General features: G+C 61.3%; 50 protein-coding genes, 1 tRNA gene and 1 pseudogene. 31 read left to right on the forward strand and 21 right to left on the reverse strand.

Translation table 11 applies throughout. The annotated features are described in order from the left end of the window. Positions 1-148 precede the first annotated feature (148 nt). The gene (locus tag PMA3_RS11780; protein ID WP_064677318.1) at positions 149-982 is read right to left on the reverse strand and encodes an alpha/beta fold hydrolase; all 834 of its coding nucleotides are present in this window, start codon (positions 980-982) and stop codon (positions 149-151) included. A gap of 274 nt (positions 983-1,256) precedes the next feature. Between PMA3_RS11780 and PMA3_RS11785 the strand changes: the two genes are divergently transcribed. From PMA3_RS11785 to PMA3_RS11795, 3 genes are read left to right on the forward strand one after another with little or no spacing between them, the layout of a single operon-like run. Further along, a complete protein-coding gene (locus PMA3_RS11785; RefSeq protein ID WP_064677319.1) occupies positions 1,257-1,991 on the forward strand; it encodes an SDR family NAD(P)-dependent oxidoreductase in 735 nt (244 codons plus the stop codon). Between the two features lie 14 nt (positions 1,992-2,005). Next, positions 2,006-2,779, forward strand: a complete 774-nt coding sequence (locus PMA3_RS11790) for an SDR family NAD(P)-dependent oxidoreductase (RefSeq protein ID WP_064677320.1) — start codon at positions 2,006-2,008, stop codon at positions 2,777-2,779. Beyond that, positions 2,779-3,414, forward strand: coding sequence for a nuclear transport factor 2 family protein (locus PMA3_RS11795; RefSeq protein WP_064677321.1), 636 nt, complete (start codon positions 2,779-2,781; stop codon positions 3,412-3,414). The genes PMA3_RS11790 and PMA3_RS11795 overlap by 1 nt, the downstream gene beginning before the upstream one ends. A 426-nt stretch (positions 3,415-3,840) precedes the next feature. On the opposite strand, the gene PMA3_RS11800 is transcribed toward PMA3_RS11795, so the two are convergent. Then, positions 3,841-5,034 carry an acyl-CoA dehydrogenase family protein gene (locus PMA3_RS11800; RefSeq protein WP_064677322.1) on the reverse strand — a complete coding sequence of 398 codons (1,194 nt, stop codon included), beginning with the start codon at positions 5,032-5,034 and terminating at the stop codon, positions 3,841-3,843. Beyond that, positions 5,031-6,203, reverse strand: a complete 1,173-nt coding sequence (locus PMA3_RS11805) for an acyl-CoA dehydrogenase family protein (protein WP_064677323.1) — start codon at positions 6,201-6,203, stop codon at positions 5,031-5,033. The genes PMA3_RS11800 and PMA3_RS11805 overlap by 4 nt, the downstream gene beginning before the upstream one ends. A 447-nt stretch (positions 6,204-6,650) precedes the next feature. Here PMA3_RS11805 and PMA3_RS11810 point away from each other — a divergent pair, with 447 nt between their 5' ends. The 16 genes from PMA3_RS11810 to PMA3_RS11885 all read left to right on the forward strand — a co-directional run bounded on the left by PMA3_RS11810 (position 6,651) and on the right by PMA3_RS11885 (position 23,552). Further along, a complete protein-coding gene (locus PMA3_RS11810; protein ID WP_064677324.1) occupies positions 6,651-7,541 on the forward strand; it encodes a VOC family protein in 891 nt (296 codons plus the stop codon). 13 nt (positions 7,542-7,554) lie between these two features. Continuing rightward, positions 7,555-8,430 (forward strand): CoA transferase subunit A, encoded by an 876-nt coding sequence (locus PMA3_RS11815; RefSeq protein WP_064680675.1) that lies wholly within the window; start codon positions 7,555-7,557, stop codon positions 8,428-8,430. A 12-nt stretch (positions 8,431-8,442) separates the two neighbouring features. Further along, complete coding sequence (locus tag PMA3_RS11820; protein ID WP_064677325.1) at positions 8,443-9,240, forward strand: CoA-transferase subunit beta; 798 nt, start codon at positions 8,443-8,445, stop codon at positions 9,238-9,240. A gap of 16 nt (positions 9,241-9,256) precedes the next feature. Continuing rightward, positions 9,257-10,165 carry an enoyl-CoA hydratase gene (locus PMA3_RS11825; RefSeq protein WP_064677326.1) on the forward strand — a complete coding sequence of 303 codons (909 nt, stop codon included), beginning with the start codon at positions 9,257-9,259 and terminating at the stop codon, positions 10,163-10,165. Further along, complete coding sequence (locus PMA3_RS11830; protein WP_064677327.1) at positions 10,162-11,274, forward strand: NAD(P)H-dependent flavin oxidoreductase; 1,113 nt, start codon at positions 10,162-10,164, stop codon at positions 11,272-11,274. The genes PMA3_RS11825 and PMA3_RS11830 overlap by 4 nt, the downstream gene beginning before the upstream one ends. Then, the gene (locus PMA3_RS11835; RefSeq protein WP_064677328.1) at positions 11,271-12,023 is read left to right on the forward strand and encodes an enoyl-CoA hydratase family protein; all 753 of its coding nucleotides are present in this window, start codon (positions 11,271-11,273) and stop codon (positions 12,021-12,023) included. The genes PMA3_RS11830 and PMA3_RS11835 overlap by 4 nt, the downstream gene beginning before the upstream one ends. 9 nt (positions 12,024-12,032) lie before the next feature. After that, positions 12,033-13,190, forward strand: a complete 1,158-nt coding sequence (locus PMA3_RS11840) for an acyl-CoA dehydrogenase family protein (protein WP_064677329.1) — start codon at positions 12,033-12,035, stop codon at positions 13,188-13,190. 10 nt (positions 13,191-13,200) lie between these two features. After that, positions 13,201-14,259, forward strand: a complete 1,059-nt coding sequence (locus PMA3_RS11845) for an acyl-CoA dehydrogenase family protein (RefSeq protein WP_064677330.1) — start codon at positions 13,201-13,203, stop codon at positions 14,257-14,259. 3 nt (positions 14,260-14,262) lie between these two features. After that, on the forward strand, positions 14,263-15,414 hold the full coding sequence (locus tag PMA3_RS11850; RefSeq protein ID WP_064677331.1) for an acetyl-CoA C-acetyltransferase: 1,152 nt from the start codon (positions 14,263-14,265) through the stop codon (positions 15,412-15,414). Between the two features lie 62 nt (positions 15,415-15,476). After that, positions 15,477-16,355, forward strand: a complete 879-nt coding sequence (locus PMA3_RS11855; RefSeq protein ID WP_064677332.1) for an SDR family oxidoreductase — start codon at positions 15,477-15,479, stop codon at positions 16,353-16,355. A 669-nt stretch (positions 16,356-17,024) separates the two neighbouring features. Continuing rightward, positions 17,025-17,810, forward strand: coding sequence for an SDR family oxidoreductase (locus PMA3_RS11860; protein WP_064677333.1), 786 nt, complete (start codon positions 17,025-17,027; stop codon positions 17,808-17,810). Positions 17,811-17,820: 10 nt separating this feature from the next. After that, positions 17,821-18,291: a MaoC family dehydratase gene (locus PMA3_RS11865; protein WP_064677334.1), complete on the forward strand. Its 471-nt coding sequence runs from the start codon at positions 17,821-17,823 to the stop codon at positions 18,289-18,291. A gap of 7 nt (positions 18,292-18,298) precedes the next feature. Beyond that, on the forward strand, positions 18,299-19,507 hold the full coding sequence (locus PMA3_RS11870; RefSeq protein ID WP_082930304.1) for an acetyl-CoA C-acyltransferase: 1,209 nt from the start codon (positions 18,299-18,301) through the stop codon (positions 19,505-19,507). Positions 19,508-19,596: 89 nt separating this feature from the next. Then, positions 19,597-20,805 carry a LuxR C-terminal-related transcriptional regulator gene (locus PMA3_RS11875; RefSeq protein ID WP_064677335.1) on the forward strand — a complete coding sequence of 403 codons (1,209 nt, stop codon included), beginning with the start codon at positions 19,597-19,599 and terminating at the stop codon, positions 20,803-20,805. 112 nt (positions 20,806-20,917) lie between these two features. Next, complete coding sequence (locus PMA3_RS11880) at positions 20,918-22,330, forward strand: DUF1329 domain-containing protein (RefSeq protein WP_102136411.1); 1,413 nt, start codon at positions 20,918-20,920, stop codon at positions 22,328-22,330. Between the two features lie 181 nt (positions 22,331-22,511). Then, positions 22,512-23,552 (forward strand): 3-ketosteroid-9-alpha-monooxygenase, oxygenase component, encoded by a 1,041-nt coding sequence (locus PMA3_RS11885; RefSeq protein WP_064677336.1) that lies wholly within the window; start codon positions 22,512-22,514, stop codon positions 23,550-23,552. 1,358 nt (positions 23,553-24,910) lie between these two features. Here the strand turns inward: PMA3_RS11885 and PMA3_RS11890 are convergent. From PMA3_RS11890 to cysD, 8 genes are all read right to left on the reverse strand, one after another. After that, positions 24,911-25,702, reverse strand: a complete 792-nt coding sequence (locus tag PMA3_RS11890; RefSeq protein WP_064677337.1) for an SDR family oxidoreductase — start codon at positions 25,700-25,702, stop codon at positions 24,911-24,913. Positions 25,703-25,742: 40 nt separating this feature from the next. Next, positions 25,743-26,210 carry an SRPBCC domain-containing protein gene (locus tag PMA3_RS11895; RefSeq protein ID WP_064677338.1) on the reverse strand — a complete coding sequence of 156 codons (468 nt, stop codon included), beginning with the start codon at positions 26,208-26,210 and terminating at the stop codon, positions 25,743-25,745. A gap of 20 nt (positions 26,211-26,230) precedes the next feature. Beyond that, positions 26,231-26,686 carry a nuclear transport factor 2 family protein gene (locus PMA3_RS11900; protein WP_064677339.1) on the reverse strand — a complete coding sequence of 152 codons (456 nt, stop codon included), beginning with the start codon at positions 26,684-26,686 and terminating at the stop codon, positions 26,231-26,233. A gap of 22 nt (positions 26,687-26,708) precedes the next feature. Then, positions 26,709-27,425, reverse strand: coding sequence for an EthD domain-containing protein (locus tag PMA3_RS11905; RefSeq protein WP_064677340.1), 717 nt, complete (start codon positions 27,423-27,425; stop codon positions 26,709-26,711). Positions 27,426-27,443: 18 nt separating this feature from the next. Then, positions 27,444-28,631: a sulfotransferase family protein gene (locus PMA3_RS11910; RefSeq protein WP_064677341.1), complete on the reverse strand. Its 1,188-nt coding sequence runs from the start codon at positions 28,629-28,631 to the stop codon at positions 27,444-27,446. Beyond that, positions 28,628-29,740 (reverse strand): DUF1214 domain-containing protein, encoded by a 1,113-nt coding sequence (locus PMA3_RS11915; protein ID WP_064677342.1) that lies wholly within the window; start codon positions 29,738-29,740, stop codon positions 28,628-28,630. Before PMA3_RS11915 ends, PMA3_RS11910 begins: the two co-directional genes overlap by 4 nt. Positions 29,741-29,905: 165 nt before the next feature. Then, positions 29,906-31,750 carry a sulfate adenylyltransferase subunit CysN gene (gene cysN, locus PMA3_RS11920; protein ID WP_202970133.1) on the reverse strand — a complete coding sequence of 615 codons (1,845 nt, stop codon included), beginning with the start codon at positions 31,748-31,750 and terminating at the stop codon, positions 29,906-29,908. A 67-nt stretch (positions 31,751-31,817) separates the two neighbouring features. Continuing rightward, positions 31,818-32,717 carry a sulfate adenylyltransferase subunit CysD gene (gene cysD / locus PMA3_RS33065; RefSeq protein ID WP_064680678.1) on the reverse strand — a complete coding sequence of 300 codons (900 nt, stop codon included), beginning with the start codon at positions 32,715-32,717 and terminating at the stop codon, positions 31,818-31,820. Between the two features lie 1,136 nt (positions 32,718-33,853). Between cysD and cysQ the strand changes: the two genes are divergently transcribed. Beyond that, the gene (gene cysQ / locus PMA3_RS11930) at positions 33,854-34,621 is read left to right on the forward strand and encodes a 3'(2'),5'-bisphosphate nucleotidase CysQ (protein ID WP_064677343.1); all 768 of its coding nucleotides are present in this window, start codon (positions 33,854-33,856) and stop codon (positions 34,619-34,621) included. 69 nt (positions 34,622-34,690) lie between these two features. Here the strand turns inward: cysQ and PMA3_RS11935 are convergent, their stop codons facing one another. Further along, positions 34,691-35,134 (reverse strand): hypothetical protein, encoded by a 444-nt coding sequence (locus PMA3_RS11935; RefSeq protein ID WP_064677344.1) that lies wholly within the window; start codon positions 35,132-35,134, stop codon positions 34,691-34,693. Between the two features lie 202 nt (positions 35,135-35,336). Next, positions 35,337-35,690 (reverse strand): TetR/AcrR family transcriptional regulator, encoded by a 354-nt coding sequence (locus PMA3_RS33585; protein ID WP_082930306.1) that lies wholly within the window; start codon positions 35,688-35,690, stop codon positions 35,337-35,339. Positions 35,691-35,895: 205 nt separating this feature from the next. Here PMA3_RS33585 and PMA3_RS33075 point away from each other — a divergent pair. From PMA3_RS33075 to PMA3_RS11950, 3 genes and pseudogenes are all read left to right on the forward strand, one after another. After that, positions 35,896-36,297: pseudogene (locus tag PMA3_RS33075) on the forward strand (MFS transporter); the annotation flags it as partial. 311 nt (positions 36,298-36,608) lie between these two features. Beyond that, positions 36,609-37,712: a choline metabolism transcriptional regulator GbdR gene (gbdR, locus tag PMA3_RS11945; protein ID WP_064677345.1), complete on the forward strand. Its 1,104-nt coding sequence runs from the start codon at positions 36,609-36,611 to the stop codon at positions 37,710-37,712. Between the two features lie 431 nt (positions 37,713-38,143). Continuing rightward, positions 38,144-39,892: a BCCT family transporter gene (locus tag PMA3_RS11950; RefSeq protein WP_064680679.1), complete on the forward strand. Its 1,749-nt coding sequence runs from the start codon at positions 38,144-38,146 to the stop codon at positions 39,890-39,892. Between the two features lie 69 nt (positions 39,893-39,961). Here PMA3_RS11950 and PMA3_RS11955 read toward each other — a convergent pair whose 3' ends face one another. From PMA3_RS11955 to PMA3_RS11970, 4 genes are read right to left on the reverse strand one after another with little or no spacing between them, the layout of a single operon-like run. Beyond that, on the reverse strand, positions 39,962-40,426 hold the full coding sequence (locus PMA3_RS11955; RefSeq protein WP_064677346.1) for a response regulator: 465 nt from the start codon (positions 40,424-40,426) through the stop codon (positions 39,962-39,964). Next, entirely contained in the window at positions 40,423-42,750 is a 2,328-nt protein-coding gene (locus PMA3_RS11960) for an ATP-binding protein (RefSeq protein WP_064677347.1), read from the reverse strand. The genes PMA3_RS11955 and PMA3_RS11960 overlap by 4 nt, the downstream gene beginning before the upstream one ends. Then, positions 42,747-43,400 carry a response regulator gene (locus PMA3_RS11965; RefSeq protein WP_064677348.1) on the reverse strand — a complete coding sequence of 218 codons (654 nt, stop codon included), beginning with the start codon at positions 43,398-43,400 and terminating at the stop codon, positions 42,747-42,749. Before PMA3_RS11965 ends, PMA3_RS11960 begins: the two co-directional genes overlap by 4 nt. Continuing rightward, positions 43,397-44,584, reverse strand: coding sequence for a sensor histidine kinase (locus PMA3_RS11970; protein ID WP_064677349.1), 1,188 nt, complete (start codon positions 44,582-44,584; stop codon positions 43,397-43,399). Before PMA3_RS11970 ends, PMA3_RS11965 begins: the two co-directional genes overlap by 4 nt. A 174-nt stretch (positions 44,585-44,758) precedes the next feature. On the opposite strand from PMA3_RS11970, the gene PMA3_RS11975 reads away from it, so the two are divergent. After that, on the forward strand, positions 44,759-45,277 hold the full coding sequence (locus PMA3_RS11975; protein WP_064677350.1) for an SgcJ/EcaC family oxidoreductase: 519 nt from the start codon (positions 44,759-44,761) through the stop codon (positions 45,275-45,277). Positions 45,278-45,515: 238 nt separating this feature from the next. On the opposite strand, the gene PMA3_RS11980 is transcribed toward PMA3_RS11975, so the two are convergent. Then, positions 45,516-45,603: transfer RNA gene (locus PMA3_RS11980), tRNA-Ser, on the reverse strand. Between the two features lie 123 nt (positions 45,604-45,726). On the opposite strand from PMA3_RS11980, the gene PMA3_RS11985 reads away from it, so the two are divergent. Next, the gene (locus PMA3_RS11985) at positions 45,727-46,398 is read left to right on the forward strand and encodes a Bax inhibitor-1/YccA family protein (RefSeq protein WP_064677351.1); all 672 of its coding nucleotides are present in this window, start codon (positions 45,727-45,729) and stop codon (positions 46,396-46,398) included. Between the two features lie 569 nt (positions 46,399-46,967). Here PMA3_RS11985 and PMA3_RS11990 read toward each other — a convergent pair. Next, entirely contained in the window at positions 46,968-47,408 is a 441-nt protein-coding gene (locus tag PMA3_RS11990; RefSeq protein ID WP_064677352.1) for an Lrp/AsnC family transcriptional regulator, read from the reverse strand. Between the two features lie 136 nt (positions 47,409-47,544). On the opposite strand from PMA3_RS11990, the gene PMA3_RS11995 reads away from it, so the two are divergent. Further along, entirely contained in the window at positions 47,545-48,438 is an 894-nt protein-coding gene (locus PMA3_RS11995) for a DMT family transporter (RefSeq protein WP_064677353.1), read from the forward strand. A 7-nt stretch (positions 48,439-48,445) separates the two neighbouring features. Here the strand turns inward: PMA3_RS11995 and PMA3_RS12000 are convergent, their stop codons facing one another. Both PMA3_RS12000 and PMA3_RS12005 read right to left on the reverse strand, forming a co-directional pair. Beyond that, positions 48,446-49,489: an FUSC family protein gene (locus PMA3_RS12000; RefSeq protein WP_064677354.1), complete on the reverse strand. Its 1,044-nt coding sequence runs from the start codon at positions 49,487-49,489 to the stop codon at positions 48,446-48,448. A gap of 44 nt (positions 49,490-49,533) precedes the next feature. Further along, a complete protein-coding gene (locus PMA3_RS12005; RefSeq protein WP_064677355.1) occupies positions 49,534-51,159 on the reverse strand; it encodes an NADP-dependent glyceraldehyde-3-phosphate dehydrogenase in 1,626 nt (541 codons plus the stop codon). A 316-nt stretch (positions 51,160-51,475) separates the two neighbouring features. Here PMA3_RS12005 and PMA3_RS12010 point away from each other — a divergent pair, with 316 nt between their 5' ends. The 5 genes from PMA3_RS12010 (at position 51,476) to PMA3_RS12030 (ending at position 57,053) form a co-directional block, all read left to right on the forward strand. Next, entirely contained in the window at positions 51,476-52,363 is an 888-nt protein-coding gene (locus PMA3_RS12010) for a Dyp-type peroxidase (protein ID WP_064677356.1), read from the forward strand. A 260-nt stretch (positions 52,364-52,623) separates the two neighbouring features. Further along, the gene (locus PMA3_RS12015) at positions 52,624-53,376 is read left to right on the forward strand and encodes a GntR family transcriptional regulator (RefSeq protein WP_064677357.1); all 753 of its coding nucleotides are present in this window, start codon (positions 52,624-52,626) and stop codon (positions 53,374-53,376) included. An 11-nt stretch (positions 53,377-53,387) separates the two neighbouring features. Then, positions 53,388-55,118: a fumarate reductase/succinate dehydrogenase flavoprotein subunit gene (locus tag PMA3_RS12020; protein WP_064680680.1), complete on the forward strand. Its 1,731-nt coding sequence runs from the start codon at positions 53,388-53,390 to the stop codon at positions 55,116-55,118. 25 nt (positions 55,119-55,143) lie between these two features. Further along, positions 55,144-55,389, forward strand: coding sequence for a 4Fe-4S dicluster domain-containing protein (locus PMA3_RS12025; RefSeq protein WP_007946457.1), 246 nt, complete (start codon positions 55,144-55,146; stop codon positions 55,387-55,389). Between the two features lie 257 nt (positions 55,390-55,646). Next, entirely contained in the window at positions 55,647-57,053 is a 1,407-nt protein-coding gene (locus PMA3_RS12030; RefSeq protein ID WP_162493652.1) for an ABC transporter substrate-binding protein, read from the forward strand. Positions 57,054-57,127: the final 74 nt, after the last annotated feature.

Raw genomic sequence — 57,127 nt, forward strand, 5'->3', positions numbered from 1 at the left:
GGCCGGTTCGCCGGCAAGCCTGGCTCCTACAGGCGAAGAACGATGACGCGGTGCAACAGATACACCGCGGTGGCCGGTTCGCCGGCAAGCCTGGCTCCTACAGCGAAGAACGATGACGCGGTGCAGCAGGTACACCGCGTCGCCCGTTTCAGCCGTTCTGCAGGAAGTCGATGCAGCTGCGGTTGAACAGCTCGCGATGTTCCACCTGGACCCAATGCCCGCAACGGTTGAGCACGATGAACCGGGCGTTGGGCGCGCCGTCGATGATGCGTTGGGCGCCGCTGATCGGGTTGAACAGATCGTTGGTGCCCCAGAAGCCGAGGATCGGGCACTGGATCTCGCCCAGGCGTGTTTCCATGTTCGGCACCATCATCGTGCTGAACAGGTTCTTCGGCTGGGTCACCGCCACCGCCACGCGTTCTTGCAACAGGCTTTCGGGCAGGATCGAATCATCGAACAACTGCAGGCGCATCATGCTGCGCATCTCGTCCATGCCGATGGGGCCGGCGTTGAACAGGCTGACCATGCGCACGATGCCGTCCATCTTGAAGTAGGTTTCCCGCTCCTCGACACCGCCCGGTGCGAGCAGGATCAGGCTTTGGGGCAGTTGCGGCAGACGCAGGGCCAGACCCAGGGCGATCGCGCCGCCCAGCGAGTTACCCAGTAGCGTGCAACGCCGTACACCGACGGTCTCCAGGAACGCCGCCACGCAGTCGACGAAGAATTCCAGGTTGTACTGCACGTCTTCGGGTTTGTCTGAACGGCCGAAACCCGGGAGGTCGAGCACGAGGTTGCGATAGCCCGCAGCGGCGATTTGCGGGTAGTTGCCCTTGAAGTTGCTGAAGCCACTGGCGCCCGGCCCGCTGCCGTGCAGCCACAGCACTACGGGGCCTGTGCCCTCATCCAGATAGTGCAGGCGCAGGCCGTTGGGCAGGGTCGCGTAATGGCCGACGGGCAGAGGCAGGTCTACGGGTTGGTTCATGGGGTTCTCCATTTTCAGCGGATTCATAAAGCACTGCCGCGTCAGGCGCGACAGCGGATTGAATGCAACGAGTTGAAGGGAAACGCTGCACCTGACGTGGCGTGCACCCATGAATGCTGGGGCCGTAGAGGATTGCCGGCATCGTCCGTTCAGACCACCCGGCGATAGTCCCATCGGACGATGTGGGCCAAGGCACTTGCCGCTAATCATGCAGGTGACGGCTCCACTGCAAGGGCAGCGGGCTGCAGCGTATTTGCACATTCGGAGATTGCTGATGAAGTTACTCAATAAAGTTGCCTTTGTGACCGGCGCCGGGCAGGGCATGGGCCAGGCCATCGTGCGTGGTTTTGTCGCCGAGGGCGCCAAGGTGGTGGCTGTCGACCTGAATCAAGCCGCCCTGGCCGAGAGCCTTGCAGACCTGGGCGACCAGGTATTGGCCCTGGCCTGCAACGTCGCTGACGGCGCCTCCGTCGCCGATGCGATGGGCCAGGCGGAGCAGCACTTTGGCGGCCTCGACATCCTGGTCAACAACGCTGGCGTGGGCGGGCTGGACAGCTTCCTCGACACTCCGGACGAGAGCTGGGCGCGAGTGATCGGTGTGAACCTGGGCGGCACGTTCCTGTGCTGCCGTGAAGGCGCCAGGCTGATGATCAAAGGTGGCCGCAAGGGCGCGATCATCAACCTCTCCAGCACCGCCGCGCTGACCGGCGACGGCCCAAGCCACTACTGCGCCTCGAAAGCCGGAGTGATGGGCCTGACCCGTTCGATCGCCCGTGAACTGGCGGCCAGCGGCATACGCGTCAACACCCTGGTACCGGGGCCGACCAACACGCCGATGATGGCCGGCATCCCTGACGAATACATGCAAGCGCTGCTGAAAAACGTACCACTGGGCCGCATGTGCGAGACCGACGAGATCGCCAAAGTCGCCGTGTTCCTGGCCAGCGAAGACGCCAGTTTCATGACCGGGCAGAACATCGCCGTCAACGGCGGCATGGCCTTTATCTGATCAGGGAGTTACCCATGAGCAAGCGTTTACAAGGAAAAATTGCCTTCATCACCGGTGCCGGCTCCGGCATCGGCGAAGCCACCGCGCTGCGATTCGCCGAAGAGGGCGCCACGGTGGTGCTGTGCGGGCGACGCATCGAGCCACTGCAAGGCGTGCAGGAAAAAATCCAGGCCCTGGGCGGCCAGGCCGAGATCGCCGTGGCCGATGTCAGCGACGAACAGGCCTATGTGGGCGCGCTGCAAGCCACCGCGCAACGTCACGGGCGCCTGGACATCCTGGTCAACAACGCGATGGCTTACACCTGGGGCGGCATCGACACGATGACCACCGCCGACTGGCATGCCAACTTCTCCACCACCGTGGACGGCACCTTCTGGGGCACCCGCACCGCGATGCAGTTGATGAAAGAGCAGGGCGGCGGTTCGATCGTCAACATCGCTTCGATCTGCGGCCTGTTCGGCACGGCGTGGATGGCTGGTTACTCGGCGGCCAAGGCGGCGGTGATCAACTTCAGCCGGGCGGCGGCCAGCGAAGGCGCACCGCACAATGTCCGCTGCAACGTGATCATTCCCGGCGTGGTCGACACCCCGGCCACCGCCGGCATGCTGGGCGACGCCAAGGCCCGCACCAACACTGAAAAAGTCATCCCGATGAAACGGGTCGGCCTGCCGGTGGAGCTGGCCAACGCCATTCTGTTCCTGGCCAGCGACGAGGCTTCCTATGTCACCGGCGCGAGCCTGGCGGTGGACGGCGGGCGCGGCTCGGACCTGTACGTGGTGCTCGACTGATGAACCAGGACACGAACGTATTGCTCGAGCGCATCGACCGCCTTGAATCGCTGGACGCGATCCGTCAACTGGCCGGCAAGTACGCCCTGGCCCTGGACATGCGCGACATGGATGCCATGGCTAACAGCTTCGCCCCGGATGTGCGCGTGGGCCGCGACAAGAGCGGTCGCGCGCACCTCAAGGCATGGCTGGACGAAACCATGCGCAAGCAGTTCCATGGCACCTCCCATCACCTGGGGCAACACATCATCGAGTTCAGCGATGCCGATCACGCCACCGGCGTGGTCTATTCGAAGAACGAGCATGAGACCGGACCAGAGTGGGTGATCATGCAGATGTTGTACTGGGACGACTACGAGCGGATCGACGGGCGCTGGTGCTTCCGTCGCCGCTTGCCGTGCTATTGGTACGCGACCGACTTGAACAAACCACCGATCGGCGGCCTGAAAATGCGCTGGCCAGGGCGCGAGCCATACGCCGGTACCTTCCACGAGCTGTTTCCGTCCTGGGATGCGTTCTGGGCGCAACGCCCGGATAAAGACGCCTTGCCGCAGATCGCCGAACCCGCGCCGCTGGAAGGCTTCCTCAAGACCCTGCGCCGTGGGGCGGATGATCCGAAGATTCGGGTGCGCTGATGAGTTGATCGTTCCCACGCGGTGGGAACGATTTTTCTCTCTGTAGGAGCGAGGCTTGCCCGCGAACCGGACACCGCGGTGTATCTGTTGCACAGCGTTATCGTTCTTCGCCTGTAGGAGCGAGGCTTGCCCGCGAACCGGACACCGCGGTTTATCTGTTGCACCGCGTTATCATTCTTCGCCTGTAGGAGCGAGGCTTGCCCGCGAACCGGACACCGCGGTGTATCTGTTGCACAGCGTTATCGTTCTTCGCCGGCAAGCCTGGCTCCTACAGCGAACCGGACACCGCGGTGTATCTGTTGCACAGCGTTATCGTTCTTCGCCGGCAAGCCTGGCTCCTACAGCGAACCGGACACTGCGGTTTATCTGTTGCACCGCGCTATCGTTCTTCGCCGGCAAGCCTGGCTCCTACAACGGGTGCATCGTTCAATTCGTGACCCGTGGTTCCCGAGGCATGCCCAGCGCCCGCTCGGCAATGACGTTGCGTTGGATTTCGTTGCTGCCGCCGTAGATGGTGTCGGAGCGGGTGAACAGAAACAGCGACTGCAGACGGCTGAGCTGGTAAGGCGCGGCGTCGAGGATTTCCCCGGCGTCGCCCAGCACGTCCATGGCCAGTTTGCCCAGGTCGCTGTGCCAGGTGGACCAGGCCAGTTTGTAGATCATCGCTTCGCGCCCCAGATTGCCGTCTTGCGGGCCCGAAAGCATGCGCAGGGAGTTGTAGCGCAACACCTTGAGTCCGGCCCAGGCCTGGGCGATGCGCTGGCGCAGCAATGGGTCGCGGGCGGCGCCGTTGGCGCGGGCGATGCGGATGATTTCGTCGAGTTCGTTGTGGAACTGCATCTGCTGACCGAGCGTGGACACGCCGCGCTCGAAACCCAGCAGCGCCATGGCGATCTTCCAGCCATCGCCCGGTTGGCCGATCAGGTTGTCGGCATGGGTTATGGTCTGGTCGAAGAACACCTCGTTGAACTCACTGGTGCCGGTCAGTTGCTGGATCGGTTGCACGCGGATGGTGTCCTGGGCCATCGGCACCAGCAGGAACGATAAGCCGTGATGCCCTTGGCTGCCGGGCTCGGTGCGCGCCAGCACGAAACACCAGTCGGCCTCGTGGGCCAGGGAGGTCCAGACCTTCTGCCCGCTGATCAGCCAATGCTCACCCGTGGCATCCAGTTTCGCCCGGGTCTGGACGTTGGCCAGGTCAGAACCTGCGCCCGGTTCCGAATAGCCCTGGCACCAGAACTGGCTGCCATCGAGGATGCCGGGCAACAGGCGTTGCTGCTGGGCCGGGGTACCAAAGGCGGCAAGTGTCGGGCCGACCAGGCCTTCGCCGATATGGCCCATGCGCCCGGGGCCACCGGCGCGGGCATATTCCTCATGGAAGATCACCTGCTGGCTGATGGACAGTCCCCGTCCGCCGTGTTCTTTGGCCCAGCCGACGCCTATCCAGGCACCTGCGGCCAGCGTGCGCTCCCAGGCTTTGCGCTCTTCAGGAAAGCTGTGCTCATCGCCCGGTCCACCGCGAAAGCGCAAGGGCGCAAATTCGCCGCTCAGGTGCTCGGCCATCCATTGGGCGATGTCTTCGCGGAACACTTCGTCTGCACGACTGAAACCGATTTTCATGATTGCTCTCCCAGCAGATGTGCGGCCAGGCGCTCGCGGTGCAATGCCGGGCTGCCCAATAGGTGCTCGCCGGCGCGGGCACGTTTGAAGTACAGGTGTGGATCGTATTCCCAGGTGAAACCGACGCCGCCATGCAGCTGGATCGACTCGGCGGCGCAGTGGAAAAATGCCTCGCTGGCATGGATCTTCGCGGTGGCGGCGGCCAGCTCGAGCTCCTGGGCCACCGCTGCATCGCCGTTGGGGTCCAGGCGTTCCTGGACGACGCAGGCGGCGTAGTAGGCCGCCGACCGGGCGCATTCGACTTGCAGCATCATGTCGGCGCAGCGGTGCTTGATCGCCTGGAAGCTGGCAATGGTGCGTTTGAACTGGCGGCGTTCGGCAATGTACGCCAGGGTCAGGTCCAGGGCCTGTTGGGCGCCGCCAGTCTGCTCGGCGGCAAGGCCGATGGCAGCGATCAACAGGGTGTCACGCAACACCGCCCAGCCGTGCTCGGGGCCACACAGTCGTTGCGCATCGCTGAGCTGCACCTGACGCAGTTCAATGCGTGCCAGGCGACGGGTCTGGTCCAGGGTTGCCAGGGGATTGCGCATCACGCCCGGCGTATCGCCCGGCAAGACGAACAGGCTGATGCCTTGTTCGCCCTGAGAACCGGGGGCTCGGGCGGCGACGATCAGCAGGTCGGCCGAGGCACCGTCGATGACCTGGGCGTACTCGCCGTCAAGCGTCCAGCCTCCCGGACGCGGTTCGGCCACGGTTTGCACACTGCACGCCTCCAGTCCGGTAACACTGGCGAAGGCAAGTGTGGCGCGGGTTCCGCCGGCGGCAATCGCCCCCAACCAGTGTTCCTGCACGGCCTCGTTGTGCCCCAGCAACAGGGCCGGAGTGGCCAGGCATGCCGTGGCGAACAGCGGTGAACCCAGCAAGTAGCGACCGCTTTGCTCCAGCAGGACCGCCAGCTCGACAAACCCCAGGCCCATGCCGCCAAAGCGCTCGGGCACCATCAGCGCCGGCCAGTACAGTTCCTGGCCGATCCGCTGCCAGACCTCGGGGTCATGAGCGTCCGGGCGGTTCATGGCGGCGCGTACGGCATGCGAGTCGCTGGCCTGGGCGAGAAAACGCTCGGCGCTGTCGCGAATCATCAGGTGTTCTTCGGTAAAAGCGAACTCCATGGGGGCGGTCTCTGCAAAGCGGATGGATGCGCAAAGTCTGGGGTTCGAAGACGGTGTTCGAATCACTAAAACGGACTAGGGAGATCGCCTCATCGTTCTTCGCCTGTAGGAGCCAGACTTGCCGGCGAACCGGCCGCCGCAGTTTATCTGTTGCACCGCGTCATCGTTCTTCGCGGGCAAGCCTCGCTCCTACAGCGAACCAGGCGCCGCGGTGTATTCGCTATGCCGCGCCATCGTTCTTCGCCTGTAGGAGCCAGGCTTGCCGGCGAACCGGTCACCGCGGTTTATCTGCTGCACCGCGTCATCGTTCTTCGCGGGCAAGCCTCGCTCCTACGGGACGTCATGCTCCTGCGCCTCAGTTGCTTAGTCTCAACGGACGATGAAGGGGCGGGCGGCGCTTTGCACAATGCTCGCCACGAAGCCCATCCAGCCAACGAGGACCCAGGCATGATCGACATTCGCGGTTTGAGCTATTTCGTCTCGCAGATCGAAAACCTCAGCCATTGGCAGCGTTACGCCGAAGACGTGCTGGGCATGCAAGTGCACCCGGCGCCGGGCGGTGGCTTGTACGTGAAAATGGACGAACGCCCGTTTCGCATGCTGATCGTCGAAGGCAGCGAGGCGCGCTACCTGGCCTCCGGCTGGGAGCTGGCCAACGAGACGGCGTTCAAGGCAGCCCTTGAGCACCTGAGCGCTGCCGGTATCGAATGGCAGCCGGGCACTGCCGCCGAGATCGATCAGCGCGGTGTGCAAGCGCTGGTCAAGGTCACCGACCCATCGGGCAACTGCCATGAACTGAGCTGGGGTCATCGCTCCGATTGCCTGCCGTTTGTTTCGCCTCAGGGTGTGCCGCGTTTCCTCACCGGCGACATGGGCCTGGGCCACACCGTGCTGCCGGCGCCGAACTTCGATGCCACCCTGGCCTTCGCCAAGGACGTGCTGGGCTTCGAGCTGTCGGACATTTTCAACTTCCGTCCCGACCCGTCGGTGCCGCCGGTCCGCATTCACTTCCTGCATTGCCAGAACGCTCGTCATCACAGCCTGGCATTGGCCGAGTACCCGGTGCCGTCAGGTTGCGTGCACGTGATGGTCGAGGTGGATTCGATGACCGAGGTGGGGCGTGCCCATGACCGTTTGCTCGCCCATGACGTGAGCCTCTCGGCGACCCTCGGCCAGCACCTCAACGACCGCATGACCAGCTTCTACATGAAGACGCCATCCGGTTTCGATCTGGAATACGGCTTTGGCGGATTGCAAGTCGACTGGGCCGAACATTCGGCATTCGAGTTCACCCGCGTGAGCATTTGGGGGCACGACTTTTCGGTCGGCCAACGCTAAGGAAATTGTCATGATGAACAAACAACTGACAGCGGCCGATGCGGTCGCTCAATTGCGCGATGGCATGACCATCGGTTTCGGCGGCTGGGGACCACGGCGCAAGCCGATGGCGATTGTGCGCGAGATCCTGCGCTCGCCAGTCAAGGACCTGACCGTAGTCGCCTACGGCGGCCCGGAAGTGGGCATGCTGTGCGCCGCCGGCAAGGTCAAGAAGCTGGTGTTCGGTTTCGCCACCCTCGATGCCATTCCGCTGGAACCCTACTACCGCAAGGCTCGCGAAGCGGGCGAACTGGAGTTGATGGAACTGGACGAAGGCATGTTCCAGTGGGGCCTGCGCGCCGCTGGCATGCGCTTGCCGTTCCTGCCGACCCGTTGCGGCCTGGCCACCGATGTGACGCGCCTGAACCCGCAACTCAAGACTGTCCAGTCGCCCTATGCCGATGGCGAGGTACTGGTGGCGATGCCGGCACTCAATCTCGATGTTGCGTTTCTTCATGTCAACGTCGCCGACCGCCTGGGCAACTGCCTGGTGACCGGGCCCGACCCGTATTTCGATCACCTGTTCGCCCGTGCCGCCGAGCAGTGCTTCGTCTCGTGCGAACGCCTGGAAGAACGTCTGGAGCTGAGCGCCGAGATGGCCCGTTTCAACACCTTCGAGCGTTACCTGGTGAAAGGCGTGGTGCATGCGCCCCTCGGTGCGCACCCGACGCTCTGCGCCCCCGACTATGGCTGGGACATGAAGCACCTCAAGGGTTATGTCGCCAGCAGCCAGGCGGAAAACGGCTGGCAGGACTATGTGCAGACCTACATCGCCGGTGGCGAGCAGGACTATCAGGCACAGAACGGCGGTGCCGACTCCATGGGCGCCTTGCCCCTTCCCGTGTTCTGAGGATTAGCCACTATGTCTGCAACCTGTGATTTTACCCTCGCGGAACTGATGATCGTCGCCGCATCCGAAGCCTGGCGCGGCAATGGTGAAGTGATTGCCTCGGGCCTTGGCGTGATTCCGCGCCTAGGTGCCAGCCTGGCCAAACTGACCCACAGCCCTGAACTGTTGATGACCGACAGCGAAGCGTTCCTGGTCGAAGAGCCTATCCCGTTGGGTCCGCGTGGCGACTACGTGCCGCGCTACTCCGGCTACATGTCATTCGAGCGGGTGTTCGAATGCGTGTGGGGCGGACGCCGCCACGCGATGATCGGGCCGACCCAGATCGACCGCTGGGGCCAGACCAACCTGTCTTGCGTCGGCGACTATCAAAAGCCCAAGACCGCGATTCTTGGCGTGCGCGGCTTGCCGGGCAACAGCATCAACCACCTCAACTCGTTCTTCGTTCCCAGCCATAACAACCGAGTGTTCGTCAGCGGTGAAGTGGACATGGTCTCCGGTGTCGGCTTCAAGGCCGAGCGCTGGCCCGAATGTACACGCCGCGATTTGATGGACATCCATTGCGTGGTCAGCGACCTGTGCGTCCTCGATTTCAATGGCCCGGAGCGTGCGGTGCAGGTGCGCTCCTTGCACCCCGGCGTGAGTTTCGAACAGGTCCAGAACAACACCGGCTTCCCGTTGCTCAAGTCGGCGCAGTTGCACGAGACCGTGCACCCAACCCAAGAGCAGTTGGCCCTGATCCGCCGACTCGACCCCCACGATTACCGCGCCACGGCGATCAAGGGCAACCCGCCCGGCATCCGTACGGCCTGAGGCGAGGACAGTGAACATGCACAGCAGCGAGAGTGAATTCGTCGTCCGCGAGGACAAAGCCGTCTACGAAACAGACACACCGGTGCTGTACAGCGTGGCCGAGGGGATCGCCACGTTGACGCTGAACCGGCCGACCTTCAATAACGCGCAAAACTCGCAAATGACCTACGCGCTGGACGCCGCCTTTCGCGAGGCGGTGAACGACGACAACGTCAAGGTCATCGTCCTGCGTGGGAACGGCAAACATTTCTCGGCAGGCCACGATATCGGCACGCCTGGACGCGATATCGACAAGCCGTTCGAGCGTGCACACCTGTGGTGGGACCACACCAACAAGCCCGGTGGCGAGCAGCTGTATGCCCGCGAGCAGGAGGTGTACCTGGGCATGTGCCGGCGCTGGCGTGAACTGCCCAAGCCGACCATCGCCATGGTCCAGGGCGCGTGCGTGGCGGGCGGGCTGATGCTGGCCTGGGTCTGCGATTTGATCGTCGCCAGTGATGACGCGTTCTTTCAGGATCCGGTGGTGCGCATGGGCATTCCGGGGGTGGAGTATTTTGCCCATCCCTATGAAATGAACCCGCGTATCGCCAAGGAATTCCTCTTCACCGGTGACCGCATGAGCGCCACCCGAGCCTGGCAAGTGGGCATGGTCAACCGCATGGTGCCCCGCGATGAGCTGGAGCAGGCCACCTATGCCCTGGCCGCCGGCATCGCCCGTCAGCCGCGCATGGGCCTGGCCCTGACCAAACAGGCGATCAATCACGTCGAGGACCTGCAAGGCAAGCGCACGGCGATGGATGCGGTGTTCGCCTGGCACCAGTTTGCGCATGCCCATAACGAGCTGTTGTCTGGCGACAAACTGGGCGGCTTCGATGCCAAGGGCATGGCCCGGGCCAACAAGCAGGCAGAGGACAAGAGCCAATGAACCACTGGCTGGATACGCCACTGACCGAGGCCCTCGGTTGCCGCTACCCGATTGTGCAAACCGCCATGGGTTGGGTTGCCGATGCCAACCTGGTGATCGCCACCACCCAGGCCGGAGGCTTCGGATTCCTGGCCGGGGCGACCATCGCGGCCGATGAGCTGGAAGGCGAAATCCGCAAGGTGATCGACGCCACCGGTGGCAGCAACTTCGGGCTCAATTTTCATATGTTCCAGGACAACGCGGCGCAGTGTGTCGACCTGGCGATCCAGTACCGCTTGCGCGCCGTGAGCTACGGACGCGGCCCGGACAAAAAGACCATCGCGCGTTTCAAGGCGGCCAAGGTGTTGTGCATTCCCACCGTGGGCGCACTCAAACATGCATTGAAAGCTGTGGAACTGGGCGCCGACCTGATCACCATTCAGGGCGGCGAGGGCGGCGGTCATACCGGCGGTGTACCCAGTTCCATTCTGTTGCCTCAGGTCCTGGCCGCGGTCAAGGTGCCGGTGATCGCCGCCGGCGGTTATGCCACCGGTCGTGGCCTGGCCTCGGTGCTGGCTGCCGGGGGCGCCGGCATCGCCATGGGTACGCGGTTCCTCATGACCCGCGAATCGCCGACACCGGCCGCGACCCTGGAGCGCTACCTGAAGGTCAACGACCCGCAACAGGTGCGCGTGACCACGGCGGTGGATGGCATGCGCCACCGCATGATCGAAAACCGTTTTATCAATCATCTGGAGAAGGCCGGTCCGTTCGGTCGCCTGCGCATTGCCCTGGGAAGTGCCTGGCAGTGGAAGCAGCAGACCGGCATGAGCCTGGGGCACATGGCCTCGGTCTTTATCCGTGCATTGCGTGAAGACCCCTCGCAGCTGTCGCAAGTGGTGATGGCCGCCAACCAGCCGGTGTTGTTGCAGCGCTCGATGGTCGATGGTGCCCCGGACGAGGGCATCTTGCCCAGCGGCCAGGTGGCGGCGGCCATCGGCGAATTGCTCAGTTGTCGTGAAGTCATTGAAGGCATCGCCAGCGAGGCCCAGCAATGTCTGGACGCACTCCTGACCCGCAGCCAGCCCCATCCTTCGAACCACCCCGCCAGTATTGGAGAACCCCTGTGAACCAGGCATTTACGACACAACTCAATCAGGGGATCGCTGAACTGGTGATCGCCAAACCTCCGGTCAACGCCCTCGACAGCCAGGAATGGCACGCTCTGGCGCGACAGATCGAAGTCCTAGGGGCCAATCCCGACGTGCGGGTGATCGTGATCCGCGCCGAAGGCCGCGGCTTTTGTGCCGGTGTCGACATCAAGGAGCTGGACAAGTATCCAGAGCGGATCGTCGAGGTCAACGCCGGTAACTACGCCACGTTCAAGGCCGTGCACCGCAACCCGGTGCCGGTGATCGTCGCGGTCCATGGTTTTGTCCTGGGCGGCGGCATCGGCATCACCGGGGCGGCAGACATTGTCGTGGCTTCTGACTGCGCGACCTTCGCCTTGCCGGAAGTCGACCGTGGCGCCATGGGCGGCGGTGCGCATTTGCAACGGCTGTTCCCGGTGCAGAAAGTCCGTTACCTGTTCTTTACCGGCGACAGCATCGGCGCCCCCGAAGCCCTGCAATACGGCTTTATCGAGCGCATCGTCAGCAAGGACCAACTGCGCGAAACCGCTTTGGGCATCGCGGCGAAAATCGCCGAGAAGAGCCCGGGCATGATCCGCATCGCCAAGGAAGCCTTGAACGGCATCGAAGACGGCAACCTGGAAGACAAATACCGCTGGGAGCAGGGCTTCACCATGCAGGCCTACAGCAGCCCGGACTCCGCGGAAACGCGCCGGGCCTTCGTCGAAAAACGCGACGCCAAGTTCTGAGAGAACGCCATGGAACTGACTTATACCCCCAAGCAAAACGCCTTCCGCGCCGAAGTACGCGCCTGGCTGGCGGCCAACCTTCCGCGCGAACCGCTGGCCAGCTACGACACCCGGGAAGGCTTTGAGCAGCACCGCGCCTGGGAAGCGAAGCTGTTCGAGAGCCGCTGGTCGATGGTGATGTGGCCCGCCGAACTGGGCGGTCGCGGTTGCGATCTGATCGAGTGGCTGATCTTCGAAGAGGAGTACTACGGTGCCGGGGCGCCGATGCGCGTCAACCAGAACGGCCAGTTGTTGCTGGGGCCGACCCTGATGGAATTCGGCACCCCGGAACAGAAGCAGCGCTTCCTGCCACGCATGGCCGCCAGCCTGGACATGTGGGCACAAGGCTGGTCGGAACCGAATGCCGGTTCGGACATGGCAGCGATCACCAGCAAAGCCACGCTCGATGGCGATCATTACGTGATCAACGGCCAAAAAACCTGGTCGACCCGAGCGACCTTCGCCGACTGGCTATTCGGCCTGTTCCGCAGCGAACCGGGCTCCTCGCGCCACCACGGACTGTCGTTCGTGATGGTGCCACTGAATGCGCCGGGCGTGAGTATTCGTCCGATCAAGGCTCTCAATGGCAAGGACGCCTTTGCCGAAGTGTTTTTCGACGACGTCCGCGTGCCGGTGGCCAACCGCATCGGTGCCGAAGGGCAGGGCTGGCATGTGGCAATGGCCACCGCCGGTTTTGAACGCGGGTTGCTGCTGCGTTCACCGGCGCGTTTCCAGTACACCGCACGCAAGTTGGTGGAACTGTACAAGGCCAACCGCGACAGCGCCGACCGCGATCCGGGCCTGCGTGACGCGGTGCTGGACACCTGGATGGGCGCCGAGGCCTATGCCTTGTCGGCCTACCACACGGTCGGGCGCCTCAGCCGGGGTGAGCAGATCGGTGCCGAGTCGAGCATCAACAAGATCATCTGGTCGGAGCTCGACCTGAAAATGCACGAAACCGCCATGCGCATTCTGGGCGCCAGCGCCGAGCTGCTGCCGGATGCCGATACCGATGCTGCTGGCTGGCTGGAGGGTTTCCTGTTCGCCCAGGCCGGACCGATCTACGCCGGGACCAACGAAATCCAGCGCAATATCATTGCCGAGCGGATGCTCGGCTTGCCGAAATAAGGAACGGGCCATGGACTTCACTTTTACCGATGACCAGCTGACGTTTCGCGAAGCCATCAGTCGTTTCCTGATGACTGAAGCCGCCCCGGAGATGCTCCGGGAAATCTGGGAAACCGATGTCGGTCGCTCACCGGACCTGCGTCACAAGATCGCCGCTCAGGGCCTGACCGCCTTGTCGGTCCCCGAAGCCGAGGGTGGCCTGGGCATGGATGATGTGGCCTGGGCGCTGATGACCCAGGAGCTGGGGTATTACGCGATTCCCGATTCCCTGGCTGACACCGCGTATGTCGCCACCGGCTTGCTCGCCAGCCTGGCGACCGATCACCCGGCACGCAGCAGCTTGTTGCCACGGATCGCCGAAGGCACATTGCGCCTTGCCATCAACCACCCCGTCAACTCGCTGGTCAGCGATGCGCAACTGGCTGAAGTGTTGATCCTCATCGATGGCGATGACATTCACGTGGTGCCGCGTTCGCAGGTGGATGTGCAGCCCCGGACGAGCATCGATGCGTCGCGGCGCCTGGGTCGGGTGACCTGGAACCCGACACCGGCCACCTGTGTGGCCAGCGGCGCTGCGGGCCGTGCCTTGCAAGCCCGACTGCTCGACCGTGGCGCCTTGTCGGTGGCCGGGCAATTGCTCGGGCTGGCGCAACGCATGCTCGATTTGTCGGTGGACTACGTCGCTCAGCGCAAGCAGTTTGGCAAGCCGATCGGCAGTTTCCAGGCGGTCAAGCATCATTTGGCCGATGTCGCCCGGCAGATCGAACAGGCCAAACCCGTGCTGTACCGCGCCGCCCACGGTCTGGCCCAAGGCGACAGCAACGCCAGCGTCTGGGTTTCCCAGGCCCGCCTGGCCTGCTGCGAGGCAAGCGGGATCGCCGCGCGCAAGGGCATTCAGGTGCACGGCGCAATGGGTTACACCTGGGAAGTCGATCTGCAGATGTTCATGAAACGTGCCTGGGCGCTCGATGCGTCCTGGGGTGATCGGGGCTTTCATAAAGCCCGTGTCAGCGACTACCTGTTCGCCGACGGTGCCCGCCTGGGCCCGGGCCATACTTTCGAGGAGTGAGTCATGCCAGAGGCCTATATTGTTGATGCACTGCGCAGCCCGACCGGCAAGCGCAAAGGCGCCTTGAGCGAGGTCCATGCCATAGACCTGGGTGCTCATGTGCTCAAGGCATTGGTGGAACGCAACGCTATCCCGGGCGAAGACTATGACGACGTGATTTTCGGCTGCGTCGACACCATCGGCTCCCAGGCCGGTGATATTGCCCGTACCAGCTGGCTCGCAGCGGGATTGCCGCTGAATGTGCCCGGCACCACGATCGATCGCCAGTGCGGGTCCTCGCAACAGGCGCTGCATTTCGCGGCGCAGGCGGTAATGAGCGGCACCCAGGATGTGATCGCCGTGGGCGGGGTGCAAACCATGACCCGGATTCCGATTTCCTCGGCCATGCTCGCCGGGCAACCCTTGGGTTTTGCCGATCCGTTTTCCGGTAGCGAAGGCTGGCGCGCACGTTTCGGTAATCAGCCGGTCAACCAGTTCTACGCCGCCCAGCGCATCGCCGATCATTGGGGTATCACGCGTGAGCAGATGGAAGCGTTTGCCCTGCAAAGCCATAGCCGCGCCCTGGCCGCCATCGAGAGCGGGCGTTTCGCCCGGGAAATCGTCGCTTGCAATGGCCTGTTCGCGGACGAAACACCGCGCTTGACCAGCCTGGCAAAAATGGCCGAGCTGCAGCCGGTGGACCCGCAATTCCCCTCGATCACTGCCGCTGTTTCGAGCCAGACCTGCGACGCTTCATCGGCGTTGCTGGTGGTGTCGGAGGCGGCGCTCAAGCGCTACGACCTGACGCCACGGGCGCGCATCCATCACCTCACGGTGCTGGGCGATGATCCCATCTGGCACCTGACCGCGCCAATCGCCGCGACACGCCGGGCCCTGGAAAAAACCGGACTGCGCATGAGCGATATCGACCGGGTAGAGATCAACGAAGCCTTTGCCTCGGTGGTCATGGCCTGGACCAAGGAACTGGACTACGACCCGGCGCGCACCAACGTCAACGGTGGCGCCATTGCCCTGGGTCACCCGCTCGGCGCCACGGGAGCCCGGCTGATGACCACGCTGTTGAACGAGCTGGAATGCAGCGGTGGCCGTTATGGCCTGCAAACCATGTGCGAAGGCGGCGGCCAGGCCAACGTCACGATCATCGAACGCCTCTAGGTTTTTCCCATCCGTGCCGCCGTCCGCTGGGCGTGCGGTCACGCAGTCATAAGGAGTCATGCATGGCTATTTGTTCAGGCCGCACCGTGATCATCACCGGGGCCGGCGGCGGACTCGGTCGCGCCTACGCGCTGGCGTTCGCGGCGGCGGGCGCCAACGTGGTGATCAACGATATTCGCGCCGAGGCGGCGCAAGATGTAGCAGGCGAGATCCGCGCCAACGGTGGCCAGGCCATCGCCAACAGTGACGACATCACCACCCTGGCCACGGCCGGGCGCATCGTCGAAGCCGCAGTGGCGGCGTTCGGTGAGGTGCACGTGCTGGTCAACAATGCCGGGGTCTTGCGCGACCGCATGTTCATCAGTCTCAGCGAAGAGGACTGGGACATGGTTATGCGCGTTCATCTCAAGGGCCATTATTGCCTGGCGAACCTGTTGGGGCGGCGTTGGCGTGATCTGGCCAAGGCTGGCACTCCGGTCGACGCACGCATCATCAACACCAGTTCCGGCGCCGGCCTGCAAGGCTCGGTGGGGCAGTCCAACTATTCGGCAGCCAAGGGCGGGATTGCTGCGTTGACCCTGGTGCAGGCGGCAGAGTTGGCACGCTACGGCATTACCGCCAACGCGTTGGCCCCGGCGGCGCGTACCTCGATGACTGAAAGTGCCATGCCCGATGTGGTCAAGAAACCTGAGGACGGCAGTTTCGACGCCTGGGCGCCGGAAAACGTCGCGCCGTTGGTGGTGTGGTTGGGCAGCGCCGAATCGGCCCACGTCAATGGCCAGATATTCGAGAGCCAGGGTGGGCGTATTTCCCTTGGGGACGGCTGGCGCACCGGGGTCACCCGCGACAAGGGTGCATTGTGGCGTGTCGAGGAAGTCGGCGCCGCCATCGATGCGATCCTTGCCCAAGCCCCTGCTGCGCAGCGGGTCTGGGGCAGCTGAGAGGCCTGCCCTGTAGGAGCCAGGCTTGCCGGCGAACCGGGCGCTGCGGTGTAACTGTATTACCGCGTTATCGTTCTTCGCCCGTAGGAGCCAGGCTTGCCGGCGAACCAGGCGCTGCGGTGTAACTGTATTACCGCGTTATCGTTCTTCGCGGGCAAGCCTCGCTCCTACAGGCGAACCGGGCGCCGCGGTTTATCTGTTGCACCGCGTTATCGTTCTTCGCCCGTAGGAGCCAGGCTTGCCGGCGAACCAGGCGCTGCGGTGTAACTGTATTACCGCGTTATCGTTCTTCGCGGGCAAGCCTCGCTCCTACAGGCGAACCGGGCGCCGCGGTTTATCTGTTGCACCGCGTTATCGTTCTTCGCCCGTAGGAGCCAGGCTTGCCGGCGAACCAGGCGCTGCGGTGTAACTGTATTACCGCGTTATCGTTCTTCGCGGGCAAGCCTCGCTCCTACAGGCGAACCAGGCGCTGCGGTGTACCTGTTGCACCGCGTTATCGTTTTTCGCGGGCAAGCCTCGCTCCTACAGGCGAACCAGGCGTCGCGGTGTATCTGTTGCACCGTTCGCGGGCATAAGCGTTCTGACGCCGCCATACCCCATATTGACGATGCACCCGCGTAGCGCCCTCCGTACAACTACAGCGTATTGATTTCTTCGGAGGTAAACGCTGTGAAACAAGCTCCCCCTTATGTCCCGGGCCATCAATTACTGGCTGGAAAATCCGTGCTGATTACCGCTGCCGCAGGTGCCGGTATCGGTTACTCGGCCGCCCGGCGCAGCGCCGAGGAGGGCTGCCGGGCACTGATGATTTCCGACGTGCACCCGCGCCGCCTCGAAGAAGCCGTGGAGCGTCTCAAGGCCGAAACCGGCCTGCAGGCCATTTTCGGCCAGCTGTGCAATGTCACGGTCGAAGCCGAGGTCCAGGCGTTGGTGGCGAGCGCGGAAGAGCTGCTGGGCGGTGTCGATGTGTTGATCAACAACGCCGGCCTCGGTGGCCAGAAACTCGTGGTCGAGATGAGCGACGAAGAATGGCTGCGAGTGCTGGATGTGACCCTGACCGGCACGTTCCGCATGACCCGCGCGATGCTGCCACACATGCAGCGTCGTGGCGCCGGCGCCATCGTCAACAATGCTTCGGTCCTGGGTTGGCGCGCACAGAAGGAACAGGCCCATTACGCCGCGGCCAAGGCCGGGGTGATGGCCCTGACCCGTTGCAGTGCGCTGGAAGCTGCGGAGTTCGGCGTGCGCATCAACGCGGTTTCACCGTCGATCGCCCTGCATGATTTTCTCAAGAAGGCCTCCAGTGAAGAGCTGCTCGCCAGCCTCGCCGGGCGCGAGGCATTCGGCCGTGCCGCCGAAGTCTGGGAAGTCGCCAACGTGATGATGTTCCTGGCCAGCGACTACGCCTCCTACATGGTTGGCGAAGTATTGTCCGTCAGTTCCCAACAAGCCTGAGGAGTGGGCCATGAGTCATGTATTCAGCAGTGCCCAGGCGTTGCTCGAGGCCGAGGGCCTGGACCTGGGTTGCACCGAGTGGCTGACCATCAGCCAGCAGCGCATCGATCTGTTTGCCGAAGCCACGGGTGATCACCAGTGGATTCATGTCGACCCGGTGCGCGCCGCCAGCGGGCCGTTTGGCGTCTGTATCGCCCACGGCTACCTGACCCAGTCGCTCGTCAATCTGTTCCTGCCGCAATTGCTCACCCTCGACAACATGGCGATGGGGGTCAATTACGGCAGCGACCGTGTGCGCTTCCCGGCGCCGGTCAAGGTGGGATCGCGAGTGCGCGGCAGCGCCAGCATCGTGCGCGCCGAGCAGCTGGCAGAGGCCGTGCAACTGGTGGTGCGCGTGACCGTGGAAGTCGAGGGCCAGGCGCGGCCCGGCTGTGTGATCGACACCATCAGCCGTTACACCTTCAACCCTATTACCGAGTGAGCCTGTCATGGACCTGAATGAAGTTGTCATCGTTGCCACTGCGCGGACCGCGCTCGCCAAGTCGTTCCGCGGCTCGTTCAACGATACGGAAGCCCCGGTATTGGGCGGACATGTGGTGCGTGCGGTGGTCGAGCGCGCCGGCATCGAACCGGGCGAAGTAGAAGATGTGATCATGGGCGCAGCGGTGCAGCAGGGCACCCAGGCCTACAACATCGGCCGCCTCTGCGCTTATACCGGCGGCTTGCCGGACACCGTGCCGGGCATGGCCCTGGACCGCATGTGCGCCTCTGGCCTGATGAGCATTGGCGTCGCCGCCAAGGGCATCATGACCGGCGAGATGAATATCGCCATTGGCGGTGGCGTGGAGTCGCTGTCACTGACCCAGACCAAGCACAAGAACAGCTATCGTGCCCAGTCCGAAGCCGTGCTGCAAGTCGTGCCCAGCGCCTATATCCCGATGCTGGAAACCGCCGAAATTGTCTCGCGCCGTTATGGCATCAGCCGCGCGGCCCAGGACGAGTATTCCCTGCAGAGCCAACTGCGCACCGCGGCCGCCCAGCGTGACGGCTTGTTCGATGATGAAATCGTCGGCTTGAGCGTCGATAAGTTGTGCTTCGATGCGGCTGGCCAGCCCAGCGGCCATCAGCGTGTATTGGTCGAGCGTGACGAATGCAATCGACCGAACACGCGCCTGGAAGACCTGGCTTCGCTGAAACCGGTGTGGAAGGACGGTAAATGGATCGAGCAGGGTGAATTCATTACCGCCGGCAATGCGTCGCAGTTCTCCGATGGCGCCTCGGCCAGCCTGCTGATGAGCCGCGCCGAAGCCAAGCGTCGGGGGCTGACCCCGTTGGGCATCTACCGAGGCATTGCCGTGGGCGGCTGCGCGCCGGAGGAAATGGGCATTGGCCCGGTGGTGGCCGTGCCGAAATTGCTCAAGCGCTTTGGCCTGAGCGTGGCGGATATCGGCCTGTGGGAAATCAACGAAGCCTTTGCCTGCCAGGTCCTGCATTGCCGCGATGCACTGCAAATCCCGGCGGAACGTCTGAACGTCAACGGCGGCGCGATTGCCATCGGCCACCCGTTCGGCATGTCCGGCGCACGCATGGTCGGTCACGCACTGCTGGAGGGTCGCCGTCGCGGCGCCCGTTATGTGGTGATCGCCATGTGCATTGGCGGCGGCATGGGTGCGGCCGGTTTGTTCGAACTGCCGTAGGGCTGACCGGGGGCGTTGAGCGTCTTTAACACCCATTACGATCAATTGATGCGGGCCATGCAGTCCGGGCCCGCTGCTGGGGAGTGGTTATGCAAAGTCGCGTGCCGAATGCGCAGGTCCTCGCGCAGATGGGACTGGAGTTGGCCGAGTACGAAGGCCTCATCGGCAACATGTACGACTCGGCCATGGATATTCGTTGCATGGGTGATTCGTTGCGCCAGCTCCGGAAGCTGTTCAAGGCCAATTTCGTGACCTTGATTCTGCGTGTGCAAGATGAGCCGCTGCTGTCGCCGATGATGGTCGCCGGGGACATCGAACTGGGGGAGGGCGGCATCAACCATTACGCCTACTACGCCAAGTCCACGCTGTTCGACGGCCTGCCCACCGACACGGTGTTCACCATCGATGAATTGATGACTGATGATGAATGGATCAGTTCTTCTTTTTACCTGTTGTTTTGCCAACCACACGACTGCCACCAGATGCTCGGCGCGGACATCCGCATGCCGGACGGAAGCACGGTGCGTTTGCGGATCAACCGGCCACGGGGCCAGGCACGTTTTTCCCAGGTCGAGCGGGCCATGTGCGCCATGCTCTTGCCGCATTTGCGCCGCGCCCTGCACATGCATTCGCTACTGGATCGCAGTGAGTCGCTGGGCAGTTTGTACTCGCAAACGATCAGCCGTATGGCGGTGGCGACTATCGTGCTCGATGAAAACGGCACCGTGGTGCAACTGAACCCGGTGGCCCGGGAGATTATCGCCAGCCAGGACGGCCTTAAAGTCGTGGGCGGGCGGTTGGAGGCGACTTACCCGAGTGACAATCGTGAACTGTCGCGGCTGGTGCGCAACGCCTTTCAACGGGTGAAGCAGGGCCACGCCGGATTACAGATAGCCGAGGCCACGTCGATTTCCCGCCCCTCCGGGAAAGTCAGCCTGGGGGTGGTGGTGGAGTTGATTCCGACGCAGGAGCTGGTCGAGGGCAAGGGCAAACCGACCGTGGTGGTCTATGTCCGCGATGCTGTCAGCAAGTCGCTGGTGAGCAATGTGGTGACTTCGCAGCTGTACAACCTGACACCCGCAGAAACCTTGCTGGCGCTGGAACTGGCTAACGGCCTGTCGCTGGAGGAAGCCTCGGAAGCGCTGAACATCCGCCGTAATACCGCCCGCGCGCACCTGCGGTCGATCTTTTCCAAGACGGGTGTGCGGCGCCAGACCGAGCTTGTGCGGATCATGCTCAACAGTGTCGTGGCATTGGCCGGGCCGCAGTTGCCGGGAGCAGCGAAGGATGCGCTGTAGTCTGTCGTTCACAGGCACCGAGGCAAAACGCGTTAGTCCGTGCGGACGATGCTGCCGGTTCCTTGGGCTGCCGATACTGGGTGACCGCTATCGGTAACCAAGGAGAATAAAAATGACCGGCAGTAACCTGGCCTCCAGTTGTCTTGTCTCGCGGGCTGCCAACGCCACTCCCACCTGGGTGCTGGGGTTGTTATTGGGATGCAGTGCAATCGGTACGGCGAACGCCGCACCGGAAGATGTGGAGCGCCTGGGCAAGGATTTGACTTGCGTCGGTGCCGACAAGAGCGCCAATGCCGATGGCAGCATCCCGGCGTTCAGCGGCAAGTGGCTGGGCGTGCCGCCGCACGTGGACTTCAAAGGGACTGGCAACCATCCGGTTGATCCTTACCCGCAAGAAAAACCGCTGTTCGTGATTACCGCGGCCAACCTGGCGCAATACAGCGACTACCTGTCCGACGGACAGAAAGCCTTGTTCAAGCACTACCCGGCTACGTACAAGATGCCGATCTACCCCACGCACCGCGATTTCCGTTTCGACGACGCGGTGTGCCAGGCTACTCGCGAAAACGCCAGCATCGCGCGCCTGGTGGATGACGGGGAAGGGGTGGTGGGTAAAACCGGCGGCACAGCCTTTCCGGTACCGCGCAGCGGTCTGGAACTGCTGAAGAACGCTTCTGCCTTTACCTTGCGCGCCTGGACCGAGGAATATACCTCTGACAACGCCTACGTACTCAAGGACGGCAACATCAACTGGGGCCGCGTGCATTCGCGCAACCTGGCGCCGTCGCTGGAGCCGGGCAAAAAAGGCGAGACCGTTGGTAACTCGGCCTTCTACCTCAACGAAACCCTGCTGCCACAACGGGACAAGGGCGAGATCAATACCGGCACCGAGTTCTGGAACGACAAGACCGAGCCTCGCCAGGCCTGGCGTTACGATCCGGGCACTCGCCGTGTGCGGCAGTCGCCGGGTTATGGCTTCGACATGTCGTTCCCCGGCAGCGGCGGTTCGATCACCGTGGACGAGGTGCGCCTGTTCAACGGCTCGGGCCAGCGTTATGACTGGAAGATCGTCGGCAAGCGCGAGATGTTCATTCCCTACAACACCTATCGCCTGCATGCGGCCAACCTCAAGTACGCCAACCTGTTGACCCCTGGCCATATCAACCCGGATGCCATGCGCTTCGAGCGCCATCGGGTGTGGGAACTGGAAGGCACCCTCAAGCCGGGTTACCGCCACCTGTACGGCAAACGCAAGTTGTACATCGACGAAGACACCTGGTTCCCGATGCTCGCCGATAACTACGACAACCGTGGCGAGCTGTGGCGGACCTCGATGCTGAACTTTTTCTACGCCTATGAAAGCCAGCGGCCCCAAGCGGGCGTGGGGCTGTACTACGACCTGAATGCCGGCAGTTACCTGGCGTTCAACCTGATCAACGAACAGCGCGATGGCTATCAGTTGAACAAGCCGGGCTTCAGCCCGCGGGATTTCGGTCCGGAAGCTGCCCGTCGGTTTGGCCAATAGCCGACGCAGTTTTTGGAAAGCAGAGGCTGACAGGTGAACCCTTTGAGAGCGGATCTCATTTGATCTAGTCCAAGTGAGGGATGAATCCCTTGTCGGGACGCTCAATGATATCCGCTATGGGTTCACCCTGTTTTTTTTGGGGGTATTACTCCCCGAAGTTTCCAATCGAGGAACAGTAACAATGACGAAACTCGCTGAAATCAGCATCGAAAACGCCCAGCGTACTCACCGTTACGCCCGTGGCTGGCACTGTCTGGGCGTGGCGGAAGATTACCGCGATGGCCAGTTGCACACGTTGAATATCTTCGGCACGCGCCTGGTGGCGTTTGCCGACAGCAAGGGTGCTATCAGCATCCTCGATGCCTACTGCCCGCACATGGGGGCTGACCTGTCCAAGGGCACCATCGAAAACGACACGGTGGTGTGCCCGTTCCACCACTGGAAATACAACACCAGCGGTAAATGCGTCGAGATTCCTTATTGCAAGCGCATTCCACCGAAGGCCAAGACCCGCAGCTGGTTGACCTGTGAGGAAAACAACCTGCTGTTCGTCTGGAACAACCCTGAAGGACGTCCGCCGAAAGAGGGCGTGATCATCCCGCACCTGGCGGAGATGGACGACCCGGATTGGATTCACGACTGGAACATCGACAGCATGCTGATCGAAACCAACCCACGGGAGTTGGTCGATAACCTGGTGGACGCCATGCATTTTGGCCCCGTGCACGGCACGCCGACCAAGTACTTCGCCAATGTCTTCGAAGGGCACATCGGCCACCAGATCTTCCACGGTGATTCCGAGCGCCTGGGTGGCGATCTGATCGCACCGTCGGCCTACTACGGCCCGGCGACCCACTTCACTCACATCAGCTCTATGTTCGGCGATGTGCGTATACACGCCATTTTGCTCAACAGCCATGTGCCTGTGACGGCCAACAGCTTCGACCTGCGTTTCGGCTGCATGGTCAAGCGTGTACCCGGCTGGAGCGAAGAGCAGAACATTGAAGTGGCCAAAGCCTACGTTCAGGGTAATCGCACCTCGTTCTATCAGGATGTGGATATCTGGAAGCATAAAATCCGCATCGACAACCCGGTGCTGGCGGAAAACGACGGCCCGGTCTACCAACTGCGCGAGTGGTACCAACAGTTCTTTACCGATGAAGACAAAGTGCCCGCGAGCATGGCTGAACGCCGTGAATTCATCACGGTCGACGAGCGTTGAAGGGTAACGCCCCTTGAGTTGTTGCGATGACGTAGGTCCGACTTGACGGTCACGAGAGCACTGACAATGAAAACAAAAAGTCTTCTTGCCTATCACGTTTGCTTGTTGCTCCTGTTCCTCCTGGTGGTGACCGTGCTGGTCTCCCCGCCAGCGCAATCGCCCAGTTTTAAAGCCTGCAAGCAATACGCAGGCTGTGTCGCCATCAGCCAGAGCGTTCCGAACTGGCTGAATTTCCGCTAGGGTCGGCGTGCGTCGAACAATGCACACCACAAGGTTGACAAGACCTTGTGGTGTGCATTTTTTCGTGTGTAGGAGCCAGGCTTGCCGGCGAAGAACGATAACGCGGTGTCACAGATACACCGCAGTGCCTGGTTCGCTTGTAGGAGCCAGGCTTGCCGGCGAAGAACGATGACGCGGTGCAACAGATACACCGCGGCGCCTGGTTCGCGGGCAAGCCTCGCTCCTACAGGCGAAGAACGATAACGCGGTGTCACAGATACACCGCAGTGCCTGGTTCGCTTGTAGGAGCCAGGCTTGCCGGCGAAGAACGATGACGCGGTGCAACAGATACACCGCAGTGCCTGATTCGCGGGCAAGCCTCGCTCCTACAGGCGAAGAACGATAACGCGGTGTCTCAGATACACCGCAGTGCCTGGTTCGCTTGTAGGAGCCAGGCTTGCCGGCGAAGAACGATGACGCGGTGTTTCAGATAAACCGCAGTGCCTGGTTCGCGGGCAAGCCTCGCTCCTACAGGCGAAGAACGATAACGCGGTGTGTCAGATACACCGTAGTGCCTGGTTCGCTTGTAGGAGCCAGGCTTGCCGGCGAAGAACGATGACGCGGTGCAACAGATACACCGCAGTGCCTGGTTCGCGGGCAAGCCTCGCTCCTACAGGCGAAGAACGATGACGCGGTGTTTCAGATACACCGCAGTGCCTGGTTCGCTTGTAGGAGCCAGGCTTGCCGGCGAAGAACGATAACGCGGTGTGTCAGATACACCGAAGTGCCTGGTTCGCGGGCAAGCCTCGCTCCTACAGGCGAAGAACGATGACGCGGTGTTTCAGATAAACCGCAGTGCCTGGTTCGCTTGTAGGAGCCAGGCTTGCCGGCGAAGAACGATGATGCGGTGTGTCAGATAAACCGCGGTGCCTGGTTCGCGGGCAAGCCTCGCTCCTACAGGCGAAGAACGATAACGCGGTGTCACAGATACACCGTAGTGCCTGGTTCGCTTGTAGGAGCCAGGCTTGCCGGCGAAGAACGATGACGCGGTGTTTCAGATAAACCGCAGTGCCTGGTTCGCGGGCAAGCCTCGCTCCTACAGGCGAAGAAGGAGGCGACATTGCTGTCGCCTTGAGTGTTTAGCAGGGCAGAAAGTGGCCGCCGTTGACATCCAGTTGCGCACCGGTAATGACCTTGGCGTAATCGCTGGCCAGGTACAGGGCGGCCATGGCGCAGTCGTTGTCTTCGGGGATTTTGCGCAACGCAATCTGCTGGGCGATCTGGTCGACCAGCGACTCCATCGGGACGCCCAGGCGCTGGGCTTCGCTCTCGAAGTAACCGATCACCGGCGCGCCCCACATCCAGCCCATGAAGGCGGAGTTGACGCGGATGCCGAACGGGCCGAGATCCTGGGCCAGGTATTGCACAGCGGTTTTCAATGCGCCCTTGGAGACGGCATAGCCGGATTCCAGTTGGTTGGGGGTGCGGGTGGCCATGGTGTTGATCATGACGATGCTGCCCGACTTCTGTTTCTTCATCTGCGGCAGCACGGCCTGGGTCATGTGCATGGTGCCAAACAGGTTGACGTCCATCGCCTTGCGCCAGTCGTCCATTGACGACTCGGAAGAACTGCCCCAGGCGCCATGGGCGTAGGCAGAGTTGATCAATACGTCGATCTGGCCGAAGTGCTCGATCGTCAGGTCGGCGAGCGTCTGGCACTGTTCGGCCTGGGCGATGTCGGTGGGGACTTTCAGGACCGGCGTGCTGTAGCCGGCGTCGCGGATGGCCTGTTCAGCCTGATCCAGTTTGGCGGGGGTGCGGGTGGCCAACACCACGGCCTTCGCCTGATACTCCGCGGCTCGCACGGCCAGCTTGATGCCCAGGCCCGGGCCGATACCGGAAATGATGACGACTTTATCTTTCAGCAACATGAAAATTACCTTCTTATTGTTTTGGTCGGGTACGGGTCGTTCAGCTGCGGCTGGCGTGCAGTTCTTCGGCACGTCGTTTCAAATCCAGGGCCATCCGGTCGAAGCCGATTTTTACCCAGGCACCGTGTTCACGCATGATCGTGTCCTGGTTCAGGCCCAGGAAAATATCAGTGGTGAAATAGCTGCAGCGGTTGGCGTCGATGGCCTTGATGTATTGATCACGGCGGGCGGCGTCCATGTTGTCCGGGACGGGACGCTGCTCCCAGGACAACAGCTGCTCGGGGTCGCAGGCCACGAGGTATTCGAAGACCGGAACGGTTTCGCCGGTATCGGGGGTAAGTACCTGCATATGCACCTCGTCGCCGATCTGCAGGCCGCACTGAATGCGCGGGCAGAAGGTGTTCCACTGGTGGTAATTGTCCAGATCAATGAGCACTTCCCAGACCACCCGGGCGGGGGCGTTAATTTCCACCGTGTGGGAGGTCACTATGTTTTCGGCTCTGGCCATGACTGTCTCCTGTTGTGCATTCAGTTGATGGGTCTGGAGGTGATCTGCAGCTGTTCGCTCAAGGGTTGGATGGTCTCGAGCAAGGTTTCGTAGCCCGTCTCGGCGATCATCCAGCGCTCGCCGCGCTTGATGTAGCGATCCTGGTAGATCGCGCTGCCGTGCAGGTGGGTGTTGTCCTCGAGGTTGATGAACACGTAACTCAGGTACCAGAGAGCCGAAGCCTTTTCGCCATCGACTTCGATTTCCGGGGTGTGACCGTTGTGGGTGGCCAGGCGGGTCTTGGTGAACGAAGTGCGGTAGAAGTCCAGCGCATCGCCCAGGCCATTGACGTGAAATTCGTAGGCAGGGCTCTTGAACGACAGGGTGACGTCTTCGGTGAGCATGCCCTGCAGCATCTCGATGTTGCAGGTGTCGATGGCACGAAAGTAGCGCGCCTTGAGCTGCTTGATCAGCTCGATTGCTTCTAGGTCCAACATGGGAAGCCTCCTTGTGGGCTACTCAGGCACTGAGCTGGTACTCGCTGGTGAGGATGCAGTCGAGCTTCTGGAAGTCGATGAACTTGCTGGTCGATTCGTACATGGCCTGCTGGCGTTGCGCGCATTTGTCCGGGTCGCCAAGGGCCGCGAAGAATCCTTGCGGATTGCCGATGGCCTCTGGCGGGAAGTTTTCTTCGACGATCCCGTGCAGCACCGGCGCACCGAAGGTGAGCGCCCGTACCACGGTGTTCTGCCGGTAGCCGAAGATCGACTGCAGAGGGTAGGCATTCGGCCCGTGGCCGTTGCGCCAGGTGTCATACCAATGCTCGTAGCTCATCCGATCCGGCTTGTGCAGCAGCGCCACCTGATTCATCCCGGGTGTGCGCTCGCCAACCGGTACCCGGTAGTGGGCTGCACGCGCCTTGCGCTCCTCGGGGTAGGGTTCGGACTCCAGCACCAGATAAGCCTCAAGGCGGCTAGTCAACGGTGTCACGAGCGCCTTGATCGAAGGCCATTGCGAGGCACTGTCCAGCCACACCGAGAGCAAACCGTCCAGCGGGATGGCGCTGTTGGTAATGCGCTGTGCGAAAGCGGCGGCCACGCCCCCATCGACCACCATGACGCGGGCGGTGCGCGCGCCGGCGCTAACCAGATTGTCGCCCAGGTCGAGCAACGCCTGGCGCCATTGCTCGACGCTTTGCTGTGGCGGTTTCCACAGGGTCAACATGAGTTTTTCCATGAATCCTCCAGCCTGGGTTTAATGGTTGACGCTCAAATGACGGGCGCGATATTCCTTGTAGTCCTCAGTCATCTGCGCCTCGTTCAAACCGAAGCGCTCCAGGCTGTAGTCGTGGCTGGCACGTTTTTCCCGGCTGTTTTGCGCCAGCCATCCCTGCGCGTCGGCGCGGGCCTTGTCGGTAAACGGCAGATCGGCGAAGGCGTAGACCCTTTCCAGCACGTCCATCGGCTGGGTCACGGTGTCGGCGAAGTGGATGTCGAGAAAGCGCTCGGCAGCGTGCTGGTCGCGGACCTGCATGGTGTGACGGATGCCACGCGCCATGCGGTGGTTCCACTGTTCGCCGGCGGCTTTCGGATCAGGGTTGTCGCTGTACATCTGCCACAGGGTGTGGGCCATGCTCGCCATCGACGGAATGGTCTGGGCCGGTTCGCGGTGGGTCAAAATCACCTGCGCCTTAGGGAAAACATCCAGCAGTAGATGCAGGGTGTGCAGGTGTTGGGGGGCTTTGAGCAACCAGCGCTGGCCTGCAGGTTCACCCCGTTGGCCTTTCTGCCATTGCAGGAACTGCAGCATTTTTTTCAGCTGGGTATAGACCGGCCGCTGATCTTGCTGATCCAGCCAGCGGGTATAGCTGGGCACGTTGACGTAGGCGTCCATGGCGCACATGAACGAATGTTCCATGAGCATGAACTCTTCGTCGCAGAGCATGGCATCCAGCGGGTGGATGGCGAGGATCTGCGGGATGACCTGGGCCATCAGCTCGACCTCGGCCTTGGCCTGGGCGATGCGTTTGGCCGGCACGGCCAGGGTTTCGTCTGCCAGCGGTGCCGGGAAGCGGGTCTCCCACCAGGCCGCCGAGTAGAAGCGCGGGTCAACCGCCAGCGTGCGTTGCAGCATGGTGGTGCCGGTGCGTGGCAGGCCGACGATGACCAGCGGATCGTCGATCTGGATCTGGGTGATTTGCGGGTAGCGGACAAGGTAGTCCTCGATCACCAGGCGATTGACCAGTTGTCCCACCAGCCTTTCCTGCAGCAAATACTGGCCGGTCTGCGACAACCCGGCTTCGGCGGCCAAGGCAACCAGCAGAGCCTCCAGAGACTCGCGATAGTTGTCATCGCCAAAATTGCTCAGGCCGTCGGTGCGCGCGATGGCGCTGGCCAACAGGCGTTCGACGGTCAACTCTTCAATCAGGGTATGCGCGTTCATAGGGCCTCCGCGATGGCAGACACTTTTACTACTTGGGTGGTGGGGTGGCATTGCTCCTGGGCACCGACCCAGCGCAGGCACATCGTGCCTTGGCGTACGCCGGCGGTTTGCAGCCAGTTACTCAGCCCGGGATCCAGCTCACTGAGGACCAGGGTCACGCCGCCGTTGTCGTCGTATTGGGCCTGGTGTTTGTTGAAGCAGATTTGGTGGTAGCGGTAGTCCAGCGACTCCATCCAGTAGTTGTTGATCTGCAGGTTCCAGAAGTCGCAGTCCGGTACTTTGTCGATGTGGATGACCAAGGCTTCGTCTGCAGCCAGCGCCCAGTGTGAGTGGTAGTAGAAAATGTTCGGGTCGCCGCCCACTGACTGGCACAGGGCCTGGTTGGCCGGTGGCAGTTGATTGCTGTGAGGCAGGTAGCTTTGGCTCCAGTCGGCGAACAGCCTGGCGGTGTTCTCCACGAAACTGGAGACCCGCGCCAGGCCTTGCTGGAAGGTCGCCGGATCAAGGGCCTGTGGCTTGGAATCGGTACCCATGCGCTCAATGCTCAGCTTGGCCGGCGCTTCAATCCGACGGTCGAGAAACGTCTGGCGCACGATCAGGGCGTTGGTGGCGTCTTCCATTTTCAGCCAGTTGCCCGGTTTCGGCTCGCGGCTGAGGATGATTTCGAAGGTGCCCTGGGCATCGACCTGTAGCTGGCTGGCATCGATAAAGCCGGTCTGGATCAGCGTACCGTCGGTTTCATAACCGCCTTTCTGGGTGCCGAAACTCAGGTAGGCGACGCTGCCGCGCTGACCCTTGATGCGATAGTCCAGCGTGCCGTCCAGGCGCGAGTACTCGTAGAGATTGTCCGGGTTGTCGGCACCGATCTTCGCGGTCTCGTGGGAGGTTTTGAAGAAGCTGGGAAAGGCCGGATCGGCAAACTCGATGTGCATTTCCAGGCCGATGCGCAGCAGGCGCGTGAGGTAGCGGAAACCTTCGGCGCGGGTGGCCGCATCGGCCGGCGCTTCGGGGCGCAGAATCTGCTCGCCGCAGCGCTTGAGGTGATCGCAAAACGTGGACCACGTCTGGCCACTCAACAGGTGTTGTTCGTCAATCGAGCTGATTGTCATTGTTCGACGCTCTTGATTAGTCGAACCCGGGTCGTGAACGTCTGCGTAGAGACGCCCGAACCGGATTCATCGGCCCACAACAGGGCCACTGTTTTATTCGCCTCACGTCGTCCTTTCGGACTGCTCGAAGCGATCGTTAAACGCCCGGCGAACCGGGCGACGGGGCTAGAACTCTTTACCGATGATGCCGCGCTCGGTCAGCACCGCGATGATGCGATCCACTGCGTTTTCCGGCGTCAGCTCGCCGGTCTTGATATGGATGTCCGGCTTGTTCGGCACCTCGTAAGGTGAGTCGATGCCGGTGAAGTTCTTCAACTCGCCACGGCGGACTTTCTTGTACAGGCCCTTGGGATCACGCGCCTCGGCCACGGCCAGCGGCGTGTCGACGAAGATCTCGATGAACTCGCCTTCCTGCAGCAGCCCGCGCGCCATCTCGCGCTCGGAACGGAACGGCGAGATGAAGGCCGTCAATACAATCATCCCGGCATCCACGAACAACTTGGACACCTCGGCCACCCTGCGGATGTTTTCCACCCGGTCGGCATCGGTGAAGCCCAGGTCGCGGTTCAGGCCGTGGCGCACGTTGTCGCCGTCGAGCAAGTAGGTGTGCCGGCCGCGGGCGTACAGTCGGGTTTCCAGCAGGTTGGCGATGGCCGACTTGCCGGCGCCGGACAAACCGGTGAACCACAGCAGCACGGGTTGCTGGCCCATCTGTTCGGCGCGCGCTTTCTTGTTCACATCCACGTGCTGCATATGAATGTTCTGCGAACGGCGCAGGGAGTACTCGATCAGGCCCGCGCCAACGGTGGCGTTCGACAGACGGTCGATGAGGATGAAGCTGCCGGTTTCACGGTTGTCCTTGTAGGCATCGAACGCGATCGGCTGGCTGGTAAAGAGGTTGCATACGCCGATCTCGTTCAGCGCCAGCTCTTTGGCCGCCAGGTGCTCCATGGTATTGACGTTGACCTTGTACTTGGGCATCGACAAGGTCACCGGCAGGGTTTTGCCGCCGATTTTCATCAGGTAGGGGCGACCGGCGAGCATGGCCTGCTCGTGCATCCAGATCAGGCTGACCTGGAACTGGTCGGCCACGCTGGTCGGGTCTTCTGCGGTGGACAGCACATCGCCGCGACTGCAATCGACTTCTTCGGTCAGGGTCAGGGTGATGGACTGTCCGGCCACGGCTTGTTGCAAGTCACCGTCGAGGGTGACGATGCGCGAGATACGGCTCTCTTGTCCGCCCGGCAACACGCGTACCCGGTCACCAGGACGAATCACGCCGCTGGCGATGGTGCCGGTGAAGCCACGAAAATCCAGGTTGGGGCGGTTGACCCACTGCACCGGCATACGGAACGACAGTTTCTGCTGGTGCGCCTCGTCGACCTCGACGGTTTCCAGGTAACCCATCAGCGTGGTACCGCGGTACCAAGGCATGTGCTCGCTTTGTTCGGTGATGTTCTCACCCCGTAGCGCGGACATCGGAATGGCGGTGAAATCCTGTAGACCGATCTGCTTGGCGAAGGCGCGGTAGTCATCGACGATGGCGTTATACACTTTCTCCGAATAGTCCATCAGGTCCATCTTGTTGACCGCCAGTACCACCTTGCGAATGCCGAGCAGCGAGGCCAGATAGCTGTGACGCCTGGATTGAGTCAGGACGCCGCGTCGGGCATCGATCATCACCACGGCCACGTCGGCCGTGGAGGCACCGGTCACCATATTGCGGGTGTACTGCTCATGCCCCGGGGTGTCGGCAACGATGAACTTGCGCCGGTCGGTGGAGAAAAAACGGTAGGCCACGTCGATGGTGATGCCTTGTTCGCGCTCGGCGGCCAGGCCATCCACCAACAGGGCGAAGTCCAGTTCGCCACCCTGGGTACCGACTTTTTTCGAGTCTGCCTCCAGCGCTTCCATCTGGTCTTCGAAGAGCATTTTCGAATCGTAGAGCAGGCGCCCGATCAGGGTGCTCTTGCCATCGTCCACACTGCCGCAGGTCAGGAAGCGCAGCAGGCTCTTGTGCTCGTGGGCCTTGAGGTATTGCTCATATCCTCGGCAATCAGGTCAGATACGTGTGCCATTAGAAATACCCCTCTTGTTTTTTCTTCTCCATCGATGCGGACGAGTCGTGGTCGATCATTCGCCCCTGACGCTCGGATGTGCGGGTCAGCAGCATTTCCTGAATGATCTTGGGCAGCGTATCGGCATCGGACTCGACGGCACCGGTGAGCGGGTAGCAACCCAGGGTGCGGAAGCGCACGTTGCGAATCATCGGCACTTCACCCGGGTTGAGCGGCATGCGTTCGTCATCGACCATGATCAGCATCCCGTCGCGCTCCACCACCGGACGCGGAGCGGCGAAATACAGCGGAACGATCGGGATGTTTTCCAGGTGGATGTACTGCCAGATGTCCAGCTCGGTCCAGTTGGAGAGGGGGAACACGCGGATCGACTCACCCTTGTGTTTGCGCGTGTTGTACAGATGCCAGAGCTCCGGCCGCTGGTTCTTCGGGTCCCAGCGGTGCTGGTCGGAGCGGAAGGAGAAAATCCGTTCCTTGGCCCGGGATTTTTCTTCGTCGCGGCGTGCGCCGCCGAAAGCCGCGTCGAAGCCGTAGTGATCCAGCGCCTGCTTCAGACCTTCGGTCTTCATGATGTCGGTGTGGATTTGCGAGCCGTGCTTGAACGGGCTGATGCCCATTTCAACGCCTTCGGGGTTGGTGTGGGTCAGCAGGTCCACGTTCAGTTTGGCCACCATCTGATCGCGGAAGCGATACATCTCCTGGAACTTCCAGGTGGTGTCGACATGCAGCAAAGGGAAGGGCGGCTTGGCCGGGTAGAAGGCCTTCATGGCCAGGTGCAACATGACCGCGCTGTCCTTGCCGATGGAGTAGAGCATGACCGGGTTGTCGGATTCGGCGACAACCTCGCGCATGGCCTGGATGCTTTCGGCTTCCAGTCGTTGCAGGTGGGTAAGCGTCATAGATCTTCCTTTCGCTTTTTGTTGTTGTCGCTTATCAACGTACAACTGCCGCGGTTCGGACTTATGCGCGACTTGATGTTTTAACATCAGGCGCAACATCTGCAGCATGGGGTTGGGGGGCAGGGCGGGCGTGACACCGGTCACGTTGTCGGGCGCATCGTCATGGCTGGTGCGCGCAGCCTGGCCGATGTGGGTCGCCAACTCGAGGGCACCGCTGAGCATTTCGCTGGCTTGCGGCAGGTGAAACAGAAGCAGCCGGTCGGCGCGCTCGCCGGCCCAGGTGATGAAGGTGGCCGCGCGTTGCCAGTGCATGCCCGAGAGCAGGGCGAACACCTTGCGTTCGGCGCAGCGATGCAGGCGGTCGAAGAACTCGACCAGATGGGGCGCGCGCAGCCCGTCTTCGTAAGGCAGCCAGAGGACCTTGCCGCGATTGCTGACAGCGCGCAGTACGCCATAACTGAGTTTGCCCTGGTCGTTGGGTGCACCGTAGTCGTCGATCCAGAGGATCTCGCCGTTCTGCGCGCGAGCCTGGTCAAGGATGTGCCCGTAGGTGTTGCGGTACCAGCGCTGCACGGCCAGTGAAGCCTTGGCGACACGTTTGGCCGGGCGCTCGGCATTGAGCTGCCAGCGTTGCAGATAATGGGCGGCGGTGCGTTCCGGCAAGTCAATCCCATGCAGGCGCTGGACCAGTGCCTGCATGGCCTCCAGCTGCCAGAGCAGGAACGGTAACTCGTGCCGTTCCGGCAGTGTGCTGACCAGCAGTTGGTAGATGTTCTGTTCCTGCTCGGCAGAGAGGCTGCGGCCTTCGCCTTGCTTGCGTCCGCGGTCTCGCACGGGCACGGCACTCCAGCCGCCGGCTTGCCAGGCCTTGTAGGCAGCGATGATGGTCGGCGAAGAGAGTCCTGTGTCCTGACTGATGGATTTGAGCGTGCTGCCAGCGATGCGCAACTGCACGGCGCGCAGGCGGAGCCTGTTGATCTGCGGAACGGATAACTGATTGCCGTGGGGCACAGGAACTCCTGTTAAACATCCATTTGCTGATTGGCGGTGTTGCGGATGTCTGTACTGTTCCCCGATCCGGAAAACGGCGCATAGGCCGTATGGACCATACGAAGAACAAAAACAGGAGAAACCCCATGAACGAGTCAATGGCTGTTCTGCTCGAAGATGTCATCGGTATTGCTCGCGCAGCGGGCGAGTTGGTGATGGAGGTGTACCGCTCGGATTTCGAGGTGCGCGGGAAAGTCGACACCTCCCCGGTGACCGAAGCTGACGAGCGCGCCGAGACCCTGATTCTGCAGGCCCTGGCGGCGCGCACACCGCAGATTCCGGTGATTTCCGAAGAGGCCGCCGCCGCTGGCCAGGTGCCCGAAGTGGGCCGGCGTTTCTGGCTGGTGGACCCGCTGGATGGCACCAAGGAATTCATCAATCGCAACGGCGAGTTCACCGTCAATATCGCCCTGATCGATAACGGCGAACCGGTGCTGGGGGTGGTTCTGGCGCCCGCACTGGAGCGTCTGTTCGCCGGTGCCCGTGATTGCGGAGCCTTTATCGAACAGGCCGGACAGCGCCAGGCCATCCACTGTCGGGCGGTGACGGAGGAGGGAATGGACGTGGTTGCCAGCCGCTCCCATGGGGATGCCGAGGCGCTGGATGCATTCCTCGACGGGCGCAAGGTGCGCTCCCTGAAAAGTGCCGGCTCATCGCTGAAGATCTGCCTGGTGGCGGCCGGCGAGGCGGACCTTTATCCGCGTCTGGGACGCACCATGGAGTGGGATATCGCCGCGGGGCACGCGGTGCTGGTCGCCGCCGGCGGACAGGTCTGCACCCTGGCCGGCGATACGTTGCGTTATGGCAAGCCCGGCCTGGACAATCCGCATTTCTACGCGCGTGGACTGCAGTGATCGAGGCGTCACCGTGCCCTGGCTGAAGTTGCGCAGGCCACGGTACCGAACAGCTTGCTCGATTCGCCCCTAGCCAGCGTTGATGTTGCCGCAGAAAAGAGGGCGGCTGCCATCTGCCGGGCTGCTGCGAACGAGCAAGACATAATCACCCTTGGTCAGTTCGCTCAGTGCAACCGGTGCCTGGGCCCAATGCTTGGTTCGTGGGGCGAGCGATGGATAGTCGACGCTGTTGGCCTGACGGGTCCTGTACGCAGGCTGTGCGCTGAGCTGCTGGCAGGAGCCAGCGTAGATGGCGGTGTCGAGGCGGCTGGAGACGGCCATGTCGTGGGGGACACCACCGACGGTGAGCCAGATGCTGGTTTGGTTGCCCACCGGGCTGAGGGTGGCTCGAGCGATATGCTCGGCGTTTTGCGGGGTAGCATTGAGGGGGACATCGACAATCTCGGTTCTGCTCGCGCAACTTGAAATTGCCCCTGCCGCCACTACCAACGCCAGCCAAGATGTTCTGTTCATCACAGATCTCCTGAGTAGAGGTACGTTGATTTCATCCCCCGTGTGAAGTCTAGTTGCCTGCGGCGGGCGTGGGATCGAGCTGATGGGTGGTTGCGCTTGTCATGCGGGACCCCTCGACATTCCATGAGTGAGTTTTTGATTATCGGGGCAGCGACTGAAAACGGCTGACCTCAAAAAATTCATTGGCATAGTCAGGACCGACTCAAAGCGATTGGATTACGCAAGACTCGCGTCTGCAAGCAGTGATCGCAGCACCATCCGTTGCACACACTTGATGAGCAATTCCGGCCGAATATCCTCGCCAAGCGGTCCCAGCACTGCGCCCACCAGTATGGCCTGCACGCCATGGCAACGCGAACCGCAGGTAAGCGCCGAGGTAGTGCCCTAATGCGGACCTTGGATCGAAGCGGGCGAGGGGAGGCTTGCCGAGGCAGTGGAGCAGGTAATACTCATGTTCCTCGATGAGTTCGAACAGCAGGCATTGTTTGCTTTCAATGTAGTGATATAGCGAACCGGCCTGTAACTCCGAGTGCTCGGCAAGCTGACGCAAACTCACGGCCTGAAATCCCTCGTTAACGCACTAACCATAGTTGAGCTGAAATCGCACCTTCGGGTGTACCGAGACAGCATCATCTCAGCTCATCAATTACTTATTAAAATTTTGGATATTTCATGTCCAGTCCAATTACCGATTTCCCTGCGGACACCTTCCGTGCGGAAGAACAGGCGGATGCTCCAGCTACTGGAGCGGAATCTTCGCCATGACACTCTGCGTCTTCGCCCTGATCGCCTTTGAACTCATGCCGGTCAGTTTGCTCACCCCGATCGCTACAGCACTCAATGTAAGTGAAGGATTTGGCGGGATACGGTATTGCCATATCCGGCGCTCTCGCAGTTATCACCAGCCTTACAATTTCCTCGATTGCGGGGACGATGAATCGTAAACCTTACTGCTGCTGACCGCGCTAATGTGCGTTTCTGGTTTGATCGTCGGGTTGGCTTCGAACTATTTCATTTACATCGCAGGTCGAACACTTATTGGCGTAGTGATTGGTGGTTTCGGGTCTATGTCCGCAGCGGCTGCGATGCGCCTGGTACCCGCGACGAGCGTCCCCAAAGCCCTCGCTATTTTCACATCCAGATCGGCATTGGTCATTATTGTTTTCAAAAACCGACAGGTGGGTGTCGGTGACAAATAAGTTGTCGTTTATAGATATCTCTCGCGTATATGCTACGAATGTGCCCAGCGTTGATGAGCGCAGGCTCAAATCAAAGGGTTTTCCTTATGGCTCCCGCCCTGAAACCCTCAGCATAGAGACATTGGGAGATGTCGTTTTTGGATCCACTCAAACTTAAGCAATTGAGTATGGCCTTTGCACGTTGAATAGGAACAAACCCACCAACTTTTGGGTGGGAGAATAAAAAGAGCCTTTGCCTGAGGCCATTCACTCGCTTTGTGTGAGGAGATACCGCGATGACGACGTTCAACTCCGGGCCCCAACCCCAGAACCGTGCGCCTCAATCCATCGGCTTTCTGCTGCTGGACAATTTCACGCTGATTTCTCTGGCGTCCGCAGTGGAACCCCTGCGTATGGCCAACCAATTGTCCGGTCGCGAGCTGTATCGCTGGACCACCCTCACTGTAGACGGCGGGCAGGTCTGGGCCAGTGACGGTCTGCAAATCACCCCTGACGCTTCCATGCACAAAGCCCCGCCTATGGACATGATCATCGTTTGCGGTGGCGTCGGCATTCAGCGTACTGTCACCCGCGAACACGTGTCGTGGCTGCAAAGCCAGGCCCGCAAGGCCTGCCGCCTCGGTGCGGTCTGCACCGGCAGTTGGGCTCTGGCTTGCGCCGGACTGCTCGATGGTTTCGATTGCAGCGTGCACTGGGAGTGCCTGGCGGCGATGCAGGAAGCTTTCCCGCGGATAGTAATGAGTACCCGTTTGTTCACCCTCGACCGTAACCGCTTCACCAGCTCCGGAGGCACCGCGCCACTGGACATGATGCTGCACCTGATCAGCCGTGATCACGGGCGTGAACTGTCCGCCGCGATCTCGGAAATGTTTGTCTACGAGCGCATCCGCAACGAGCAGGATCACCAGCGCGTGCCGCTCAAGCACATGCTTGGCACCAATCAACCGAAGTTGCAGGAAATCGTGGCGCTGATGGAAGCCAACCTGGAAGAGCCGATCGACCTGGACGAACTCGCGGTGTATGTCGCCGTGTCCCGTCGCCAGCTGGAGCGGCTGTTCCAGAAGTACCTGCACTGCTCGCCGTCGCGTTACTACCTGAAACTGCGTCTGGTCCGTGCGCGCCAGTTGCTCAAGCAAACGCCGATGTCGATCATCGAAGTGGCGTCGATCTGTGGCTTCGTGTCCACGCCGCACTTCTCCAAGTGCTACCGCGAATACTTTGGCATTCCGCCGCGTGACGAACGCGTCGGTTCCAATACCACGCAGCAGGTGGCGATGATACCGCTACCGCAAGCATTTGTGCTCTCGCCGTTGGCCGGTTCGATTTCAGCTTTGAGCCAGGCACGTAACGAGTCAACCTTTGCCAGCGTTCGTCTATAAATCTTCACCTCTATCCTGCGAAAGCGTTCGCAGGATAGGGGAGGGCGCTTCATTTCAGTGTTGTGCCGAGGCAAGAATTACTCGACGGCTTTGACCATGTCCTCGATGACCTTTTTCTCCTCGCAGAACACCCGCCTCCTGCTGACTCATCCTTGTATCGCTAACCGTAAGACAAGTGACTGTAGGCGCCAGCTGCGTTGAGTCGAAGAGCCCGCCACCCCTCTTCGTGAGGTGATAGAGCGTCCATGCCGGCCCCGGGGGATGCTGCCGAGAGTCGTTCAGAACTTGCGCCACGCCGCTCTCAGAACAGGGGGAGTGACCAGGAGCGGGATAATCGCGTCGCCTCCAGTTCGCATCGCGCCGGACTGCTTGCAGTGTTACTGATAAAACAAGAACAAAAACCTGCAAATTCAAAAAATGGGTGGCTACTCATGGCAACGGAAAACAACGCTGAAACATTGGCGCTCGGCGTAACCGACCCTTCCAAAAGTGAAGAGGCAAGGCAGGATCGCCGTCTTGAAGGCAAGATCGATTGGGTCGTTTTTGGCATTACCAGCCTCACTGCAATCGCGTTCATTTTCTGGGGAATCGCCAGTCAGGCGAGTCTGGCCGCCAGCGCTTCTGCGGCGCAATCCTGGGTCATCATTCACTTCGGTTGGTTCTTTGTTCTGACATCGACACTGTTTGTCATCTTCGTGCTATGGCTGGCGGCGAGCAGGTACGGCAGGATCCCTCTGGGGCGTGACGGCGAAGCACCCGAGTTCCGCACGGTCTCATGGGTTGCCATGATGTTCAGTGCAGGTATGGGGATCGGCCTAATGTTCTTTGGCGTAGCTGAGCCGCTGTCGCACTACACCACTCCACCTCCCGGATCGGCGATTGCGCAATCAAACGAAGCGATGCAAGTGGCGATGGCGACCACGCTCTTCCACTGGACCCTGCACCCTTGGGCGATGTACGCCATTGTCGGCCTGGTTATCGCCTACGGTACTTTTCGACGCGGACGTTCACAGCTTGTCTCCACCGCATTCCGCCCTTTGATAGGCAAACATGCCAATGGGCCGCTTGGTCGCGTTATCGACATGCTGGCCATTTTTGCAACGCTGTTCGGTTCTGCCGCTTCACTTGGGCTAGGCGCCCTGCAGATTGCTGGCGGTCTCGAATACAACGGTTGGATCGACAACCCGGGAAAAGCTTTCTACCTGGCCATTATTACCGTGCTGACCATTGCCTTCGTCGCCTCTGCGGTTTCGGGCATTGGCAAAGGCATCCAGTGGCTCTCCAACATCAATATGATTCTGGCACTGACGCTGGCAGTGTTTGTCTTCTTGGTCGGGCCAACGCTCTTGATGTTGAACCTGTTGCCGACCTCTATCGGCGTCTACATAAAGCTGCTGCCAGAGATGATGGCGCGCACGAGCGCAAGTGGCGGGCCTCAGATGGATAGCTGGTTGGCTAGCTGGACAGTGTTCTACTGGGCCTGGTGGATTTCCTGGACCCCCTTCGTCGGTATGTTTATCGCCCGTATCAGTCGCGGGCGGACCATCAGGCAATTTGTCAGTGGGGTGTTGCTGGTTCCGAGCCTGGTCAGCCTGATCTGGTTCACCCTGTTCGGTGGCGCGAGTATCGATGCAGTGCGAGAGGGCAGCCTTTTGCTGGTGGACGGTGTGGTGAACAGTAACAACGCACTTTACGAACTCCTGAACGGTTATCCACTGGCTTCAATAACGTCTGTTCTGGTCATGGTGCTTGTCGCTATTTTCTTCGTGTCGGGTGCTGACGCTGCATCGCTGGTGATGGGTACGCTCTCGGAGCGTGGTACGACGGAACCGTCTCGGACCACCGTGATTTTTTGGGGGGCGCTCACAGGCACCGTTGCAGCGATCATGCTTGCGATTGGAGATCCAGCAAATCCAGGCGCGGCCCTCACAGGATTGCAGAACCTGACCATCGTTGTATCACTGCCTTTTGTGATTGTGATGGTATTTCTCTGTCTGGCGCTGTATCGGGATCTGCGCAAGGATCCCATGATGTTGCGTCACCTGCGCGGTAGCGAATTAATAGAAAAAGCGGTGCTGTATGGTGCGGTGAAACATGGTGAGGAATTCTACATCGTCATTCAGGAGACGAAGGCCGCCGGCAAGTCCGTCAGGCCGAAAGAGGAAGTATCTGGCTCTTGACTCCTTGGTGCCACTGAGCTGGACCGTTAAGCGCGACCAGGGTCTACGGAGCATAGGTCTGCGAGGCGTTTAATTTGATGACTTTGAACCCCGCTTTTGCAGCAGATCGATCTGATCCGCCGGCACCAAGGTGCGCAAGGTCTTGTAGAGCACGCGGGTTTCCAGCAGGTTCCACACCCGCAGCATGGTTTCCAGAGCATCCAGTGGTTTGCTGATGAAGTCCTTGGCCCCCAGGGCCAGGGCGCGCAGGCGGGTGTCGCGGGTGGCGTCGGCGGTGAGCACGAGGATTGGCAAGTATTCACCGCCAGGGATACGCCGGTTGAGTTGTTCAAGGACGGCAAAGCCGTCGAACTCGGGCATGTGCAGGTCGAGAATCACCAGGTCCGGCTCGAAGCTGTTGAACAGCTCCAGAGTCCGCAGCGGCTGGGTGCTGCTCAGCACGTTGGTCAGTCCCTCGCGTACCAGCAGTTGCTCCACCAGATCGAGGTTGGGGCGTTGGTCGTCGATGATCAGAATGCGCAGGTCGGTGTTCACACGGGCTCCGGAAAGTACTGGTCGAGGTGGGCGAGGAACGAAGGAATGTGAATCGGTTTGGTTAGCACGGCTGTCGCACCCGCGTCGCTCAAGGCCAGACGGGTGAGGTCGCTGGCGTCGGCGGTGATCATCAGCACCGGGGTGGTTCGGGTGATTGCGGACTGGCGCAAGCGCTGCAGAACGTTCAGCCCGTCGATGTCCGGCAGCGAGACATCCAGCAGGATAAGCTGTGGCGCATGTTGAGCGGCCAGATCCAGCCCCAGTTGCCCTTGCATGCTTGAGAGCAGTTTTATCCCGGGTCGCCGTTGCAGCACGGTTTCGATGAGTGCCAGGCTGGAGAGGTTGTCTTCGATGCACAACACCTTGCCCTGAACATCAGGGCCGGCGAGTGCTGGGATTAGCGGTCGGTTATCGATGGGTGCAGCGGCTGTCCCGGCGGTTTCCTGCAAGCGTACAAACGGTAACTCCAGGGTAAATCGGGAACCGGCGCCGGTTTGGCTTTGCACGGTCAGGCTGCCGTTCATCATTTCCAGCAGGCTCTTGCTCAGCGCCAGGCCAAGGCCGCTGCCTTCCACATTCGGGTTGGTCTCCAGGCGCTCGAACGGCTTGAACAGTTGACCCAGGCGATCAGCCGCAATGCCCTTGCCGTTATCGCTGACCGACACGGCGATTCGCTGCTGATCAACCTTGACCTCGATGCTCACCTGACCCTCAGGCCGGTTGTACTTGATGGCGTTTGACAGCAGGTTCAGCAGCACTTGAGTCAGGCGTTGTCGATCGGCGACGATCCCGCTGTCAGCGGCCAGCGTTGGCAATGGCGCCAGATGGATGCCGGCGTCGGCGGCCATCGGCGAGACCAGCGTCAGGGCTTCTTGCAGGGCGATCGCCAAGGGCACGGATTCGATGTTCAGCGGCAGGCGTCCGGCTTCGATCTTGGCAATGTCCAGCACTTCGTTGATCAGGGTCAGCAGGTGCTGGCCGGCACGCAGGATGTGACCGATCTGCGCCTTTTGCCCGGGGTGCGAGTCCATGTCCAGCAGTTGCGCAAAGCCCAGGATCGAGTTGAGCGGGGTACGCAGTTCGTGGCTCATGCGCGACAGGAATTCGCTTTTGGCCCGGCTGGCGCGCTCCGCTTCTTCGCGGGCGGTGCGCAACGCAATCTCGGCCGCGCGGCGATCGGTAATGTCCCGGGTGATCTTCGAGAACCCGCGCAACGCGCCGCTGCTGTCGTATTGCGCGGTGATCACCACGCTGGCCCAGAAGCGGCTGCCATTCTTGCGAACGCGCCATGCCTCTTCCATATAGTGCCCGTTGCGAGTGGCCTCACGCAGGGCCATCTCGGGATGCTGCGGGCACTCTTGCGCCAGATAAAACACCGAGAAGTGTTGGCCGATGATTTCCTGTTCCGTGTAGCCCTTGATCCGCTCGGCACCGGCGTTCCAACTAGTGACATAACCCCGGGTGTCGAGGGCAAAGATCCCGTAGTCCTTCACACCGTCGATGATCAGCCGCAAGCGCTCTTCATTGTCGCGCAGCGCTCGCTCGCGTTCAGCCAGCAGTAGGCCGGCCTCCACCAGACGAGTGCCCAACTGGCCTATCTCATCGTTCTCCGGCGGTTGCGGCCGCAACGGCTGCCCGAGGGCCAGGCGTTGGGCATTGCCCTGGACTTGCTGCACCCTGGCCACGATCCCTTTGGACAAAAACAGCACCGCCACGATGGCACCGAATAGCCCGCAAAGGGCGGCCAGCAAGGTTGAGAACAACAGCCGCTGGCGGGTCGCGTATGCCGCCGCAGTACGCTCGGCCAGCAACGTGTCCTCAAGGGTGAGCATGGTGCTGATGTGCTCGCGCAATTCATCGAGGATGTACTTGTTGTTGATCAGGATGGTGGTGATCGACTCGGGTTTCGCCTCGCGATCGCTGAGCATTTGCTCCAGGCCATCGACTTTGCTGTTGATCAGCGGCGTGATGGCGGTGAGTTGTGCACGCACCCGTTCATCACGAACGTTGCTATCGAGCCGGCGCAGGGCAGATTCGATCAGGGGCTTGGCTTTCAGATAACCCGGCAGGAAATCCTCCCGACGTGTCAGCAGATAACCGCGCACGCTGGCGGCCGCTTCGGCGAGCAAGGTGTGCACGGTCTGGATATCGCCTTGCACCAGCAATACCCGGCGCACGTCTTCTTCGGCACGGGCGGTCTGGCGCTCGGTGATGTAGATCAACACCAGTGACAGCAGCAGGACCACCAATGGCAGGGAAATGACCACCAGGGCCTTGCCCCGTAGCGGCAGGTCGGCCCAGCGTCTGGCGTAAAACACCCTCATGGTTGAGTCACCAGGCCCAGAGCAATGCCACGGACCGCAGCCTGGGTTCGATCAGCCGCCCCGAGTTTTCCGATGACCCGTTCGACGTGGGCTTTTGCCGTGCCGGTGGTAATCCCCAGTGTCTCGCCGATCAGACGGTTGCTCATGCCGTTGGCCACCAGCCCAAGCACCTGGCGTTCTCGGGTCGTGAGGTTTTCGGTGGGTGTGGCGCCACTCGTATTACGCTCGGTCATGCGTCGTAGCAGGCGGGCGCTGACGGAGCTATTGAGGGCTTCTTCACCGGCGGCGACTCGCTGCAGGGCGTCGATCACTTCGTCACGGTTGGCGTCTTTGAGCAGGTAACCGACGGCGCCGGCACTCATGGCCGCTTCCAGGTGATCGGGGCTGTCGTCCATGGTGAAGATCACCACTTTCAGGGCAGGCAGGCGTTGCTGAAGCAGGCGTGCGGCGCCCAGGCCGTTGAGCAACGGCATGCGGATGTCGAGGATCACGATGTCCGGAAGCAACCGTTCGCACAGCTCGACTGCTTCCTGACCATCGCGGGCCTGACCGACCACTTCGAATTGCGGGTGACCCGCCAGCAAGGCGACGAAACCGGTGCGCGTGACTTCATGATCATCAGCGAGCACGAGACGTAAGACGTGGGTCATTGGGGTGTTCCATCCAGGTTCGCGGGCACGCCGATGTGCAGTCGGGTGCCGCAGTTGATTGCGCTGACGCAGGTGAGGCGTCCACCCAACAGGCTGGCGCGTTCCTGCATGGTGGCGAGGCCCAATTGTCGAGCGTTGTCGGTATCGAGTTGTTGTTCGGTGGCAGCAAAGCCTTTACCGTTATCGTCCACCCCCAGCAAGGCCTGTCCTTCGTGCAGTTGCAGCGCCAGTTGTACCTGGTTGGCCTGAGAATGTTTAAGGATGTTGTTGATCGCTTCCTGGGCGATCCTGAACAAGCCGATCTCCACCTGACTGGGAAAACGCGCCTCGCAACGTGCGATCCAGTGCACGCTGATTCCGGCTTCGCGCAGTCGATCGGCTTCTTTATCGACTGCCTTGAGCAAACCGAAATCGTCGAGCACCGTCGGGCGCAGGCCGCCGATCAGTTGCCGGCCTTCAACCACGCAATGCTGGGCCAGCGCCAGAATCGTCTGCAAGTCCGCCCCGAGGGTCTCCGGCAGTATCGGGCAGCGGCCGGCAAAACCTTGCAGACGCTGGTGCAATCCAGCGAGGGTTTGGGCCAGGCCGTCGTGCAGGTCATAAGCGACGCGTTTACGCTCGTCTTCTTGCGCGCGAAACAGCCGGTTGACCAGGTCCGACAGGGTGCGATCCCGGGCTTTGAGCGCCATCAGCAATCGGTCGTTTTCAAGGTGAGCTGCCAGCAGAGTGGCGAGCAGTTGCAAGGATTCGCTGTCTTCGTTGTCCGGCACCCGCAGACTCACGCTGTTGGCCAGCACCAGGGCGCCAAAGGCATTCCCGTCGCCACCGCGTAATGGCACTCGCAGCACATTGGGCAAGGATTCCCCCGGACGGTCCTGCCAGTACGGCGTGCGCATTGTGCGGTCGGCGACGACCTCCAGGCTGTTCAGTCGATCACGACTGCCATGCCGGGCGGTGGTGCTGACGCGCCCATCGGCGTCCCACTCCAGCAGCAACCCGTGGTCCATCGCGAGGAAGGCGCAAGCCCGCGCCAACACCCGCTCGCGCATGGCATCCGGGGCCAGGCGGGTCAACTCCTGCCCGGTGTCCACCAACAGCCGCAGGCGCGCCGCGCGACTCTCGGATTGTCGATATTGGGTGCGGATGGCCAAGGCGCTACCGGGGTCATGGGGCGGGTTTTGCATGCTTCGGCTCCGGCGTCGAGACAAGCGCCGCGGGCGCAGGGGAGGCCATTAAACCTTGTTAACAGTACCGGGCGCCATCTGCCAAATGGCATAGATAAATGACTCCGGTTGGCCGATGTCGGGTGGCTGGCGGATTGGCAAAGTGTGCTCAACGACCACCACTGGAGCATCGCAATGAAATTCAGAACCCCGGCCATCGCCCTGCTTTTCGCCTTGAGCGCACCCTTTGTTCAAGCAGCGGAGACGGCCCCGTATGTCTACCGCACTTTGGCCCAAGCGCCTGCCAACGTGAAGGACCGTGAGATTGCCGGTTTGTTTGACCGTTGGAACAGCGCGTTGCAGACCGGTAACGTTCAATCGGTGGTCGACCTCTATGCGCCGGGCGCCGTGTTGCAGCCAACGGTGTCCAATCAAGTGCGCACTACGCCGGATCAGATCAAGGACTACTTTGATCACTTCATGGCGCTCAAGCCGGTGGGCCAAGTCAACTACCGCGAAATCCGCCAACTGGGCAGCAATGTGGCCATGGACAGCGGCGTCTACACCTTCACCCTGACCGAGGCGACCGGCAAGATTCGTCAGGTGCAGGCACGCTATACCTTCGTCTACGAACAGGTCGACGGTCAGTGGAAGATTCTCAATCACCATTCTTCGGCGATGCCTGAAGCACAGGTGCAACACGCCAAGCAGTAAACGGGTCGGTAGAGGGTTTATGCGAAAATGTAGACGCCCCTGCGGGTGTGGACATTCAGCCCTTCGACCCCGTCACGCGAGCTTGAAGGGCAACTGACGTAACGGTTTGCCCGTGAGGCTCGCAATGGCATTCGCCGAACAGTGTGCCGGTCATGCCCAGCGTGTCGCGCAAGGGTAAGTTTTTCCAAAAGCCAGAAACGACAAAGCCCTGAATAATCAGGGCTTTGTCGTATAAAGATGGCGGAGGCGATGGGATTCGAACTCATGGACCTGTTACAGTCGACGGTTTTCAAGACCGTTGCCTTAAACCACTCGGCCACACCTCCGTTTGCGTTGCGGGCGCCATAATACCTGAATGAAACACACTGTCAAACTCTCTCCGTAGCTTGTTACAGAGTGTCTGTTATGATCTTTGCGACTGAACGTTTCAAACCAACAGGAGTGTCGCCATGCGCGAACAGGATTACGCAGTTAATAACAGCGTGCAGGCTGAGCAGCTAGAGGTTAGCCGCGTCCTGCGCAACACTTACGGCTTACTGGCCCTCACTCTCGCATTCAGCGGCGTGATGGCGTATGTCGCCCAGCAGATGCGGGTCGGCTACCCGAACATTTTCGTGGTGCTGATCGGTTTCTACGGCCTTTTCTTCCTGACCAACAAGCTCCGTGATTCCGCCTGGGGCCTGGTGTCGGCATTTGCCCTGACCGGTTTCATGGGTTTCCTGCTCGGCCCGATCCTCAACCGTTACCTGGGCATGCAGGGCGGGGCGGAAGTCGTCAGCTCGGCCTTCGCGATGACCGCGCTGGTGTTCGGCGGCCTGTCGGCCTATGTGCTGATCTCCCGCAAGGACATGAGTTTCCTCAGTGGCTTCATCACTGCGGGGTTCTTCGTGTTGCTGGGTGCGGTGGTGGCCAGCTTCTTCTTCCAGATCAGCGGCCTGCAACTGGCGATCAGCGCAGGTTTCGTGCTGTTCTCCTCGGTCTGCATTCTGTTCCAGACCAGCGCCATCATCCATGGCGGCGAGCGTAACTACATCATGGCGACCATCAGCCTGTATGTATCGATCTACAACCTGTTTATCAGCTTGTTGCAGATCTTCGGCATCATGAGCCGCGATGATTGATCGCTGGGCTTGAGTAAAAAACCCGCTTCGGCGGGTTTTTTTATTGGGTTTTTATGGAGCGACACGGTGGTCAGGGCGATAGGTCGTACTGAGGAACGGCAACGGTAAGGTCAAAAGATCGCAGCCTGCGGCAGCTCCTGCAGAGGGGATTGAGTACGGTCGAAATGGATGGGGCGCACTTCAGGGCGCCTTCGCCGGCAAGCCGGGCTCCTACAGGGGATACGCGTGCGCTTGAGGGATAGGCCGGCCGGTAGGCCGCCTCGGTTCGGCTCTTGATTTTGCTTTTGCGGTGCACGCCCCCTCGAGAGGCCGAGTGGAGGTTCTGCGTAGTGGGCAACCCGGCATGGATGCCGGGTTAGCCGCGCACGGCCATGGATGGCCGATCGCGGCGGGCCCACGGAGCAGGACCGGAGCGAGGGCATGCCGAGCACTAGCGAGGCACCGAACGACAGGGGCAAGAGCGCTTGGTTACTTGGCGCTTCTCCAAGTGACCCGCTGTAAGAGCGGAACCCTAAGTAGCCGTGACCGCAGCAACGGATATGTACACGATCAAACAAACCCGCCACGCATCAGAACGCCATCGGAGGCAACCGCCGCTTGACCGGGGTCTTCTTGACGATCGCAGTGTTGGTTTCAGCATGGGTATTAAGCCGGTCAAGCAGGGTGTCCAGTTGCTCCATCGACCGCACATGCAACCGCGCAATAAAACAATCGTCCCCAGTCACCTTGTCGCATTCGGTGAATTCCGGAATCGCCTGAATCTGCCGCTCCACCTCCTGCAACTGCCCCGGCAGTGGGCGAATGCGGACGATGGCCTGCAGCTGATAGCCGAAGCACCGTGGATCGATCTCGACCGTATAACCCTTGAGCACACCCCGTTCCTCAAGGCGGCGCAGACGCTCGGCGACACTGGGCGAAGACAGTCCGCTGATATTGGCCAGGGCCTTGAGCGAGCGTCGCGAGTCCTCCATCAAGGCCGTGATCAGCACCTGGTCGATGTCATCGGTCATGGCAAAATCCTCGATTAGGCAATTAATCGGAACTGCCTTGATAAAAAAGGCAGAAACCGAGTTTAGCCTGATTTTTGCGCTGGAGAAGCCCCCGGGCGGATTGGCATACTTTGGGCTCAAACACAGGAGTCTGATGATGGACAAGTCAATTCGTCACGGGTCATTCGAAATGACCGCCGCCATGCTGATTTCCGGGACCATCGGCTGGTTCGTGCTGGTGTCCGGGCAACCGGTGCTGGACGTGGTGTTCTGGCGCTGCGTGTTCGGTGCCGGCACCTTGCTGCTGATTTGCGCGGCATTCGGCTTCCTGCGCCCCGGCATCCTGACCCGCACCACCTTCCTGCTGGCCGTGCTCAGCGGCGTGGCGATTGTCGGTAATTGGGTCTTGCTGTTCGCGTCTTACTCCCGCGCCTCGATTGCCATCGGCACCGCGGTGTACAACGTTCAGCCGTTCATGCTGGTGGGGTTGGCGGCGTTATTTCTCAACGAGAAAATCACCCTGCAGAAACTGTTCTGGCTGGGCATCTCGTTTCTCGGGATGTTGGCGATTGTCAGCGCCCATGGCGACCAGAATGAAAGCGGCAATGATTACCTGGTTGGCATCGCCCTGGCGCTGGGCGCTGCATTCCTTTATGCGATTGCCGCGCTGATCATCAAGCGCCTGACCGGTACGCCGCCGCACCTGATCGCGCTGGTCCAGGTCAGCACCGGCGTGCTGCTGCTCGCGCCGTTCGCGCACTTCTCGGCGCTGCCGCAAGCACCGAGCGCTTGGGCCAGCCTGGTGACCCTGGGCATCGTTCATACCGGCGTGATGTATGTGCTGCTGTACGGCGCGATTCAGAAACTGCCGACGGCACTGACCGGTGCGTTGTCGTTCATCTATCCGATTGCGGCGATTTTCGTCGACTGGTTTGCCTTCGGCCATCGCCTGGAGCCCCTGCAATGGCTGGGTGTCGCCGCGATTCTGCTGGCGGCTGCCGGCATGCAGCAGGGCTGGACCCTGAAATGGCGGCGCACGGTCACGCCCTGAACTGGCGTCAGATGTTCCAGCGCGGTGCGGTCTTGGCCAGGCGCTGGCGCATCTGGCCGATGTTGGCGGCCAGCTGGCGGTTCAGCAACCGGTAGCCGTCCAGGGCGTTGTAGACCGGGGCATCCAGGCTGACATCGGTCGGCAGTTCGGCGGGGCGACTGAGGCGCTGGGTGGCGCCGGATTTCAACGCCCGGGCCATGCCGATCAACTGCACCCGAATCAGCCGATGCTCGGCTTTGAGCGTCGATTGCAGATTGGCCATGGCCACGGGATCGTTGGCATCCGGCCGGGTATTGCCGAGGATCTCCAGGGTGCTGATACACAGGCGCAGATGGCGCTGGATGGCATCGAGTTCGGTCATGGAAATCTTCACTTCCTTGGACACCGACGGCATCAGCGAGCGCAGTTGCAGCATCACCGTGTTCAGACGGCCCATGATTTTGTGATATTCGTCATCGCTGACCGACTGGCCATTGATGATGCGTGCGTGGATCGCCGCGCAGTCGCGCAAGGCATCGGCCAGGTTGTAGCGCCAGGAGTAGACCGCGTACAGCGGCAGGGCGAAGGAAAAGGCCAGGGCCAGGGCAATGCCGATCAGGATGTCGACCCCGCGCCACAACCCGTCGGTGACTGGATTGTCGCCATGCCCGGCGACGATGAACACGGTGATCGCCGACAGCAACGCGGTGTAACCGCCCTTGCCGATGGCGTGGTACGAGAAAAACCCGCACACCACGGCCATCTCGAAATAGGTCAGCCAAGGCATGCCGAGCCAGGCCTCTTGCGCCACCAGCGCCAGACCGACAGCGGCGCCGATCAAGGTGCCGATGGCGCGTTCGGCAGCCTTTTTGCCGATATTGCCGTGATGCTGCAAGCCGCCGATTACCACCAGCATCGTCACCGATGCCCACTCGCCATGGGGCAGGTTGATGCCGGTGGTCAGCAGGATCGTGGCCAGCAACCCAAGCGATACGCGCACCGCGTGGATCAGTCTGGCGTGGCGATAGCGCCGGTACGGGTCCAGTAACGGACGCAGCAGCCGGCGCAGCAGTGGTGGCAGTCGGTTGGCTCTGAATGTGCTCAGGCTTGATCTCCTCAGAAGATGTAATCGGTGGTCAGGAAACTCGAACTGCGTCCGCTGATGATGTCGCTGATGAGTTCCTTGTTGGTTTCCTGGAATTTGGTCGCCACCAGGGTACGAATCGAAAACACCCGCAACGCATCATGTACCGACAGCGTGCCCTCGGCGGAGTTCTTGCGCCCGTTGAACGGGTAGGTGTCCGGCCCGCGCTGGCACTGGGCGTTGAGGTTGATCCGCCCGACCTGGTTGGCGAAGGTGTCCACCAGCCGGCCGACCGCCACCGGGTTGGTGCCGAAGATGCTCAACTGTTGGCCGAAGTCCGACTCCAGGACGTAATCGATCACCGTGTCCAGATGCCGGTAAGGCACGATCGGCACCACCGGGCCGAACTGTTCTTCCTGGTAGACGCGCATCTGCGGCGTCACCGGGTACAACACGGCGGGGTAGAAGAACGAAGCGCGGGCTTCACCGCCATTGGGGTTGACCACGGCGGCGCCTTTGCTCACCGCATCGGCCACCAGCGAGTGCAGGTAATCGACCTTGCTTGCCTCCGGCAACGGGGTAAGCGCCACGCCGTTTTCCCACGGCATGCCGGGTTTGAGCGTGGCGAGTTTGGCGTTGAATTTATCGATGAAGGCCTCGACCACATCTTCGTGGACGAAGAGGATTTTCAGCGCGGTGCAGCGCTGGCCGTTGAAGGACAGGGAGCCGGTGACGGCTTCGTTCACGGCGTTGTCCAGATCCACCTCGGGCAGGATGATGCCGGGGTTCTTTGCATCCAGACCCAGCGCCGCGCGCAGGCGGTGAGGTCTTGGGTGCAGTTTTTTCAGGTCGCTGGCGGCCTTGTTGGTGCCGATGAACGCAAAGATGTCGATCTTGCCGCTGGCCATCAGCGCGCTGACGGTCTCGCGGCCGCTGCCGTAGATCACGTTGATCACCCCGGCCGGGAAGCTGTCGCGGAAGGCTTCCAGCAGTGGACGGATCAGCAGCACGCCGAGTTTGGCCGGTTTGAACACCACGGTGTTGCCCATGATCAGTGCCGGAATCAGCGTGGTGAAGGTTTCGTTCAACGGGTAGTTGTAAGGCCCCATGCACAACGCCACGCCCATGGGCACGCGCCGGATCTGGCCGAGGGTGTCCTGTTCCAGCTCGAAGCGGCTGGAGCGGCGGTCGAGTTCCTTCAGGGCGTTGATGGTGTCGACGATGTAGTCGCAGGTGCGGTCGAACTCTTTTTCCGAGTCCTTGAGGTTCTTGCCGATCTCCCACATCAGCAACTTGACCACCGCTTCACGCTGTTCACGCATGCGGCCAAGGAAGGTCTCGACGTGCTGGATGCGCTCGGCCACGCGCATGGTCGGCCACAACCCCTGACCCCGATCATAGGCGCGGACGGCGGCGTCGAGGGCCGTCAGTGCAGTGTCGGCGTCGAGCAATGGCGTACTGCCGAGGATGACTTGTTCGTCGCCGTTCGCACCGGCCAGGTACACCGGGCTGCGGACCTGGGCGAGGGGGCCTGGCCAGGTTTTCAGCTCACCGTCGACCAGGTATTCACGCTGCTCGGTCTGGCCGTCGAGGCGGTATTTTTCCGGGATGTCGCCGGCAGAGGGAAACAGGTTGCCAAGGATCTGTGCTGTGGTCATGTCGCTACCCCGTCTGGATTGGGTGATGCGGATAAGGTCTGTTATCGCTATGCACTGTGATCAGGTCAAGGCCTGATCACGACGCGACTGTCGAAAGTAGTGGCGACAGGCCGTAAACCGTCGCGCAGTGGTTTGAAATGCGCGTTCGATCAGCATAGCTGAAACGTTTTACCAGATCGCTGCACCGATTGTCATGACCCACGGTCTTGATCGTTTAAAACCCCTGTGCCTGCATTCAGGTAGCAATCTTTTACCCCGGGAACACACAACGGCCAACGCTGCGGGTAAACTTCATGCTCTTTGCGAAGGAGTTCATATGAGTCACTACCAGCCGGGCATTCTCGCCACCCCCGTTCCACCTCAAGCCCGTCATATGTTCTTTGCACTGGAGTCTGCCGCTGCACTCCCGGCCGCGCTCGACAACTTGATGCGGCTGGTGGACGGTCAGTCGGCGGTGGTCGGTTTCGGTGAATCCCTGGTCAAGGCACTTCATGGCCAGATCGAGGGCCTGCGTCCCTTCCCGGCGTTGACCGGAGTAGGGGTCGACAACCCGTCGACCCAGCACGCGCTGTGGTGCTGGTTGCATGGCGTCGACCGTGGCGAATTGCTCAACCGCAGCAACGCCATCGAAGCGGCCCTGGCACCGGCCTTGCGCCTGGTGCAGATGAACGAAACCTTCCGCCACCTCACCGGCCACGACCTGACCGGTTACGAAGACGGCACTGAAAATCCCCACGACGAAGCCGCCGTGGCCGCCGCGCTGGTGGGTGAGGGCGCTGAAGGCCAGGTGGGTGGCAGCTTCGCCGCGATTCAGCAGTGGCAGCACGACCTGAAAGGCTTCAATGCGATGCCGTCCCATGAGAAGGACAACATCATGGGCCGGCGCTTGAGCGACAACGAAGAACTCGACGACGCGCCGATCTCCGCCCACGTCAAACGCACCGCCCAGGAAAGCTTCGCCCCCGAAGCGTTCGTGGTACGCCGTTCGATGCCGTGGATCGAAGGCGACCGCGCCGGCCTGATGTTCCTTGCCTTCGGTTTCTCCCTCGATGCGTTCGAAGCCCAACTGCGGCGCATGAGCGGTCTGGAAGATGGCATCACCGATGGTCTGTACCGCATGAGTCGGCCGATCACGGGCGGCTACTACTGGTGCCCGCCGCTCAAGGACGGTCGTCTGGACCTGCGTGCATTGCGCGTCGGCTGATTCGCGAGCGCGGCTTTAACCCCTGTAGGAGCCGGCTTGCCGGCGAAGGCGGTGGCACATTCAGTAGAGGTGTTGACTGACAGACCGCCTTCGCCAGCAAGCCGGCTCCTACACGAGATCGGCGTCGTTCGCCCAATGTCGTGTTCGCTGAAGCTCTCCTGAGCTGCCGGCGAAATCTAACCTTATTCCCAATCAGTATTTCTCAGCCATCCGTTAGAACTTTAAGATCACATCATAACTCGTTATGACAAGTGACCTTCATGACCGATAACGTTCTATCCCTGAGCAGTGTTCCGCTCCACACCCAACTTCGGGATGTACTGCGCGCCCGCATTCTCGACGGCGAATACCCGCAAGACAGCCAGATGCCCTCCGAAAGCGAGCTTGGCGCGCTGTTCAAGGTCAGCCGCATCACCGTGCGCCAGGCCCTGGGAGACCTGCAGAAAGAAGGGCTGATCTTCAAGATTCACGGCAAGGGCACTTTCGTCGCCAAACCGAAAACCTTTCAGAACGTCAGCACCTTGCAAGGCCTGGCCGAGTCCATGACCGGTCGCGGCTACGAGGTGATCAACCGCCTGCGCAGCTTCAAATTCATACCGGCCGACAAACTCGTCGCCGAGCGGTTGCAGGTCGCCGAAGGTGAGACCGTGGCGCAGATCAAGCGGGTGCGGCTGATCAATCGCGAACCGATCTCGCTGGAAATCACCTACCTGCCCAAGGCCATCGGCGAGCGGCTGGAGAAGGCTGATCTGGTCACCCGCGACATTTTCCTGATCCTCGAGAACGACTGCGGCCTGGCCCTCGGTCACGCCGACCTGGCCATCGACGCCGTACTGGCCGACAGCGACCTGACCCAGGCGCTGAACGTCGAAGCCGGCTCGCCGATCATGCGCATCGAGCGCCTGACCCACGACGCCAGCGGCCAGCCCCTGGACTTCGAACACCTTTACTACCGCGGCGATGCCTTCCAGTACCGCCTGCGGATCGACCGGCAAAAAGGGGATCAGGCATGACCCACAGCGCTATGAACAGAAGTACGCTTGAGCAGGAATACGACATCGTCGTGATCGGCGGCGGCACGGCCGGGCCCATGGCGGCGATCAAGGCCAAGGAGCGCAACCGCGACCTGCGGGTGCTGCTGATCGACAAGGCCAACGTCAAGCGCAGCGGCGCGATCAGCATGGGCATGGACGGCCTGAACAACGCGATCATTCCCGGTCACTCGACGCCGGAGCAGTACACCAAGGAAATCACCATCGCCAATGACGGCATCGTCAATCAGGCGGCGGTCTATGCCTACGCGACCCACAGCTTCGAGACCATCGAGCAACTGGACCGCTGGGGCGTGAAATTCGAGAAGGACGAAACCGGCGACTACGCGGTGAAGAAGGTCCACCACATGGGCGCCTACGTGCTACCGATGCCGGAAGGGCATGACATCAAGAAAGTCCTGTACCGCCAATTGAAACGGGCACGGGTCAGCATCACCAATCGCGTCGTGTGCACGCGCTTGCTGACCGACGAAGAAGGCGCGGTCAACGGCCTGATGGGCTTCGATTGTCGCACCGCCGATTTCCACGTGATCAAGGCCAAGGCCGTGATCCTCGCGTGCGGTGCCGCTGGGCGTTTGGGCCTGCCGTCCTCCGGCTACCTGATGGGCACCTATGAAAACCCGACCAACGCCGGCGACGGCTACGCCATGGCTTATCACGCAGGTGCGGAACTGGCGAACCTGGAATGCTTCCAGATCAACCCGCTGATCAAGGACTACAACGGCCCGGCCTGTGCCTACGTCACCGGCCCATTGGGCGGCTACACCGCCAACAACAAGGGCGAACGCTTCATCGAGTGCGACTACTGGAGCGGGCAGATGATGTGGGAGTTTCATCAGGAACTCGAAAGCGGCAACGGCCCGGTGTTCCTCAAGCTCGATCACCTGGCCGAGGAAACCATCCAGAACATCGAAGAGATCCTGCACAGCAACGAACGTCCGAGTCGCGGCCAGTTCCACGCCAACCGCGGCACCGATTACCGCACGCAAATGGTCGAGATGCACATCTCGGAAATCGGTTTTTGCAGCGGACACTCGGCGTCGGGGGTGTGGGTCAACGAGAAGGCCGAGACGTCGGTCAAGGGTTTGTATTCGGCAGGGGACATGGCGGCAGTGCCGCATAACTACATGCTCGGTGCATTCACTTATGGCTGGTTTGCCGGCAACAACGCGGCGGATTTTGTCGCCGGGCGTGAGTTTTCAGCGGTCGATGCGCGGCAGATCGAAACGGAAAAGGCACGGGTCTACGCGCCACTGGATCGCGAACACGGTCTGCCGCCGGCCCAGGTCGAGTACAAGCTGCGGCGTTTTGTGAACGACTACCTGCAGCCGCCGAAAGTGACCAGGAAGATGCAGATCGGTCTGCAACGCTTCAGTGACATCCAGCGCGATCTCGATCAGATCAAGGCCCATAACGCCCACGAGCTGATGCGTGCCATGGAAGTCAGCATGATCCGCGACTGCGCCGAAATGGCCGCCCGCGCTTCGCTGTTTCGCGCCGAGAGTCGCTGGGGGCTTTACCACTATCGAGTCGATCACCCGCAACGCAACGACAGCGACTGGTTCTGCCATTGCCACCTGAAGAAGGATGAAAACGGGCTGATGAGCAGTTTCAAGAAAGCCGTCGAGCCTTACATCATCCCGCTGGATGCCGAGGAAATGCAGGCCTACGACCGGCTGCGAGTCGGTGCCTTTGCTGCTTGAGCCTCACCACAAGAGAGACCGTGAAATGGCCTATCAACCCCAGGAAATCTTCTTTCGCTCGAACGCGCCGGTCACGGTCGATGAGGACCTGTGCATCGCCCATAAAGGCTGCACCGTGTGCGTCGATGTTTGCCCGATGGACCTGCTGGCGATCAACCCGGCCACGCAAAAGGCCTACATGGCCTTCGATGAATGCTGGTACTGCATGCCCTGTGAAAAGGACTGCCCGACCGGGGCGGTGAAAGTGGAAATACCGTATTTGTTGCGCTGACTCACAGGACGCCATCGTCGGAATGCCGCCCAGACCAAGCCCGGCTCCCACAGGTTTCTTTGGTGTCTGCAAAATTTTGGATTCAGCACAAATCACTGCGGGCTTGCCCGCGAAGAGGCCGCCACAGACAATAAAAAAGCCATCCGGCAACCACCGGACGCCTGTTTCAAAACACCCCTCGTTTCCCACCACGCCCTGATCGTGGCGGAGACGAACATCCTATAAATGATTCGAGGGGATTCACCATGTCTTTGCCAATATTGCTGCGTACAGCGTTAGCCGGTCTGGTACTGGCTTCATTCACCCTGTCGGCTTGCGCCGAAACCATCCGCATCGCCATCGGCACCCAGGACACCACCATCAACTGCGCCGCCGGCGGTCTGTTGATTCGCGAGTTGGGTCTGCTGGACAAATACCTGCCCCACGACGGCCCCTACAAGGACGCCAGGTACGAGGTGCAGTGGAAGAACTTCACCAGCGGGGCGCCCCTGACCAACGAGATGGTTGCCGGCAAACTCGATTTCGGCGCCATGGCTGATTTCCCGGGTTCGTTCAACGGTGTGGCATTCGAAACCGCGGGCAAGCACAGCCTGTTCATCAGCGTTCTGTCGGGCAGCATCAAGGGCAGCGGCAACGGCATCGTGGTGCCGAGCGCTTCGCCGGTGCAGTCATTGGCCGAGCTCAAGGGCAAGACCATTTCCGTGCCTTTTGCCTCCACCGCCCATGGCATGTTGCTGCGAGCCGTGGCCGCCCAGGGTTGGGACCCGCTCAAGGACGTGAACATCATCGCCCAGCCGCCTGAGGTCGCAGGCTCGGCGTTGCAGGCCGGGAAGATCGACGCCCACGCCGACTTTGTGCCCTTCGCCGAACTGTTCCCGAGCCGTGGTTTTGCACGCAAGATCTATGACGGTTCCCAGGCGAATGCCCCGACGTTCCATGGTGCATTGGTCGATCAGGCGTACGCGAAAAAGTACCCGGAAATTGTCGTCGCCTACCTGCGCGCCAGTATCGAAGCCAACCAGTTGCTGACGGCCGAGCCCGAGAAGTACAGCGAGTTGATCGCCAAGGTCACCGGGGTCGATGCCGAGGTCAACTACCTGTTCTACGGTCCGCTCGGGGTGCAGACCCGCGACCTGAGCTGGAAGCCGGAATACCGCCAGGCCGTCGGCACCGCCATCGATACCCTCAAGCTGCTGAAGAAGGCTGACCGCGGTCTCGATCTGAATACCTTCATCGACGATCAATACATCCGCGCCGCCTTCAAGGCCTCGAACCTGGATTACAGCGCACAGCTTGCCAATTACAAGCCGACGCCGCTGACAGCGGTGGATGCGTTGAGCGGCAAGGCCATCACCGACTTCAGCCATGTGGCCGAAATCTGGGTGCGCGGGGAGGCGAAAGTCCGTCAATACGCCTCGGCGGAATCGGCGTTCACCGCGCTGGCGAGCTTGAAGCAGGAGGGCAAGAACATCCGTGCGGTGTATGCCCAGGCGAGTGACAGCGGGATCAAGTTGCTGGCGGATCAGGCGTGGTTTGCCAGTGATGCGCAAGGGCATCTGAGCGCCTTCCTGCTCAAAGGCCAGGCCCAGCAGTTCGCTACGGCCCAGGGCGGCAAGGTGTTCGATTTTACCGATGCCACGACCCAGGCTGTTGCCGTGCGCTGACCCCGCGGCCCTCTGTAGGAGCCGGCTTGCCGGCGAATGCGTACTGGCATTCAACATTGTTGCTGGCTGGTCCG

The organism is Pseudomonas silesiensis, assembly GCF_001661075.1.
Taxonomy (GTDB): domain Bacteria; phylum Pseudomonadota; class Gammaproteobacteria; order Pseudomonadales; family Pseudomonadaceae; genus Aquipseudomonas; species Aquipseudomonas silesiensis.

What these genes read in the sequence shown, in the direction of transcription:
- PMA3_RS12020 (WP_064680680.1), top strand. Translation starts at nt 53,388, where the DNA reads ATGAACAGAAGTACGCTTGAGCAGGAATACGACATCGTCGTGATCGGC.
- PMA3_RS11895 (WP_064677338.1), bottom strand. Translation starts at nt 26,210, where the DNA reads ATGGCCAGAGCCGAAAACATAGTGACCTCCCACACGGTGGAAATTAAC.
- PMA3_RS11830 (WP_064677327.1), top strand. Translation starts at nt 10,162, where the DNA reads ATGAACCACTGGCTGGATACGCCACTGACCGAGGCCCTCGGTTGCCGC.
- PMA3_RS11890 (WP_064677337.1), bottom strand. Translation starts at nt 25,702, where the DNA reads ATGTTGCTGAAAGATAAAGTCGTCATCATTTCCGGTATCGGCCCGGGC.
- PMA3_RS11870 (WP_082930304.1), top strand. Translation starts at nt 18,299, where the DNA reads ATGGACCTGAATGAAGTTGTCATCGTTGCCACTGCGCGGACCGCGCTC.
- PMA3_RS11985 (WP_064677351.1), top strand. Translation starts at nt 45,727, where the DNA reads ATGCGCGAACAGGATTACGCAGTTAATAACAGCGTGCAGGCTGAGCAG.
- PMA3_RS11960 (WP_064677347.1), bottom strand. Translation starts at nt 42,750, where the DNA reads ATGAGGGTGTTTTACGCCAGACGCTGGGCCGACCTGCCGCTACGGGGC.
- PMA3_RS11990 (WP_064677352.1), bottom strand. Translation starts at nt 47,408, where the DNA reads ATGACCGATGACATCGACCAGGTGCTGATCACGGCCTTGATGGAGGAC.
- PMA3_RS11805 (WP_064677323.1), bottom strand. Translation starts at nt 6,203, where the DNA reads ATGGAGTTCGCTTTTACCGAAGAACACCTGATGATTCGCGACAGCGCC.
- PMA3_RS11810 (WP_064677324.1), top strand. Translation starts at nt 6,651, where the DNA reads ATGATCGACATTCGCGGTTTGAGCTATTTCGTCTCGCAGATCGAAAAC.
- PMA3_RS11845 (WP_064677330.1), top strand. Translation starts at nt 13,201, where the DNA reads ATGGACTTCACTTTTACCGATGACCAGCTGACGTTTCGCGAAGCCATC.
- PMA3_RS11875 (WP_064677335.1), top strand. Translation starts at nt 19,597, where the DNA reads ATGCAAAGTCGCGTGCCGAATGCGCAGGTCCTCGCGCAGATGGGACTG.
- PMA3_RS11965 (WP_064677348.1), bottom strand. Translation starts at nt 43,400, where the DNA reads ATGACCCACGTCTTACGTCTCGTGCTCGCTGATGATCATGAAGTCACG.
- PMA3_RS11825 (WP_064677326.1), top strand. Translation starts at nt 9,257, where the DNA reads ATGCACAGCAGCGAGAGTGAATTCGTCGTCCGCGAGGACAAAGCCGTC.
- PMA3_RS11850 (WP_064677331.1), top strand. Translation starts at nt 14,263, where the DNA reads ATGCCAGAGGCCTATATTGTTGATGCACTGCGCAGCCCGACCGGCAAG.
- PMA3_RS11885 (WP_064677336.1), top strand. Translation starts at nt 22,512, where the DNA reads ATGACGAAACTCGCTGAAATCAGCATCGAAAACGCCCAGCGTACTCAC.
- PMA3_RS11840 (WP_064677329.1), top strand. Translation starts at nt 12,033, where the DNA reads ATGGAACTGACTTATACCCCCAAGCAAAACGCCTTCCGCGCCGAAGTA.
- PMA3_RS11815 (WP_064680675.1), top strand. Translation starts at nt 7,555, where the DNA reads ATGAACAAACAACTGACAGCGGCCGATGCGGTCGCTCAATTGCGCGAT.
- PMA3_RS11800 (WP_064677322.1), bottom strand. Translation starts at nt 5,034, where the DNA reads ATGAAAATCGGTTTCAGTCGTGCAGACGAAGTGTTCCGCGAAGACATC.
- PMA3_RS11905 (WP_064677340.1), bottom strand. Translation starts at nt 27,425, where the DNA reads ATGGAAAAACTCATGTTGACCCTGTGGAAACCGCCACAGCAAAGCGTC.
- PMA3_RS12025 (WP_007946457.1), top strand. Translation starts at nt 55,144, where the DNA reads ATGGCCTATCAACCCCAGGAAATCTTCTTTCGCTCGAACGCGCCGGTC.
- PMA3_RS11935 (WP_064677344.1), bottom strand. Translation starts at nt 35,134, where the DNA reads ATGAACAGAACATCTTGGCTGGCGTTGGTAGTGGCGGCAGGGGCAATT.
- PMA3_RS11865 (WP_064677334.1), top strand. Translation starts at nt 17,821, where the DNA reads ATGAGTCATGTATTCAGCAGTGCCCAGGCGTTGCTCGAGGCCGAGGGC.
- PMA3_RS11880 (WP_102136411.1), top strand. Translation starts at nt 20,918, where the DNA reads ATGACCGGCAGTAACCTGGCCTCCAGTTGTCTTGTCTCGCGGGCTGCC.
- PMA3_RS11910 (WP_064677341.1), bottom strand. Translation starts at nt 28,631, where the DNA reads ATGAACGCGCATACCCTGATTGAAGAGTTGACCGTCGAACGCCTGTTG.
- PMA3_RS11855 (WP_064677332.1), top strand. Translation starts at nt 15,477, where the DNA reads ATGGCTATTTGTTCAGGCCGCACCGTGATCATCACCGGGGCCGGCGGC.
- PMA3_RS11900 (WP_064677339.1), bottom strand. Translation starts at nt 26,686, where the DNA reads ATGTTGGACCTAGAAGCAATCGAGCTGATCAAGCAGCTCAAGGCGCGC.
- PMA3_RS11970 (WP_064677349.1), bottom strand. Translation starts at nt 44,584, where the DNA reads ATGCAAAACCCGCCCCATGACCCCGGTAGCGCCTTGGCCATCCGCACC.
- PMA3_RS11950 (WP_064680679.1), top strand. Translation starts at nt 38,144, where the DNA reads ATGGCAACGGAAAACAACGCTGAAACATTGGCGCTCGGCGTAACCGAC.
- PMA3_RS11915 (WP_064677342.1), bottom strand. Translation starts at nt 29,740, where the DNA reads ATGACAATCAGCTCGATTGACGAACAACACCTGTTGAGTGGCCAGACG.
- PMA3_RS11795 (WP_064677321.1), top strand. Translation starts at nt 2,779, where the DNA reads ATGAACCAGGACACGAACGTATTGCTCGAGCGCATCGACCGCCTTGAA.
- PMA3_RS11975 (WP_064677350.1), top strand. Translation starts at nt 44,759, where the DNA reads ATGAAATTCAGAACCCCGGCCATCGCCCTGCTTTTCGCCTTGAGCGCA.
- cysQ (WP_064677343.1), top strand. Translation starts at nt 33,854, where the DNA reads ATGAACGAGTCAATGGCTGTTCTGCTCGAAGATGTCATCGGTATTGCT.
- gbdR (WP_064677345.1), top strand. Translation starts at nt 36,609, where the DNA reads ATGACGACGTTCAACTCCGGGCCCCAACCCCAGAACCGTGCGCCTCAA.
- PMA3_RS11780 (WP_064677318.1), bottom strand. Translation starts at nt 982, where the DNA reads ATGAACCAACCCGTAGACCTGCCTCTGCCCGTCGGCCATTACGCGACC.
- PMA3_RS12005 (WP_064677355.1), bottom strand. Translation starts at nt 51,159, where the DNA reads ATGACCACAGCACAGATCCTTGGCAACCTGTTTCCCTCTGCCGGCGAC.
- PMA3_RS12015 (WP_064677357.1), top strand. Translation starts at nt 52,624, where the DNA reads ATGACCGATAACGTTCTATCCCTGAGCAGTGTTCCGCTCCACACCCAA.
- PMA3_RS11995 (WP_064677353.1), top strand. Translation starts at nt 47,545, where the DNA reads ATGGACAAGTCAATTCGTCACGGGTCATTCGAAATGACCGCCGCCATG.
- cysD (WP_064680678.1), bottom strand. Translation starts at nt 32,717, where the DNA reads ATGACGCTTACCCACCTGCAACGACTGGAAGCCGAAAGCATCCAGGCC.
- PMA3_RS12010 (WP_064677356.1), top strand. Translation starts at nt 51,476, where the DNA reads ATGAGTCACTACCAGCCGGGCATTCTCGCCACCCCCGTTCCACCTCAA.
- PMA3_RS11820 (WP_064677325.1), top strand. Translation starts at nt 8,443, where the DNA reads ATGTCTGCAACCTGTGATTTTACCCTCGCGGAACTGATGATCGTCGCC.
- PMA3_RS11790 (WP_064677320.1), top strand. Translation starts at nt 2,006, where the DNA reads ATGAGCAAGCGTTTACAAGGAAAAATTGCCTTCATCACCGGTGCCGGC.
- PMA3_RS11785 (WP_064677319.1), top strand. Translation starts at nt 1,257, where the DNA reads ATGAAGTTACTCAATAAAGTTGCCTTTGTGACCGGCGCCGGGCAGGGC.